Origin of the sequence: Streptomyces sp. NPDC127038, from assembly GCF_042725875.1 — a bacterium.
Taxonomy (GTDB): Bacteria; Actinomycetota; Actinomycetes; order Streptomycetales; family Streptomycetaceae; genus Streptomyces.
In genome coordinates this window covers 237,275-288,562 of record NZ_JBHXDQ010000002.1, presented here as the reverse complement: position 1 = coordinate 288,562, position 51,288 = coordinate 237,275, and the positions used below count along the sequence as shown (strand labels likewise).

Below are 51,288 nucleotides of genomic sequence, written 5' to 3'. Positions count from 1 at the left end.
GCGCGATGCCGGGCCCACCCCTCCGTCGTCGGACGTCCGATCAGAGCGACGTCATGACGTGCTTGATCCGCGTGTAGTCCTCGAAGCCGTACGCGGACAGGTCCTTGCCGTAGCCGGACTGCTTGAACCCGCCGTGCGGCATCTCGGCGACCAGTGCCATGTGGGTGTTGATCCACACACAGCCGAAGTCGAGCCGCTTCGACATCCGCATCGCCCGCGCGTGGTCCTTGGTCCACACCGAGGAGGCCAGCGCGTAGTCGACGCCGTTGGCGTACGCGACGGCCTGGTCCTCGTCCGTGAAGGACTGGACGGTCATGACCGGGCCGAAGACCTCGTTCTGGACGATCTCGTCGTCCTGCCTCAGGCCCGAGACGACGGTCGGGGCGTAGAAGTAGCCCTTGTCGCCGACCCGGTGGCCGCCGGCCTCGATCCGCGCGTGCTCGGGCAGACGCTCGACGAATCCGCTGACCTGGGCGAGCTGGTTGGCGTTGTTGAGCGGGCCGAACAGCACGTCCTCGTCGTCCGGCAGACCGGTCCTGGTCTCGGCGGCGGCCTTGGCGAGGGCGGCGACGAACTCGTCGTGCACCGACGCGTGGACCAGGACGCGGGTGGCGGCCGTGCAGTCCTGGCCGGCGTTGAAGAAGCCGCCGACGACCAGGTCCTCGACCGCCTTCGTCAGGTCGGCGTCCTCGAAGACCACGGCCGGGGCCTTGCCGCCGAGCTCCAGGTGGACGCGCTTGACGTCCTTGGCCGCGCTCTGGGCGACCTGGATGCCGGCGCGGACCGAGCCGGTGATGGAGGCCATCGCCGGGGTCGGGTGCTCCACCATCAGACGGCCGGTCTCGCGGTCGCCGCAGACCACGTTGAAGATCCCCTTGGGCAGGCCGAGCTCCTCGAGGACCCCGCCGATGATCTCCGCGATCAGCACGGTGGAGGCCGGCGTGGTGTCCGAGGGCTTGAGCACGACCGCGTTGCCCGCGGCGAGCGCCGGGGCGAACTTCCAGACCGCCATCAGCAGGGGGTAGTTCCACGGCGCGACCTGGGCGCAGACACCGACCGGCTCGCGGCGGATGATCGAGGTCATGCCCTCCATGTACTCGCCGGCCGAGCGGCCCTCCAGCATCCGGGCCGCGCCCGCGAAGAAGCGGACCTGGTCGATCGCCGGACCGAGCTCCTCGCCGAGGGTGAGGTGCAGCGGCTTGCCGGTGTCGCGGCTCTCGGCGGCGACCAGTTCCTCGGCGCGCGCCTCCATCGCGTCGGCGATCTTCAGCAGAGCGCGCTGGCGCACGGACGGGGTCGCGTCGCGCCACACGGGGAACGCCGCGGCGGCGGCCGCCATCGCCGCGTCCACGTCGGCCGCGCCCGAGAGCGGGGAGGTCGCGTAGACGTCACCTGTGGTGGGGTCCACCACGTCGAGCGTCCGGCCGTCGACGGCATCCGCGAACGCGCCGTCGATGTAGTTGCGGAACGTGCTGCTCATGGAACGTCTCTCCTGGTCAGGCGGCGGTACGGGGGGACAGGTGCTCGTGCACGGCGAGCCAGGCGCCGTCCTCGGAACGGGCGAAGACGATGGTCTCCCGCTCGTGCACCGTCTCCTCGCCGGCGTTGGTGGCGATCCGGGTCTCCACGTCGTGGCTGAAGACGGCCGTGTCGCCGAAGGGCTGGACCAGCTGCGCCGACGAGGTGCAGCCGAGGATGCGGAAGCCGTCCTGCTCGACCCACTCCTGCCACAGGGCGCGGTACTCGGCGGTGGAGCCGAGACGCCGGCGCGTGGTGTGGAAGACGAACGTCGCCTCGGGTGCGAAGGCGCCGAAGTAGTCGTCGAGGCGGCCCTCGGCGAAGGCGGCGACGAGCGCGTCCGCGGCCGTCTCGATCTCCTGGACGGTGGTGGTGCTCATGCACGGCTCCTGATAGGGGCGCCCGGCGTCAGGGCCGGGCGCCCGGTCGGTGGGGGTGGCGGGGGAGGGTCAGACGGCCGCGGCGGGCTCGGCGGTCTTCTCCTCGGCGCCACCGGTGATCGGCGTGATCTCGGCGTCGGTCGACGGGACGAAGCGGGGTCCTTCGGGACCGAACACGGCGCGCGGCTCGGGGAAGAAGGTGAGCGCGGCGAAGTAGAGGACGACCGCGAGGGCGAGGCCGACCGGCAGGGAGATGTCCGCGCCGTTCGCCAGGTTGCCCAGCGGGCCGACGAACTGGCCCGGCAGGTTGGTGAACAGCAGGGCGACGACGGCGCTGACGAGCCAGGTGCCCATGCCGCGCCAGTTCCAGCCGTGCGCGAACCAGTAGCGGCCGCCGCGCTGGCGCCGGTTGAAGACCTGGAGGTCCTCCGCGTCGTACCAGCCGCGGCGGGTGACGAAGCCGAGGGCCATGACGACCATCCACGGCGCCGTGCAGGTGATGATCAGCGTGGCGAAGGTGGAGATGGACTGCGTGAGGTTCAGCGCGAACCGGCCGATGAAGATGAACGCGATGGACAGGACGCCGATGAAGAAGGTGGCCTGGACCCGGTTGAAGCGCGGGAAGACGCTGGAGAAGTCGAGCCCCGTGCCGTACAGCGACGTCGTACCGGTGGACAGGCCGCCGATCAGGGCGATCAGGCACAGCGGCAGGAAGTACCAGCCGGGGGAGATCGCCAGGAGCCCGCCGACGTAGTTCGGGGCGGCCGGGTCGACGTACTTCGCGGCCTTCGTGGCGATGATCGACGCGGTGGTGAGGCCGAAGAGGAACGGCAGCAGCGTCGCGATCTGGGCCAGGAACGCGGCGCCCATCACCCGGCGGCGCGGGGTGTTCGCGGGGATGTAGCGCGACCAGTCACCGAGGAACGCGCCGAAGGAGACCGGGTTGGAGAGCACGATCAGCGCCGCGCCGATGAACGACGGCCAGAACATGGCGTCGTGGGTCGAGGCGAAGGCGCCCGCGTAACCCGGGTCGAAGTCGCCGGCGAAGGCGAAGGCACCGAGCACGAAGAGGGCGGAGGCCGCCATCACCGCGATCTTGTTGACCAGCAGCATGAAGCGGAAGCCGTAGACGCAGACGACCAGCACGAGCCCGGCGAAGATCGCGTAGGCGATGCCGTAGGTGACGTCCGACTCGGGGACGTGCACCAGCCGGTGCGCGCCGCCGACGAGCGCGTCGCCCGAGGACCACACCGAGATCGAGAAGAACGCGATCGCGGTGAGCAGGGACAGGAAGGAACCGACGACCCGGCCGTGCACACCCAGGTGAGCGGACGACGAGACGGCGTTGTTCGTGCCGTTCGCGGGGCCGAACAGCGCCATCGGGGCCAGCAGCAGCGCACCCGCGACCAGGCCGAGGACGGTCGCCGCGAGCCCCTGCCAGAAGGAGAGGCCGAAGAGGATCGGGAACGCGCCCAGCACACAGGTCGCGAAGGTGTTGGCGCCGCCGAACGCGAGCCGGAACAGGTCGATCGGCCGGGCCGTGCGGTCCTCGTCCGGGATCCGCTCGACGCCGTAGGTCTCGATTTCTGTGACCGAGGTACTGACCGAGGTCGTCACGGGCCCTCCCATCTATTTTTGTACACCACTCAAATATCGGCACCCATAGTGTGAGGCCCCCGGTGACCTGCGACAATGGTGGGCATCACAGATGCGTACGATGTCTTTTGTGGCCGGCAACAAACTGACGATCCAGGACCTGCTCTCCTCGCCCGCCCTCCAGCTGACGCTGAAGGCCGGCGGCGGCCTGGACCGGGCGGTCTCCTGGGCCCACGCCAGCGAGCTCGTCGACCCGACGCCCTGGCTCATGGGAGCCGAGCTGATCATGACCGCGGGCCTGGCCATCCCCAGGAGCGCCGCGGAACAGCGCGCCTATCTGGAGCGGCTGGACGACGCCGGGGCGTCCGGACTCGCGCTCTCGGCTCAGCTCCACATGCCACCGCTGCACGACGCGTTCTTCGACGCCGCGCGGGAGCGGGGCTTCCCGGTCCTGGAGGTCCCGCTCGCCGTCCCCTTCATCGCCGTCGCCCAGGAGGTCGCCGCCTCGGCCCAGGAGGAGGCCAGGCACCGGCTGGGCGCGCAGCTCCAGGTCTTCGGAGCGCTGCGCTGGCTGGTCACGGAGGACCTGGACACGCCGACACTGCTGCGCCGGCTCGAAGGCCTGTCGGGCTACGACGTCTTCCTCTGCACACCCCAGGGGCGCCCGCTGCTGCCCGGAGTCCCCGTGCCGGACCCGGCCGTTCTGCCCGCGTCCGTCGACGCCCCGCCGACCATCCCGGGCGGGTTCGTCCTCCCGGTGCCCGCGCCCGGCGGACCAGCCGGTTTCCTCGTCGCGTACGAGCGCGCGGGCGCCCGGCCCGCCGGGCTCGCCGTCGTCCAGCACATCGCCACCGTCGCGGCGCTGCGGCTGGCGATGGTCCGCAACGAACGCGAGACGCTGCGCCGCGAGGGAGCGGAGACGTTCGCCGAGCTGCTGCAGGAGGTGCTCGACCCGGAGGCGGCGCGGCGACGGCTCGCCCGGCACGCGATCGAGGGCGACACCGTGCTGCTCATCGTGCGCCGCACCACCGACGAGGCACTGCTCCGCTGTCTGGAGGACCGGCCGCATCTGCTGCTCACCCGGGGCGAGGACCGCTATGTCCTCGGGGCGCCGGAACTGGCGGCGGCCGTCGGCGAGCTGCCCGCCGTTGCGGCGGGGGCCAGCCGTCCCTTCGCGCCGGGGGCCGCGTTGAAGGTCGCCCAGCGCGAGGCGCTGTGGGCGGTGTCCAAGGCCGTCGAGTCGGGCCGTGCCGTCGTCCACTACGGCGACGACGGGGCCGGCCGCTGGCTGCCCGACGATCCCGCCGTCCTGACGGCGCTGGTGGAGCACGTGCTCGGCGGGGTACTGCGCTACGACGAGGGCCACGACTCCCAGCTGCTGGTCTCCGCCCGTACCTGGATGGAACGCGACCGCCGCACCGAGACGGCGGCCGCCGCGCTGCACATCCACCCCAACACCCTCGCCTACCGGCTGCGCCGCTTCGGGGCGCTCACCGACCGTGATCTGACGTCGACGGCGGCGCTGGCCGAGGTCTGGCTGGCGATCCAGGCGGCCGGGGCGCTGGGCCTCACCGACTGAGCGGGCGGGCCGGTCCGCCCGGGATCACCCCGGTCCACCCGCCCTGGGCGTCCGGGGCGCCCGGGATCACCCTTCGCCGCGCCGCGCGACCGCCTCGACCAGGCGTGCGATGTCGGCGAGATCGGCCTCGAACTCGGCGGTGAGGTCGAGCGGCAGGTCCAGCCACGGCCCGAGCGCGCTGTGGCCGGGGAGTTCGCTGTCGTCGAGATGGCCCCGCCGGCCGCGCGGGTCGCCGGGGCCGGGCGCGAAGCGGCCCGAGGCCTCGGAGGCGGCGAAGCCGATGACGAAGGTGCTGATCAGGCGTTCCAGCCGGGGCACCTGGGGCTCGGGGACCCCGGCCTCGATGAGCGCGGTGTAGATGATGTCCACCGCCCTCAGCCCGTCCGGGGTGACGGCGGGCCGGGAGAAGAGCAGCTGTGCGGCCCACGGGTGCCGCTGGGTCACCGCGCGGGCGGCGTGCGCGAGGGCGCGGAGCCGTTCGTCCCAGGTGTGCCGATCGGCCGGGTCCGCGGGCAGCAGCGCGGTGAGCAGCCGTCCGACCATGCCGTCGAGCAGTGCCGACTTGTCCTTGACGTGCCGGTACAGCGCCATCGGCGTCACCCCGACGCGATCGGCCAGGGCGCGCATCGAGACGGCGTCGACTCCCTGCTCGTCGGCGATGGCCACGGCCGCGTCCAGGATCTCGTCCCGTCTCCCACTCATGGGTCTACAGAGTAGACGTGTACGGCGTATACGTATACGGTGTAGACGTGTACAGCGTAGACGTCCACGCCGTGGACCTGATGAAGGACGGACGATGCTGCTCGTAGAGGGACTGGTGAAGCGCTACGGCCCGCGCCGCGCGCTCGACGGATTCGACCTGACGGTTCCGGCCGGGGAGATCGTGGGTCTGATCGGCCACAACGGCGCGGGCAAGACCACGTTCGTCGAGATCGTCGCGGGTCTCGTACGCCCCGACGCGGGCCGCGTCGCCATCGCGGGCCTCGACGCGCTCCGGGACGGCCGCAGGGCCCGCCGCCGGCTCGGCGTCGCCCCGCAGGAACTCGCCCTCTACGGAGGCGCCACCGCACGGGAGAACCTGCGGCTGTTCGCCGGACTCGCGGGGTTCCGCGGGCGGCACGGGGACGCCGAGATCACCCGGGTCCTGGACGAACTGCGCCTGACCCCCGTGGCGGACCGGCCCGTGGCCGCGCTGTCCGGAGGGCAGCGCCGCCGGGTCCAGGCGGCCACCGCCATGGTCGGATCACCGCCGCTGCTCCTGCTGGACGAGCCGACCGCCGGGGCCGACCCCGAGACCCGCTCCGCCCTGCTGGAGGCGGTCAGGGCCCGGGCCGCGGCCGGCGCGGCCGTCGTCTACACGACCCACTATCTGCCGGAACTCGTCGATCTCGACGCCACGTTGGCGCTCGCGCGGGCCGGACGGATCATCGCCCGCGGCACGCAGGAAGAACTCACCCGCCATCTGCCCGGCGAACTACGGGTCACCTTCGCCGACCCCGGCGAACCCGAACTGCGCAGGCCGACCAAGGACCCCGGCGCCGATCTGGCCGCCCTGCTCGCGACCGGCCGCACCCCCGTGTCCGTCGACGTGCGCCGCCCCGGACTGGACGACCTCTACCGCTCCATGGAGGGCGACGGCAGGTCCACGGAGAGCCCGGCCGCGTCCGTGGAGAGCGAGGGCACGGTCATGGAGGGCCTGGGCGGGGGCGACCGTGGTGCCGCCACGCGCCCCGGGGGCCTTGAAGCCGTGACGCGGACGGAGGCTCGCGATGTCGCGTGAGTCCGCCGCCCGTCTGTGGGTGCTGATACGCCACAACGTCCTGCTCATGGCACGCGAACCCGGCCCGGTCCTGAGCCGGATGATCCTTCCGCTCGCCTTCGTCACACTGCTGCGCCCGCTCTACACGGCCGGGCAGGGCGAGCGCGCCGGCACGCAGCAGGCGGTCGTCGGCACGCTGGTCACCTTCTCGCTGCTCGCCCTCGGCATCTGCGGCAGCGCGATCCTGACCGAACGGCTCGGCCGGACCTGGGACCGGCTGCGCGCGACCGCCCTGCATCCCGCCGAACTGCTCGTCGGCAAGGCCGTTCCGGCCTTCCTGACCCTGCTCGCCCAGCAGTTCCTCATCGTGGGGTTCGCCGTGTGCTTCTTCGGCCTGCGGGTCCCGCACCCGTTCCTGCTGCTGTGCGTGCTGCTCGGCTGGAGCTGCACGCTCCTCGGCCTCGGCGCCCTGCTCGGTGTGCTGGTCGGCAGCCTGGGCGCGCTCTCGGCCGCGTACGACATCGGCGCCATGCTGCTGAGCAGTGTCGGGGGCGCCCTGGTCCCGCTCGTGTCCCTGCCGGCCTGGGTGGCGACCGTCGCCCCGGCCTCGCCCGGCTACTGGGCCGCTCTCGGCATGCGGGCCGCGCTGTCCGGCGACACGTCCACGGTGGCCAGGTCCTGCGGCACGCTGCTGGGCGTGGCACTGGTCTGCGGCACCGTCGCCTCGGTCCGGCTGCGGGGGCGCGGGGGCCGGTTGGTGGCGCTCTAGGCGACGGACCGCCCGAACCTGCCTGCGGGACGCATGAGTTGGGTGACCGCGGGCCGGCGGGAGGTCACGCCCGCCCGGGGTCGCGCAGGCCCGCGACGAGGGTCCCGACGAGTCGCCGCGCGTCGTAGCGGGGGTCGTTGTGGGCGCCGATGCAGAGGTTGCCGATGCCGCGCATCAGTTGATAGGCCGTCAGCTCCGGGCGGATCTCGCCGGACTCGGCGGCGGCGACGAGGAGTTGGGCGCACACGGGGAGCAGCCGGTCGATGAAGTACCGGTGCAGGGTGTCGAACGCCGTGTTGTCGGGCTGCAGGACGGCGGCGAGCCCGTGCTTGGTGACGAGGAAGTCGACGAACAGGTCGATCCACCGTGACAGCGCGACGTAGGGGGACGGGCACTCGTCCAGCAGGGCCGGTCCCGCCTCGGCGCAGCCCTCGACCTGGTGCCGGTAGACGGCGACGATGAGATCGGCCCTGGTGGGGAAGTGGCGGTAGATGGTGGCCGTGCCCACGCCGGCCCTGGCCGCGATGTCGCGCACGGGCGCCTCCACGCCGGACGTGGCGAAGACCGCGGCGGCGGCGTCCAGCAGCGTCTCCTGGTTGCGCCGGGCGTCGGCCCGCCTGGGCCGGGCCGCCCCCTGTTCCGCGGTGTCGTCGCTGCCGTTCATCGTGCCCTTCCCTCCGTGGCCGGACAGCGAAACGGAACGATGTCCCGTATCGCCTTGCTAAGCGGGACAGTGTTCCGTATCGTCAAACGGGACGGTGTTCCGTTTGCTCATGATGGCAGACCGGGAACCCGGCGGCCAATCCGCTCCGTCATCACGCTTCACCCCTATCGCCTCACCCGTATCGAAGGAGACAGGACATGCGGTACCGCACTTTGGGACGCACCGGTGTGCAGGTCGGCTCGCTCGCGCTCGGCGCGATGAACTTCGGAAGGATCGGGCGCACCACCCAGGACGAGGCCACCGCCATCGTCGACGCCGCTCTTGAAGGCGGGATCAACCTCATCGACACCGCCGACATGTACGGCGACGGCGAGTCGGAGGAGATGGTCGGCAAGGCCATCGCCGGCCGCCGTGACGACATCGTGCTGGCCACGAAGGCGGGCATGCCGATGGGGGAGGAGCGCAACCACCGCGGCTCCTCGCGCCGTTGGCTGGTCACCGAGCTGGACAACAGCCTGCGCAGGCTCGGGGTCGACCACGTCGATCTCTATCAGATCCACCGGTGGGACCCGGCCACCGGCGACGAGGAGACCCTGGCGGCCCTGACCGACCTGCAACGCGCGGGAAAGATCCGCTACTTCGGTTCGTCGACCTTCCCCGCCCACCGCATCGTGCAGGCCCGCTGGGCCGCCAAGGAACATCACCTGCGGCCCTACGCCACCGAACAGCCCAGCTACTCCGTCCTGCAACGGGGGATCGAGGCCCATGTCCTGCCCGTGGCCGAGGAGTACGGGCTCGGTGTCCTGGCCTGGAGCCCGCTGGCCTCGGGCTGGCTGTCGGGCGCGGTCAGGAAGGGCCGGGAGATCACCACCAGCCGCTCGGTGTTCCTGCCGCAGCGCTTCGACCTCGCCGTTCCCTCCAACCAGGCCCGGCTCGACGCGGTGGAGCGACTGGCGGTCATCGCGGAGGAGGCCGGGCTGACGCTGATCCAGCTCGCGCTCGGCTTCGTCACCGCGCATCCCGCCGTGACGAGCGCGCTGATCGGCCCCCGGACCCTGGACCATCTCCACTCCCAGCTCGCCGCCGCCGACACCGTGCTCCCGCCGGACGTGCTCGACGCGATCGACGCCGTCGTGGCCCCGGGGACGGATCTCGCCCCCGAGGAGAAGTTCGACACCCCGCCCGCCCTGCTCGATCCCGCACTGCGCCGCCGCTGACGGCCGCACTGCGCCGCCGCTGACGGCCGCACTGCGCCGCCGCTGACGGTCCGACCGCACGGGCCCGACGGCCCCGCCCGAGCCGGCGCCCCGGAGCGCGGCCACCGCCGTCGCGGGGGCACGTCCGTCGCGAGGGCACGTCCGTATCGCCGGCATATCGAAAACCCGATACACCGGCGCAACCGGCCGTCGACTTGACTGGGACCATGACCCACCACGCGCCCGTGCCGGCGCCGTCCCGCCGGACCCTCAGGATCGTGCCGCTGAGCCTGGCGGTCCTCGGCCTGGCGAGCGTCCTGTTCGTCATCCGGCGGCCGCTCATGATGTCCGCCCCCCGGTGCATGGCCGGGCGCTGGCACGGCTGCTACGACACGTTCAACGGCGTGGTGCTCATGGCGCTCGTCACGATTCCGTTGTCCGTGCTCATCACCTGGGCCCTCGCCTCCTGGCGTCATGCCGCCGGGGCCGGCTCGACGTGGGCGTGGCGCAGGTCGCTGGCCGAGGTGGGCATGGTCCACGGGACGGTGCCGTTCGTGTGGCTGACGATGATGCCCGGCCTCGCGCCCGGCGTCGCCCCCCGCCGCGTCAGCCTCGTACCGCTGCGGGACCTGGTCACGATGGGGGCGGGCGGGATCATCGGCAACCTGCTGGTCTTCGCGGCGCTCGGGTTCTTCGCCCCGATGCGGTTCGCTTCCCTGGCGACCGTCCCCCGGGTCCTGGCGCTCGGGGCGGGCTGCTCGGTCCTGGTCGAGGTCGCGCAGTACGTGCTGTGGCTGGACCGGGTGTCCTCCGTGGACGACGTACTGGTCAACGCGACCGGCGCCCTGCTGGCCGGGCTGGCGTCGCGCCGCTGGTGGCGCACCCGCGAGGCGGCGCCCTCCGACCGCACTCGTCCCGAGCCGGTCCCGGCGGGCCGAGCGGGGTGTCCCGGCCGACCAGGGGTGTGACGGCGGTGCGGCGTGCTGCTTAGGCTTCTGACATGCGTGTACTGATCGTGGAGGACGAGCCCTATCTGGCGCAGGCCGTCCGTGACGGGCTGCGGCTGGAGGCGATCGCCGCCGACATCGCGGGCGACGGCGACTCCGCGCTGGAACTGCTCGCCGTCAACTCCTACGACCTCGCGGTCCTCGACCGTGACATCCCCGGCCCGTCCGGCGACGAGGTCGCCCGGCGCATCGTCGCCTCCGGCAGCGGCATCCCGATCCTCATGCTCACCGCGGCCGACCGGATCGACGACAAGGCCTCCGGCTTCGAGCTCGGCGCTGACGACTACCTCACCAAGCCGTTCGAGCTGCGGGAGCTCGTGATGCGGCTGCGGGCGCTGGACCGCAGGCGCGCGTACGCCCGGCCTCCGGTCCGCGAGATCGCGGGCCTGCGCCTGGACCCGTTCCGCCGGGAGGTCTTCCGCGAGGGACGTCATGTCGCCCTCACCCGGAAGCAGTTCGCCGTGCTCGAAGTCCTGGTCGCCGCCGAGGGCGGTGTCATCAGCGCCGAAGAACTCCTCGGGCGGGCCTGGGACGAGAACGCCAACCCTTTCACCAACGCCGTCCGCATCACGGTCTCCGCACTGCGCAAACGGCTCGGAGAGCCCTGGATCATCGCCACCGTGCCCGGCGTCGGCTACCGGATCGACGCGGACACAGCGACAGCCACCGGCACGGACACCGGCGCACAGACCGGCACCGGCACCGGCGCCGCCCCCGGCACCCGCACGGGCTCCGGCACCCGCTCCGGCAGCGAAGCCGGCGGCCTCGTGGATCCCCGCGGTCCTCATGCGTAGGAACCCGGGGCACAGCGCCAGACTGAAGCTCACCCTCAGCTACGCCGGATTCCTCTTCGTCGCCGGGACCCTCCTGCTGGCCGTGATGTGGGTGTTCGTGCTCCGCTGGCTGCCGACCTACAAGCCCCGGCTGTTCCAGCGGACGTACGGAGCCGTGATCATCGTCGGGCCCAGCCGCTCCGACCTCCTGCGCGGGTTCGCCCCCGCCGCGGCCGTCGCGCTCGCCTTCCTCCTGGCGTTCGGCCTGCTCGGGGGATGGATCCTCGCGGGGCGGATGCTGTCGCCGCTCACCCGGATCACCGACGCCGTACGGACGGCCGGGACCGGGTCGCTGTCCCACCGGATCCGGATGACGGGCCGCCGGGACGAGTTCCGTGAACTCTCCGACGCGTTCGACTCGATGCTCGAACAACTCGAGTCGCACGTCGACGAGCACCAGCGGTTCGCCGCGAACGCCTCCCACGAACTGCGCACGCCGCTCGCGATCTCGCGGACACTCCTCGACGTAGCCCGCAAGGACCCCACGCGGGACCGGGACGAGCTCATCGAGCGGCTGCACGCCGTCAACACACGGGCGATCGACCTCACCGAGGCCCTGCTCCTGCTCAGCCGCAGCGAGCGCGGGGACTTCCCCCGGGAGAGCGTCGACCTGTCCCTGATCGCCGAGGAGGCGGCCGAGACCCTGCTCCCGCTCGCCGAACAGCGCCGGATCACGCTCGACGTCACCGGAGAGCCCGCCCGGACCGGCGGCTCGGCGGAGCTCCTGCTGCGGATGGTGACCAACCTCGTCCAGAACGCCGTCGTCCACAACATCCCCGACGGCGGGACCGTGACGGTCCACACCGCGGAGCACGGGGACACCAGCGTGCTGCGGGTCGAGAACACGGGCCCGCGCCTGCCGGCGGAGCTGGTTCAGGCCCTGACCGAGCCGTTCCGGCGGGGAACGGAACGCGTACGCACCGATGAGCACGCCGGTGCCGGTCTCGGGCTTGCCATCGTGGCCGGCGTCGTCCGCGCCCACGACGGGACCCTCGAACTCGCCGCCCGCCCCGACGGCGGTCTCCTCGTCACGGTCAGGCTGCCCCGTAGCCCCGTAGCCCCGTAGCCCCGTAGCCCCGTAGCCCCGTAGCCCCGTAGCCCCGTAGCCCCGTAGCCCCGTGGTTCCGGTCCCGCGGGCTCAGCGTCCCTTGCGCACCCGGGCCGCCGCGCGGGCCTCCGCCGCCTTGCGGGCGTCCGCGGTCTTGCGCGACTCCTTGGCCGGGCGTCCCGGACGGGTGCCCATGCCCCGGAAGGGCGCGTTGCCCGTGGCCTGCTTCGGCCCGGTCGGCGGGCGCCTGGCCCCCGTGATGGCGGACAGCGTGGCCTCGCCCGAGCGCACCTGGGTGACGGTGGGCCGGATCCCGGCCTCGGACATCAGCCGGTTCACATCACGCCGCTGGTCGGGGGTGACCAGGGTGACCACCTTCCCCGCCTCCCCGGCGCGCGCGGTGCGGCCGCCGCGGTGCAGATAGTCCTTGGCGTCGGCGGGCGGATCGACGTTGACGACGAGGTCGAGGGCCTCGATGTGAATGCCCCGCGCGGCGACGTTGGTGGCCACCAGCACGTTGATCTCGCCGTTCTTGAACTGGGCGAGCGTGTGCGTACGCTGCGGCTGCGACTTGCCGCTGTGCAGGCCGGAGGCGCGGAGGCCGCTCGCCCGCAGATGACGGGTGAACTGGTCCACGCCCGCCTTGGTGTCCAGGAACATCAGCACCCGGCCGTCACGGGCGGCGATCTCGGTCGCCGTCGCGTACTTGTCGGCGCCGTGGATGTTCAGCACATGGTGTTCCATCGTGGCGACCGAGCCCGCCACCCGGTCGACCGAGGCGAGCACCGGGTCGTGGAGGTGGTCCTTGACGAGCTGGTCGACGTTGCGGTCGAGCGTCGCGGAGAACAGCAGCCGCTGCCCGTCGGCGCGCACCTGCGCCATGAGGTCCGAGACCTGCGGCAGGAACCCCAGGTCGCACATCTGGTCCGCCTCGTCCAGCACCGTGATCCGCACCTGGTTCAGGAAGCAGTCCCGGCGCGACACCAGGTCGGTCAGCCGCCCCGGCGTCGCGATGAGCACCTCGACACCGGCCCGCAGCGCCGCCTGCTGCCGGTTGATCGACAGACCGCCCACCACCGTCGCCAGTCGTACGTTCAAGGTCCGCGCGTACGGTTCCAGCGCGTCGCAGACCTGCTGGGCGAGCTCCCGGGTCGGCACCAGGACCAGCGCGAGGGGCCGCTTGGCCTCCGCCCGCAGACCGGCGGTCCGGGCGAGCAGGGCCAGTCCGAAGGCCAGCGTCTTGCCGGAGCCGGTCCGGGCCCGGCCGAGGACGTCGTGTCCGGCCAGCGCGTTGGGCAGGGTCGCGGCCTGGATCGGGAAGGGTTCCGTCACCCCGAGCGCGGTCATCCGGGCCACCAGCTCCGCCGGCAGGCCGAGCGCGTCGAAGGAGGCGACGGGAGGCAGGCCGGTGGCGGGGGCGGACGACACCGGGGTGTCGTCCTGCCGTGCCGGGTGATGCCCGCCGGCGTCGGAGCGTCCGGGGGCCGGCGGCTTCGCGTTCATGGGGAACCTTCCTCAGTCTGACGCCCGGGAACGCCCCGGGGCCCGTGCCGCTCGGCACGGGCCCCGGTGACTTCGAAGCGTGCTCCCCATTTTACCAGCGGACCCGCGGGCACCGGCCCGAAGTCCGCCGGTGTGACCTTCTTCCTTGCGGCCGGCGCCCGGGTGTGGCACACATCTCCGCAACGAGTCTGCGAAGAACTGTTATTCGAGGTTCGGCCGGCGGTCTCCCAGGCAACGGCAGCATCGTTCGGAGTCGAGGACAGGGAAGTTCTATGAGGAGACAGCACCCGGTGGATCCGGCGGCACTGGTCACTGCCGCCCGGTCGGGCGACCCGGCGGCCCAGGACGCCCTGGTGAGCGCCTATCTCCCCTTGGTCTACAACATCGTCGGACGCGCGCTGAACGGATCCGTCGACGTCGACGACGTCGTCCAGAACACCATGCTCCGCGCCCTGGACGGTCTGGACACCCTGCGGACGCCGGAGAGCTTCCGCTCCTGGCTCGTGGCGATCGCGATGAACCAGGTCAGGGCGCACTGGCGGGACCGTCAACTCGCCCCGGAGGGCGTGGAGGAGGCGGAGGAACTCGCGGACCCGGGCGCCGACTTCGTGGACCTGACGATGGTGCGGCTCCAGCTGTCCGGGCAGCGCAGGGAGACCGCGCTCGCGACCCGCTGGCTCGAACCCGAGGACCGGGGCGTGCTCTCCCTGTGGTGGCTGGAGTGCGCCGGTGAGGTGACCCGGGCCGAGGTGGCCGAGGCGCTGGAGCTGTCGCCGCAGCACGCGGCGGTCCAGGTGCAGCGGATGAAGGCCCAGCTGGAGACGGCCCGGGTGGTCGTACGGGCCCTCGCCGCCAACCCGCCCTGCCAGGAGCTGCGGGGCGTCCTCTCCTCGTGGGACGGCCGGCCCTCGGCGCTGTGGCGCAAGCGGATCGCCCGGCACGCCCGCGACTGCGTCCGCTGCTCCGGTCTGTGGAGCGGACTGATGCCCGCGGAGGGACTGCTGGCCGGCCTGGCGCTCGTCGCCGTGTCGCCGGGAGTGGCCGCCGCGCTGCGCAGCGCGTCCGGGGGGATGGCGGCCACGGGTTCGACGTCCCGGCCCCCGGGCTCCGCGGGACACGGGCAGACGGGCTCGGCGGGGGCCGGCCACCGGGCACCCCGCGGAAGGGCGGCCTCGCGCGGGGAGGCGCGCAGGCGCAGGCGCGCACGGCGCCGGGCCCTGGGCGGTGCCCTCGTGGCGGTCTGTGTGGCGGGCGGCGGCCTCTGGTACTTCGACCTCGGGCCCGGGTCGCGAACGGACGACGCGGGTCCCTCGCGGGCCGCGGGCGATTCCGTCGCCGACCTGGTGCCGGACGCCTCGGGTTCCTCGTCCGCGTCGGCGACCGCCTCGGCATCGCTTTCGCCCTCCCCGTCGCGTACGCCCGAGGCGAAGGCCTCCAGGACGGCCCGTCCCGCGAAGCCGACCAGGTCGGCCGCCGCGACCTCGGCCGCGCCGACCCGGCGGGCCACCGCCCTGGCCCAGACCCAGTCGGCCCCGACGACGACGGTCGGGCAGGTGGTCGCGCTGGTGAACAAGGAACGGGCGGCGGCCGGCTGCGGTCCCGTCACGGAGGACCCGCAGCTGGAGGACGCGGCTCAGGCCCACTCCGACGACATGGCCGCACGGAACTTCTTCGAGCACACCAACCCCGACGGCGCCGACCCCGGGCAGCGCATCACCGCCGCCGGATACCACTGGTCCACGTACGGCGAGAACATCGCCATGGGGCAGCAGACCCCGCAGGCCGTGATGGACTCCTGGATGAACAGCCCGGGGCACCGCGCGAACATCCTCAACTGCTCGTTCAAGAACATCGGAGTGGGTGTGCACCGGGGGACGGGCGGCCCGTGGTGGACACAGGACTTCGGGGCGAAGCTGTGAGGCGCCCGGCGCTCCCCTTCCCGTCGGAGCGCCGCCGGCCGTGAACGCGTCGGGCGCGCCTCGGGGCCGGACGCGTCTCAGGTGACGTGCCAGCCGGGTTCGAGGCGGTCCAGGAGCGCGTGGAAGGCGGCGTCGGCCCGCTCCCGGCCGCCCTCCGCCAGGGAGGCGACGACCAGGCCGAAGGTCGCGTCGACCAGGAGGCGCGCCTCGGTTTGGGCTCGGCCCTCCGTCATGCCGAGGCCGCGGAAGACCGACGCGAGCAGGTCCGTCCACTCGGTCAGCACGTCCCCGAGGACGGGCCCGTACCGGTCGGGGTCGATCAGGCTGGCGGCCATGATCTCCAGGTACAGCGGGAGCGCGCGCCGCAGGTCGGGGGCGCCGAACTGCCGCCAGATCTCCTCCATGAAGCGCCGGATTCCCGCGGGGTCCCGGGGGGTCGCGGTGGCGTCGAGCGTGTCACGGGCCCGCAGCAGCGGTCGCCGCTCGTCCAGGGCGAGGGCCTCGGCGACCATGGCGTCCTTGCTCCCGAAGTAGTACAGGAGCATGCGGTCGCTGGTCCCCAGGGCCTGGGCGAGCGGGCGCAGGGACAGTCCGGCCAGCCCGTTGCGCACCAGGTAGGCGCGGACCCGGTCGGTCAGATCACGTCGTTTCGTCTGGTCGGACGGTCGAGTCATCAGGACTCCCGGGGCGGCCGCGGCGGGGACACGGCGCCCCGCAGGCGCGGTCGCGGGCGTGATCCGGGTGGGGGCGATGTGACCCCTCACACATTCCATATGTCCGATGAGTACCCTTGGAAAGGATTCTTACCGTAGCAAGTGCTACATGTATATTTGTTATCGTGACGGGCGTTACAGGAACGCGTGACCTGACACTTGTCCGGACCGGTCGTCGACGGGTCCGTGCCGCCCAGGCGGCGTGGTCGCGGGCAGTGCAGAGCAGAAGGGACTGATTCCCATGGCCCCGGGGGCCATAGACCTCCTGGCGACTCCTCGCCGGGGGCGCTTCGCTCGGCTCTACCGTCGGCCCGAGGGGCCGGGACGCGCGGAGGCCACGAGACGCGATCAGGGGAACGAGGCATTCGTGGAGGCTGCACCCACCTCGTGGCTCGCCAGGAACATGGCTCTCTGGTCGCGTGTACTGCAACCGATCCGCCCGTTCGACGCGCCCCGCGCGCGTGTCACCCCCTGGGAGGCCTCCTGGCCCCTGTCCCGGGAGCTGACCTCGGCACGCCGGGCGCGCCGCCTGGTGACGGCCCAGCTGGACGAGTGGGACCTGGAGGAGCTGGCCGAGACCGCGGAGCTCCTGGTCAGCGAACTCGTCACCAACGCCCTGTGCCACACGCGCGGCCCGCTGCGGCTCAACCTGTGTCTGCGCGGCGACCGCCTGGTGTGCGAGGTCGAGGACACGGAGCCGGTCTGTCCCGTGCGCCGGGAGGCGGACGCCGACGCGGAGGGCGGCCGCGGCACCGAACTCCTCGATCTGCTCGCCGAGAGCTGGGGCAGCACCTGTACGCCCACCGGAAAGACCATGTGGTTCGAAGTGCCGACGGAGACCCCGTCGTAGCGGCATGATCCCCGCGGCGACCCCGCCCGTCGCTCTGCCCCGCCCGTCGTCCCGCCCGGCGCGGCGTTCAGTCCCGGGGGGTCACCCGGGTCGCCAGGAAGTCCAGGAGCGCGGAGTTGAACCGCTCGGGCTGCTCGGCGCCCGGCAGATGGCCCGCGCCGTCGACGACGGTCAGGACCGCGTGCGGGACGAGCGCGTGGATGGCCTCGGCGTCGGCGACCGGCGTGAAGACGTCGTCGGCCCCGACGACGATCAGCACGGGGCATCCCACGGCGGCGAGGGTGTCACGGTAGTCGGGGCGTTCGGCGCGCCCGCGCAGGGCCGCCGCGGCGCCGCGGGGATCGGTGGCGCGCATCATCCGCAGAACGTGCTCGGCGACGTCCGGCATCGCGGTGACGTTGTAGGCGGCGAGCATCTTGCCGATGACCTCCTCCGCGTAGCCGTCCATCCCCTCCGCGAGGAGGCGGTCGGCCATCCGGTTGCGTACGGCCCTGCCCTCGTCCGTCTCGGCCGGCGCGGAGGTGTCCGACAGGACGAGCGCGCGGACGCGGTCGGCGTGGCCGCGCTGGACCTCCATGGCGATCTGCCCGCCCATCGAGACCCCGCCCACCACGGCCCGCCCGATCTCCAGGTGGTCCAGGAGCGCCACCAGATCATCGGCGAAGGCGGACAGAAGGACGGTGCCCTCCTCCACCCCGCTGGCGCCGTAGCCGCGCAGGTCCGGGGTGACGACCCGGTGTCCGGCCGCGGCGAGCGCCCGGACCTGAGGGGCCCACAGGGTCCGGTCGAAGGGATGCCCGTGGATGAGCAGGACGGGCAGTCCGGCAGCGGAGCCGGTGTCGTCGTAGTGGAGCGTCGTACCGCGCACAGCCATCGAAGTCATGCACGGCACCCTAGCTACAAGATCACGCCCCCCGGACGGGGCGCCGGCCCAAGTCGCCTTCCATGAACGGGAAACGGCGACGGCCCGGCACGAGCGCGAGGTGGTCGCGTCGGCCGGGCCGCCGGAAGAGGGGGAGGGGTCACTCCCCGTCGTACCGGGCTCCGTAGGGGGCGCCGGCGCCGGTGTCGCTGTACTGGGGGGCGCGCTCGTCGGCGGGCCACTGGGGCGCCGCCTGCTGCCGGTTGTCGGCCTGCGGCACGTCGTGCGCCAGCGGCGCCGGGGCGTCGTGGATTCCGGACACCCGGACCGGCATGGCGTTTCCGCGTGCGACGACCTTGGACCGGCTCTTGGCCGGCTTGTCCCAGCTGCCGTCGCCGAGGATCAGGACCGGGTCGAACATCACGATGGCCGCGGCGAGGATCAGGAAGATGATCGGGCCCAGCAGCATCGGCAGGAGGAGCGAGGTGCCCTCCTGGCCGGCGACGGCCGACCCGATGGTGTTGTGGAGGTGGACGCTCACGGCGGCCATGCCCGTGTAGTGCATGCCGGTGACGGCCAGGCCCATGACGAGGCTGGCGCCGAGGGTGCGGGCGAAGCCCTGCACGGAGACGGCGGCCCACAGCGCGGCGGTCGCCGCGACGAGGGCGATGATCACGGAGAGGGTCACGGTGAACGCGTTGTAGCGGAGGTCGCCGTTGAGCTGCATCGCGAACATGCCGAGGTAGTGCATCGTCGCGACGCCGAGGCCGGTGATGGAGCCGCCGACGGTGAGGGCGGACCGCGTGGCGCCGCGGTGCCCGACGATGAAGACGCCGGCGGAGACCACCACGATCGCCACGGCGAGACTGAGCACGGTCAGCGGGACGTCGTAGGTGATGGGCGTCTCCGCGACGGAGAAGCCCGTCATGGCGATGAAGTGCATCGTCCAGATGCCGCAGCCCAGGGCGCTGGCCCCGAGGGCGAGCCAGCCCAGCCTCCATCCGGGCTCGTGGTGCACCGTGCGCACCACGCAGCGCAGCCCCAGCGCCGAGCCCACACAGGCCATGACGAAGGCCGCCACCGGTGTGACCAGCCCGTAACTGAAGCCGTTGATCGTGCCGTTCATCCGCTCCCTAACGCTTTACTGCCGACTTAAGAAGGACATTGAGCACGTTTCCTGGTAGCGATAGCAAATTCTCAAGCCCCTGTTGATCGAAACATGCGCGATCGTTATCGATCTCGCGTCGGAGCCCCCGTTTCGCGGTTCTGAGGCGCCCGGGTCCTCGTGCCCTTCCGGATCCCTTCCGGACGACCGGCGGGGAATTTCGAGGGGCCCTTCCGGCCTTGTGCATTGCGGTGCCACGTTCGTGTGAGGACGGGGCGGACGGACCGCGGGCGGAGCGTGGGAACGCGGCCGCAGGCGTCCGACGAGGACTAGGAAGATGGGGTGCGCGTGATGAGCGGGAACGAGGAGAGGGCGCTGCTGGCCGGCGGCTGCTTCTGGGGCATGCAGGATCTGATCAGGACGTTCCCGGGTGTTCTGGACACGCGGGTCGGATACAGCGGCGGCGACGTGCCCAACGCGACGTACCGCAACCACGGCACGCACGCCGAGGCGATCGAGATCAGGTTCGATCCCACCAAGACCGACTACCGGACGATCCTGGAGTACTTCTTCCAGATCCACGACCCGTCGACGAAGAACCGGCAGGGCAACGACATCGGTCTCAGCTACCGGTCCGCCATCTTCTACGTCGACGACGAGCAGAAGCGGATCGCCGAGGACACCATCGCCGACGTGGACGCCTCCGGGCTGTGGCCGGGGAAGGTCGTGACCGAGGTCGCCCCGGCGGGGGACTTCTGGGAGGCGGAGCCGGAGCACCAGGACTACCTCCAGCGCTACCCCGACGGGTACACCTGCCACTTCGTCCGTCCGAACTGGCGTCTGCCGAGGCGCGCGGAGGCGTGATCGGGCACCGGTGACGCCCGGAGGCCGGTCGGGGCGCCGGCCGGTGGACCGGTGGCCGCCGGGCGTCAGCGCGTGTCGCGGCGGGCGGTCATGACCCTGGCCGCCACCGCCGTGGCGGCCAGGGCGACCGCGGCGGCCCCCAGCGCCCGCTGGGCCGCCGTGCCCGCGTCACCGGCGGCACCCAGATAGATGCCCCCGACGACCGCGACACCGAGTGTGCCGCCGAGCTGCTGCACGGCGTTGAGGAGACCGGCGGCCGAACCGGTCTCCTGCGGTCCCACACCGCTGAGCGCCGTGCTGAAGAACGGCGGGGTGAACAGACCGGTGCCCAGTCCGGCGACGCCGAGCGCGGCGGGCAGCGGCTCCGGGTACGTTCCCGGGGCCGCACCCCGGTAGGCGAGGACGGCGGCGGCCAGGCCGACCGCGAGCACGCCGATGCCGGTGTGCAGGACCCGGGTCCCGTACCGCGTGACCAGATGCGAGCCGGCCGCCCAGGACCCGGCCGCGAGGCCCGTGGACCACGGCAGCAGGGTGAGGCCCGCGGTGAGCGGCCCGTCGTGGAGGCCGAGTTCGACGTGCAGCACGACGGTGATCATGACGCCGTTCATGACGGCGAAGAACAGCGTCGAGGTGGCCAGGGCGGCGGGGAACGCCCGCCCGCGCAACAGGGCGGGCTCGATCAGCGGGGCCCGGCCGCCGCGCCCGGCGCGGCGCTGCTGGACGACGAACGCGGCCAGAACCACCCCGCCCGAGGCGGCGACGGCCCATCGGCCGGGGCCCGGACTCCCGGCGGCGGCCAGCGGACACACCACCAGCGCGGTGCCGAGCATGGCGAGAACGGTTCCGACGGGGTCGAGGCGGGGCCGTCGTGGCGCACGGTCCTCGGTCAGGAACACCGAGGCGGCCAGGACCGCGGCGGCCGGCGGAAGGTTCACGAGGAAGACCGCTCGCCACGAGGACCCGAACACGTCGGCATGGGTCAGCACCCCGCCGAGAACGGGACCGAGAACCGCGGACAGGCCCATGACCGGGCCGATCATGCCGAGAGCCCGGGTGAGTTCACCGCCCGTGTACAGGGCGCGGATCAGCCCGAACGTCTGCGGGATGATCGCGGCCGCCGCCGCACCCTGCACGGCACGCAGCGCGATCAGCGTCGCGGCGCCGGGCGCCAGCGCGCAGGCGAGCGAGGCGGCGGCGAACACGAGCACGCCGACGCGGAAGACCCGCCTGCGGCCCGCGAGGTCGCCGAGCCGGGCGCCGGTCGGCAGACCGAGCGCGAAGGCGAGGGTGTAGGCGGCGCTGAACCACGGGATCGTCGCCCGCGCACCCCCGAGATCGGTGTGGATGACGGGGCCGGCGACCTGGACGATCGTGGCGTCGAGGAGGTTCATCGCCTCGGCGGTCAGTACGGCGGCGAGGGCGAGCCCGCGGCGGCGGGAGCCGGGCGGCCCGACGGTGACGGGCCGGGCGCGGTCGGTGGTGGGCTCGGTGCTGCGGGACATGGGTCTCCCCCCGGGGACGACACGGATCTGCCGTGGGCCACCGTGCCGCCGCGGTCACGACCGCTTCCATCCCTTGCGCCGACTTCCGTGATATCTGCCATGCAGGTCGGCTAATTTGACGAATATGCTCGTACTGGATGAGCTCGACCGGGGTCTGATCCATGCCCTGCACGTGGACGCGCGGGCGCCGTTCACGCTCGTCGCCGATGTCCTCGGGTGCTCGACCCAGACCGTGGTCCGCCGCTACCGCCGGCTGTACGCGGGGGCGGGGCTGCGCGTCGTCGCCCTCCCCACGCCGGAGAGTTCCGGCACGCACCAGTGGTTCGTACGACTGACCGCGGCGACCCGCAGCGCGCACGACATCGCGACGGCGCTGGCCCGGCGTCCGGACACCTCCTGGGTGCGGCTGACCTCCGGCGGAACGGAGATCGTCGCGATCATCCACACCCCGCCCGCCGGTCCCGACGCGCACGCGCTGCTGCTGCGGGACATCCCCCGCACCGCTGGGATCACCGCGGTGTCGGCGCACTACATGCTGCACATGTATCTGGGCGGCCCGACGGCGTGGCGCGGCCGGATCGTCGCCCTGGACGCGGACCAGGTGGCACGCCTGCGTGCCGAGTCGCCCGCCGCGGACGGGACGGAAACCGGGAACTCCGGCGATTCCGCCGGGAACGCCGGCGATTCCACCGCCACTGTCGGCGACTCCACCGCCTCCGCCTCCGCCACCGCCTCCGCCTCCACCGGCGCCTCCGCGCGCCCCCTCACGGACGCGGACCTACGGCTGCTGGCCGCGCTGCGCGAGGACGCGCGCCTCAGCTACGCGGAACTGGCCGCCGCCACCGGCACCACCGCGTCCACCGTGGCCCGCAGACTGGCCGAACTACGGGCGCGGGGAGCGGTGTTCTTCGACATCGACATCGATCCGGCGCTGCTGGGCGTGACCGTGTCCGCGCTGCTGTGGATGCAGGTGGCCCCGGCGCATCTGGACAAGGTGGCGACGGCGCTGGCCGGCCACGACGAACTCGCCGTCGTCGCCGCCACGACCGGCCCGACGAACCTGGTCGCGCACGCCCTGTGCGGTGACGCGGCGGCCCTGCACCACTATCTGACGCGCCGGGTGGCCTGGGACGCCGTCACGCGGATCGAGACGGCGCCGGTCCTTCGCACCTACAAGGCCGCCACGACGCTCCGCCTCGGCCCACACGCGACCGGTCAGAGATAGTCGTTCCGCTTGAGCTCGATGACCCAGGCGCGGCGCTCGCAGATCTTCCCGTCGCGCATGCGGAACACCTCGGCCATCGACATGCGCATCGTCTCGCCCGTGTCCCGCGTCACCGCCCCGGTGAGTTCGGCCATGACCACGTCGTCCTCCTCGACCATGCGTACGACGTCCAGGCTGGGCGGCGGGACGAAGCCGGGGCCCTCGATGGCGGCGTCGTAGGCCTCCTTGCCGGTCAGATGGAAGCCGCCGAAGACCGTCCACTCGATGTCGTCGGTGAGGCAACTCAGGATCTGAGCGTGATCGTTCTTCCGGAAACCGTCCAGGTAGGTCTCGACGGTCTGTTTGTTCCGCGACATGGCTCCTGCTTTCCGGTGAGGGTGAGGGAAGAGGGTGGGAGGGAGGCGGGACGGGGAGGACGGCGCCCGCGCCGTGCCGCGCGGGCGCTGTGTCGGACCCTGAACCGTCGAGGCACCTCCATAGCGCTGCCGCGCGCGGGAGGCAAGCCGCGCTCACTCGAAGGTGTGGTGCCGTACGGCAGATAGAGTTGCGGTCCTCGAAAGGCGTAGTGTCATATGCCTGTTGCCCAGGGCAGGCGGGCAACTCGCAGGCGGGGGCCAGGGGAGAGGACGGCATCACGAGATGACGAGCACCGACTGGAGCGATCGAGGATTGTGCCGTACGGCCGATCCTGACGACCTGTTCGTCGAGGGCGCGGCACAGAACCGGGCCAAGATGCTGTGCATCGGCTGCCCCGTGCTCACCGAATGCCTCGCCTACGCGCTGGACCACCGCATCGAGCACGGCGTCTGGGGAGGCATGACCGAGCGCGAGCGCCGTGCCCTGCTGCGCCGCAGGCCGACGGTCACGTCCTGGCTGCACCTCCTGGAGACGGCCCGGGTGGAACACGAGCGCTCGCAGGACGCCGCTCCGGCCGTCGCGCACCGGGCGAGCTGACTTCCTGGCACGACGTGGGGCGGCGGGCCTTCGGAACGGGTATCCGGTTCCGGGGAGGTGACCGGCGCCCCCTTCGGCATGGGTCCGTGGGTTCGTGGGGGCGTGCAGTCGTCCGCCGTGCGCCGCGGTGTGCCCGCGCGCTTCTCGCTCACCGCGTTGAGGTCGTCCGATGAACACGGAGACCCGGCGGATCCGGACCGGCCCCACCCGCGCGGCATCAGCTCGCCGGCCTCGCCGCCCTGGCTCGGTCCTCACGGTCCTGGCTCGGTCCTCACCGCCCTCGCCCTGCCGTCGACGTCGGCCCGGCGGGCGTGGGCCCTCCTCACGCGCCCTGGCCGTCCAGCGGGGCCGCGATCCGCACCTTTCGCTCGGCCCGCACAAAATGAGTCCGGACTCGCCTCAATGAGACAGGCAGCCGAAAAGCACTAAACATTCCGAGGCTGTCTCACATGCGTTTTTTCCGGCCCCGGGTATCGATTGAATCCAGCCACTTGTGTCATCCGGCATTGTGCGCACAGGCGTGAACTGTCACCGTCGTGCGCGGAATGAACAGCCCGATCACGATCTTCGATGACACCTCAACTCCCTTACTGTACAAGGGTGTTGATCTGCAATTATGCCGACCTGGCCACCATGTCGATTTCGCCGCCATGTGCCGGACGAAGGCCTGATTGAGACGTCCTCCGGGCGGGCGAATCCTTCCACGAACACCCCATTGAGGCAGTGCGCGGTTTCGGCTCGGACGATCTCCGGAAGTCATCCGCGCATTCAGCGAAGGAGACGTTTCGCAGCCATGAGAACGATTTCATTTCGTGGTCACACCGACAAAATGCCCAGCCCGTATCGGGGCCGCGGGAACGGCGGACCCGGCTGGAGAACGAGAACCGGGGTGTTCGCCGCGACGACGGCGCTCCTCTCCGCGGGCATCCTGCTCGGTGCCGGTCCGGCCTCGGCGGCACCCGCGGCGGTCGGACTGACCTCCGCGTCCTGTCCCGGCGTGATCCAGCAGGGCCAGGTCAGCGGCTGTGTCACCGAGTTGCAGAACCTGCTCAACGCCCACGGCGCCGGCCTCGTGGTGGACGGTTCCTTCGGAGCGAAGACCCTCTACGCGGTCCGCGAGTACCAGTCCTCCACCGCGATCGCCGTCGACGGCCTGGTCGGCCCCCAGACCAAGGCCAAGCTGTACGCGACCGGGGGTTCGGCCCCGTCGCCCGTCAACCTCGACTCCTCGTCGTGCCCGGCGAACGTCGTCCAGGGCGACAAGGGCGGCTGCGTCACCGAACTCCAGCGGCTGCTCCGCCACTTCGGCTACTCGATCGACGTGGACGGCGATTTCGGTCCCGCGACGAACGGCGCGGTCCGTGACTTCCAGTCCACGCACGGCCTTTCGGTCGACGGCCAGGTCGGCACCAACACCAAGCGCGAGCTCTACGACACCGACGAGTCGCCTTCCACCGCCCTGGACCTGCGGTCCGCCGCCTGCCCGTCCGACATCGTGGAGGGGGAGAGCGGCGGCTGTGTCGCGACACTTCAGGCCCTGCTCAACGGCAAGGGGCAGCACCTCGACGTGGACGGCCAGTTCGGGCCCCTGACCCTGACGGCCGTGAAGTCGTTCCAGTCCTCGGCGGGCCTGTCCGTGGACGGAGAGGTCGGCCCGAACACCAAGGCCGCCCTGTACTCCAACATCAGCACGGGTGGCGGCAGCGGCGCACCGGCACCGATCGACCTGAACTCCGGCTCGTGCCCGGGCACCATCGTCAAGGGCCAGCGCGGCGGCTGCGTCACCGAGTTGCAGAGCCTGCTCAACCACCACGGAGCCGATCTCGCCGTCGACGGCGACTTCGGACCGCTGACCGACAGCGCGGTGCGCGACTTCCAGGCCGAGAAGGGCCTGTCGGTCGACGGCCAGGTCGGCCCGAACACGAAGGCCGCCCTGTACGGGGCTGTCACCCCGCCGTCCACGCCCGCGCCCGGAGGCGGATACGGCAAGATCCTCACCGTGGCCGAGGCCGAGGTCGGCACGGTCGAGGGCAGCGCCCGGGCCAACAGCTACGGATCGGCCGTGGGCCTGTCGCTGTCCACCAGCAACTACGCCTGGTGCGCCACGTTCGTGAGCTGGGTGGCCAAGCAGACCGGGGCCAGCTCCTACCGCAACACCTATGTCTCGGGCTGGGTCAAGCAGGCGAGGGCCGGCAACTACCACCTCTCGGTGACGACGAACCCGCAGCCGGGCGACATCGTGGCCTTCGACTGGAACGGGGGCAACGACTACACCGGCGGGCACGAGCACATAGGCATCGTGAGAACGGTGAGCGGCGGCTCCGGCTTCACCACCGTCGAGGGCAACACCGGAAACCCCAACGGCGGTTCCGACGGCGTCTACGTCAAGAGCCGCAGCACGAACAGCGGGTACGACGTGCTGTTCATCCGGGTCCGCTGAACGCCCGCAACGACGGCGACGACCGCAACGCCCGCTGAACAACCGCAACACCCCGCTGAACGACCGCACCGACTACTGAACGACACCGGAGACCGCACCGCCAGCACCACACCGAGCCGTGAACCGCCCTTCCCCCGGGCCGAGTTCACGGCTCGGCGGCCGTCCGCCTGTGCCGGGCGTCACGCCTGACCGGAACCGTCGCCCGGGGTCGGCCTTCCCGCTAGGCTCCGGCGGGCACCGACCCGCACGTTCGCGTACCGACACCCCTCACAGAGGTCCGATGCCCACTCTCAGATTTGGCAAGTACCTGACATTAGCGACAGCGTCCCTCCTTCTGCTGGCCACGGCTCCGGGGGCGGTCGCCGCCACCTCGGACTCCGCGGGCGGCACACGGGCGGCCACCGTCGCCGCCCCGGCGGCCGAGACATGGCAGGCGCCGCTGTCCACCCGCGGACGGTACATCGTGGACGCCAACGGCAACCGGTTCCGGCTGAAGTCGGCCAACTGGGACGGCGCCCAGGGCTCGTGGACGGGCAGTGGCAGCATCGACGACCCGGCCAACCACCACGCGGGACAGGACTCCTACGGCGTCCCCCTCGGTCTGGACCGGGCGTCGCTGCCCCAACTGCTGGACGACTTCCACCGGCTGGGCATCAACAGCATCCGGCTGCCCTTCTCCAACGCGATGATCCACTCGACGACGCCGGTGCCGGACGCCGCCGTCACCGCCAACCCGGGGCTGCGCGGCAAGACGCCCCTCCAGGTCTACGACGCCGTGGTCTCCGCCCTCACCGGGAGCGGGTTCGCCGTCATCCTCAACAACCACACCAACACCTCACGCTGGTGCTGCGGCGTCGACGGCAACGAGCGCTGGAACAGCAGTCAGTCCACCCAGCAGTGGGCGGACGACTGGGTCTTCATGGCCCGCCGTTACGCCGGTGACCCACGGGTGGTGGGCGCCGACCTCTACAACGAGGTACGCCGTGACGTACTGGACGACCCCAACTGGGGCCTGGGCGACGCCCACGACTGGTACGCGGCCGCCCAGCTGGCCGGGGACCGCATCCTCTCCGAGGCCAATCCCAACCTCCTCATCGTCATCGAGGGGATCAACTGGACCGGGCTGCCCGTGGACGGCCTGCCGCACGGCCGCCCCATGCTCACCCCCGTCCGCAACCTGTCCCACACCCTCGTCGCCTCCCACAAGCTGGTGTACTCCGCCCACTTCTACGGATACACCGGTCCCAACCACAGCGGAGCGACCGGAATCGGCGAGACCCACGACGCCCGATACCAGGACCTCACCCGCGACCAGCTCTACCAGGCGCTCAACGACGAAGCCTTCTACGTCTCCTCGGAGGCGAACCAGCACTTCACCGCTCCCGTGTGGATCAGCGAGTTCGGCATCGGCTCCGGCGAGACCGGCGCGGCGGCCCGGACCTGGTTCGGCAACATCACCGACTACTTCGCCGACCACGACGTCGACTTCGCCTACTGGCCCCTCGTCGGCTGGGAGGGCCACGACGACTGGGCCCTGCTGCGGTACGACACCGCGGGCAACCGGTCCGGGATCCTCGACCAGTCCGACTGGCGGGGCACCGCGTGGAACCGGCTCATGACGGCCCCGACCCTCACCGGATCCGTAGCCGCCGTCCCCGGCTGGAACATGCTCGCCACCGATCACGGCGACTACGTGCAGTCCCTGCGCGTACGTGCGGGTGGCGACTGGGACTCGGGCGCGTCCAAGGCCACGTGTCCCGACGGCGAACGGCTGATCGGACTCGGCCACAGCGGTGTCCGAGCGCTGTGCACCGACGTCTCGACCGGTGACCTCCGCTCCGCGGCCGCCACCCAGACGGTCGTCACCGACGAGCGCTACGTTCCCTCCGGCGGCGACTGGGCCTCCGGCTACACCAAGTTGCAGTGCCCGGCGGGGAACTTCCTCATCGGGTACAGCCGTCGTGGCGGCCGGACGTCGGCCGCCCTGTGCGTTCCGGCGGCCCGCTCGCTCGCGGGAGCCGGCCGGACCGTCTGGTTCGACCGCTCCGACAACCGGCCCGCCGGCGCGGCGGGAGGCGACTTCGCCAACGGCGACTACAAGGGCCAGTGCGCCGACGACGAGTACGCCGCCGGCATCGCGTTCACGACCCGCTTCGGTTCCGCCCAGGGCCCGGCAGCGCTGTTGTGCCGCAAGCTGAACTGAGCACCGTACGGCCGCCGTCCGCCCCGGTTTATGCGGGGCGGCGGCGGCCTTTCGCATCCCGCACCCCGCGAGTCCCCGCGTCCCGCCCCCGGGTGCGGTTCCGTCCTGGGGGAGCCGTGGTCCCGGCGGGCGACTCGGAACCGCCGGGACGACTCGGAACCGCGGGGCGACTCAGAACCGCCGGGCCGATTCCTCCGCGTGGGCCATCCGCCGCAGGCTCAGCAGCACCGGCTCGTACAGCACCGTGAGCGCGACGGCCGCCTCGATCTGTTCGGTCGGGGTCGGCTGCGCCTCGACCAGGTCCAGGTCGGTGACGGCCAGTTGGGCCGCAAGCCGCCCGTACGGCAGCAACTGCTCGGTGTCGCAGGGGTAGCCGAGCCGTACCAGCGCGGCGACCGAGTCGATGAGCCGCCGGTGGGCGGGACTGAGCAGATGCTCGCCGGGGTCGCAGGACCAGCCGAGCCGCTCCAGCAGCCCCTCCACCGAACGGCAGGCGGTCGCCACCGCCGGATCGTCCTCGGCGGGCCGCTCCGCGCACGGCAGCGCCCGGGTCGCCGCGCCCAGCCGCAGATGGTGGTCGAGCGACTCGTCCTCCGCGGCGGCGATCACCTCGCGGGCGTCCGCCACCGAGATCCCGCCGATCTGGATGAGCGCCCGCACCAGGCGCAGCCGCCGCAGATGGTCCTCGCCGTACTCGGCCTGCGTGGCGGAGATCCGGCGTCCGGGCTGGAGCAGCCCCTCGCGCAGGTAGTACTTGATCGTCGCGGTGGACGCACCGCTGCGCTCGCTCAGTTCCGCCAGCCGCATGCTCTTGCACCCTCCATCGGACAGTGGCACTATCCAAGCATGGATCGTGTCACTATCCAATGCGGGAACGGGGAATCTCATGGGTAATGCACCGATATCCGGGCAGCGGGTCACCGCTGCCGCGAAGGGCGACGTCGTCGTCTTCCTCATCGGCATGCGGATCAACCGCTGGCGGGCCGTCCGTCACTGGCTGCCCGCCCTGAAGGCGATGCCCCGCATGATCAAGGAGCTGTCGCGGAACGGCGACAGCGGATTCCTGGGGCACCGGGGGCTGAGCGGCGGTCCTCGGGTGTTCACCATCGCGCAGTACTGGGAGTCGCGCGAGAAGCTGCTCGCCTACGCCTCCGACCAGGCAGGGGAGCACCGTCCCGCCTGGGCGGAGTTCAACCGCCGCCTGCGCAGCAGCAACGGCAGCGTCGGGATCTGGCACGAGACGTACATCGTCCCGGCCGGTTCGTACGAATCGATCTACGTCGACATGCCGCCCACGGGTCTCGGCGCGGCCTGGGGAGTCGAGCCGGTGGAGCGACGCGGGGACCGGGCGGCGCAGCGGCTGGCGGGCGGGGCCGCGTAGAAGCAGGGCGGTCCGGTCAGCCCTGTGCCTGGCGGATCCAGACCCGCAGCGGGCCGATCGGTTCGAAGCCGTGGCGCAGGGCGGCGGCCAGGTCGTCGCCGTGCTCGTAGCCGACCACGGGCACTGCGGGGAACAGCGAGCGGACCGCGGAGAGCACGCCGGGCCAGGCCGTGTCCGGGCCGCCGTCGACGGCGAAGACGTTGGAGACACCGACCACGTCCCCGCCCGGGCTCGCCACCGCCCCGGCGGCCACCCCGCCGTCGGCGGACCGTCCGGCGAGCACGAAGGTGGCCGGGTCGTCGAGCAGTTCGGGGCGGAACAGCCCCGCGTCCCCGTTCCCGTCGTCCCAGGCGAGCGCCCACGCCCGCAGGGTGTCGGGACCGTCCGCCACGGACCAGCCGAGATCCGGGGGTCCCGCGGGTTCCTCCGCCGGGCGGTGGATCCACTGCGCGTCGAACAGGACCCGGAAGCCGGCGTCCGTCAGGTCGAGGTCGGCGAAGCTGTCCTTGACGGTGGCGCCGGGGGTGGTGGTGTCGATCCGGGCCAGCAGCGCGGCCGGATCGGCGCCGGGCACGAGCGTCACGGCGTCCGGGTAGTAGAGCGGGGTGCGGGCCGGCGCGGTCCACGCCTGTTCCCCCGGATCGCCCTCCACGCCGTGTGACCGGCTCATCGCCGCACACCACTCGGCGTTGTTGCGGGCCGCTGCGGCGACCATGGACGGGTTCGGCGTCTTCATGATTCCGGATCATGACATGTCACACCGGCGGACATGTTCGCGTCCCGGAGGCCGGTGGAGGGGCGTGAGGGCCCGAGACCGGGCAGGGATTCGGGCCCTCACGTGTCGCGCATCCGTCGGGGGCGTTTGCGCGCTGACCACTTCAACGAGCTTCGCGCCGGAGGGATACGTTTCGTCGCCGGGCCGGGAAACCGCAGCTCCGCGTGACCGTACGACCGCCGCTGCGGGGCGACCCCGCGCGGCGGTACGACGGTCGCGAACACCCCGCGCGTCCACGTCCCGTCGGCCCGGGGACACGGACGCGGTGGCGGCGGGCGGTGATCGAACCTACCGGCCCCGGGGCAGCCGCTCGACCAGTTTGTCCACGAGCTGGGACGGGTGCGACAGCGCGGTCAGGTGACCGCCGGGAACGGTCTCGGCCTCGATCCCGAGGCGGTCGCGGGCCACCCGGCGCTGGAAGTCCACGGGGAAGAACCGGTCCTCGGCCGCTGCGAGCACCCGTGTGGTGGTGTCGGGCCAACGGTCCACGGCGCAGGGCTGGTTGAAGGCGATGTCGGCCTCCGGCCGCTGATGTCCGGCCCCGGCGGCGGCGATCTCGGGCGGGACGTCGTGCAGGAAGTAGGTGTCCAGGTCGAACTCGGTGCCGTAGCTGCCCGCTTCGGCGGCGGCGACGCGGGCCGGTTCCGATCCGGTGTTGCCCCACCACTGTCCGGGCGTCTCACCCGGGAGCGGCACCATCGCGTTGACCAGCACCAGCAGTCCGACCGGGGCACGGGCGCAGACCATCGGCGCGGTGAAGCCGCCCATCGACTGCGCGACCAGCACCGTATCGGCGCGATCGCCGATCACCTCGACCACCGCCTCGGTGTACTCCGGCAGGCCCGCGGACTCGTCGGCCCCCGGCAGGTCGACCGCGACCGCCTCGTGCCCCCTCGCCCGCAGCTCGGACACCGCACGGTGCCAGTACCAGGCCGAACCCCCGGCCCCGGGAATCAAGACAAACACGCTCGCCCTCGCTTCCTTCCGTCGCACCCTGACGACGCAGACCGTCGGGGGCGTCGAAAGTCATCGGCGCCGGTGACGGCCCGGCGGTCTCCGGTCGATGTTCCCGTCGGGCGGCGGCGTCGCGGCGCGGAACACGCGGACGACGGCGTCGTCGGGCACGACATCGACCTGTTGGCACGACACGCGGCGCGGAGTACCACCCGGCGGGCAGGGTGGGCGGGATCCCGGCCTCGTCCGGCGTCCCGCTCGTCCCCTCGGCGCGTCCCGCTCGTCCCGTCAGCGCGTCGCGATCGTCGCCGGGTCGGGGGTGCGCACCGGCGGCGGGCCGAACAGCGAGCCGAGTACGTCGAGTTGGCGGTCGATCGCCGTCAGGGCGGCGAGGGCGGGGGGCACGGAACGGTCGGGCGGTGCGGCCGGGCCGGGTGTGCGGGCCCGGTCAAGCGCGGCCGGGCCGGCGGGGGCGGGCGGGGCCGGGCGGCGGCCGATGGCCCGGCGTACGGCGAGCGCGTGCGCCGCGAGCTCTTCCCGGCCCCGCGTCACGGCGGGGTCGGCGGTCAGCGCGCCCGGTGCCGCTCCGACGGCCCCGGCGAGGTCGTCGACCGGGTCGGCGCAGCGCCGTAGCGCCGTCACGGACCGGAGAGTGGAGGAGTCCGGGTGCCACCGGGCGGACAGCGCCCGGGGGACCGGCACCGCGGCCAGGATCCGCATCGGAGCCGTCACCGTCGCCAACTGCTCCACACGGTAGGCGAATCGGTCCCGCGCCATGCGGACCGCGGGACCGTCGCGCCAGTCGGTCTCCATCAGCTCGCCGAGACCCGCCAGCGCCGCCGCGGTCCGGGCCCGTACGACCGCCTCGGTCCTGATGGGCAGCACGAGCCAGGAGGCCGCCACGCCGAGCACCGCGCCGACCGCGATCCCGGCCAGCCGGGTGTGCAGCAGGTCCCCGGGGCTCTGCCCGAACCAGTCGTAGAGCAGGGAGAGCACGGCGGTGACGCAGGCCGCCCAGTACGCGTAGCTGAGTTCACGCAGCCAGGTCGCCACGGCCAGGACGGCGAAGATCACGACGACGGCGGTGTCGGACCGTGGCCCGAACTGGCCGGAGACGGCGGTCGCCACCACGGTGCCGGCCGCGGCGCCGAGCGTGCGCCAGGCCCCCTTGACCAGGACGTCACCCCGGCTGCGCGCACCGCTGCACACCAGGAACGCGGTGAGGACCACCCATGCCCAGTGATCCGGCCACTGATGCCGGCCGACCGCGAACGCGGCGGTCAGCGCCGCCGCCATCTGCACGGCCATCCGGGTGCTCGCGGCCGGCCCGCGCCGCGGTGCGCGGGGTGTCGTGGTCACCTTCGCGGAAGGCGGCCGGGGGGCGAGACCGGTGCGCTGGGCCGCCCAGGTCACCGCGGTGCCCCAGGCGACCGCCCCGAGCGCCGTCACCGCGGCCCAGGCGGTGTGCTCGTGCCCGGCGGGCGGCACCGCCCCGGCGGGCACCACCAGGACCGCGATCAGCGGCAGCACGACGAGCGTGCCCGCCCGTGTGGCGCGGGCACCGAACCGGCGGACCCAGATCGCCCCCGCGACTCCCAGGACGAACGCCGTGTCACCCACCAGATGGTGACGGTCGATCAGGGTGCTCAGCTCCGTGCCCGCCGCCGCGGCGCAGGGCAGCACGACGCAGGCCAGCAGCCGGTCGGTCCGGTCGAAGAGGCGCTGGACGCGGCCGAGAGCCGAGGCGATCACCACCGCCTGGACGACGCTGTCCACATGCAGCCCGGCCTCGTGCTCGACGAGCAGCGCCAGGCCGTACACGCCCAGCACCGTCGCCATGCTCACGGCCGTCGCCCGCAGATGGGTCCAGCGCGGATCGAAGTGCAGCGCACGACGTGTCGACCTCAGAAAACTACGCAGCACGTAGAATCACCGCCAAGAGAACCCCTGGAACAAGCCATCTTGAGACTCGCTGCTTCAAGAGGATCGTAAGTGATACCTTAGCAATGTGATGGGAGAGCGGACAGAACACGAGGGCGCGGAGCGAGCGGGGCGATCCGAGGCCGAGCGCCGGGACGGCCGTGCGTCGGCCGAGATCCGGCAGGGCGTGATCCGGCTCGCGCGCCGGCTGAGCGCGGAACGCCCCGCCGACGGCCTCAGCCTCAACAAGAGCAGCGTCCTCGGTCATCTGCGCCGCAACGGCCCGATGTCCGCCGGCGCGCTCGCCGCCGCCGACAACCAGCAGCCGCAGTCCCTGACCCGGGTCTTCGCCGACCTCGAACACGAAGGCCTGATCAGCCGGACCCGCGACACACAGGACGGGCGGCAGCGCGTGGTGCAGCTGACCGAGGAGGGCCGCGCCGCCCTCGCCCGTGACATGGCGCAGCGCGACGCCTGGCTCGATGTCGCCCTCGTCGGCCTCACCGAGACGGAGCGTCAGGTGCTCCTGCTCGCCGCCCGTCTGATGAACCGCCTCGCCGACTCCGAGACCGCCGTGCCCGGCTCCACGACCCGACCCCACTGACGGAGGCTCCCGTGTCCTGGCCCGACCACGCCATCTGGTGGCACGTCCACCCCCTGACCTTCCTCGGCGCGGAGCCGGATGCCCTGCCCGCCGGCGCGCCCGTACGGCACAGGCTGCCGGTCCTCGGGGACTGGCTGGATCATCTGGTCGGGCTCGGCTGCAACGGACTCGCCCTGGGTCCGGTCTTCGCGTCCGAGACCCACGGCTACGACACGACCGACCACTTCCGCGTGGATCCCCGCCTGGGCACCGAGGCCGACCTGGTCGCGCTCGTCGACCGGGCCGCGTCGCGCGGGGTCCGCGTCCTGCTCGACGGCGTCTTCAACCACGTCGGCCGGTCCTTCGCCCCGTTCGCCGACGTGGCACGGCGCGGCTCCGCCTCCCCGTACGCGGACTGGTTCGTGCCCGAGGGCGACGACTTCCGGACCTTCGAGGGACACCGGCACCTCGTCGCCCTGAACCACGCCTCGCCCGACGTCGCCGACCATGTCGTGGACGTCCTCGGCCACTGGCTCGACCGGGGCGTCGCCGGCTGGCGGCTGGACGCGGCCTACGCCGTCCCCCGGCCCTTCTGGCGTGCCGTCACCGGCCGGGTCAGGGCCCGTCACCCCGGCGCGTGGTTCAGCGGCGAGGTGATCCACGGCGACTACGCGGCCTACGTCGTCGAGGGCGGACTCGACACCGTGACGCAGTACGAGCTGTGGAAGGCGATCTGGAGCTCGCTCAACGACCGCAATCCCCATGAACTGGCCTGGGCCCTCAAGCGTCACAACGCCATGATCGACACGTTCGCGCCGCAGACGTTCGTCGGCAATCACGACGTCACACGCGTCGCCAGCCGGCTGGACGAGCCCCGGCACCTGGCGCTCGCGCTCGCCGTACTGTTCACCGTCGGCGGGACACCGTCCGTCTACGCGGGGGACGAGCGGGCCCTCAAGGGCGTCAAGGAGGACCGCGCCGGCGGGGACGACGCCGTCCGTCCCGCGTTTCCCGCCTCCCCATCGGGCCTGGGCGCCGAAGGGCTCGACGTGCAGCGGCTGCACCAGACCCTGGTGGGAGTGCGCCGCCGCCATCCCTGGCTGGTACGGGCCCGGACCCGGGTCCACTCGCTCGGCACCAGCGTGCTCGGCTACAGCCTGGCCGCGCCCGACGGCGGCTCCACCCTCGCGGTGGCCCTCAACTTCGGCGCCTCCCCGGCCACCGCCGGCCTGCCGGCCGCCCAGTGGACCCCTGTCGCGGGCGACGCCTCCTTCGATTCCGCCACGGGCACGGTTTCCCTTCCCGGAACGGGCTGGTTCATTGCCACGACACCGGGAAGCCACAATTGATTACCGGCCGCACCCCGTCAGGGCCTGCTTGAATTTCCGATGTGCCAGAACACTTCTGTCGGAAAACGCTACCGCCGTGTTAACGGACCCGTTGTCCCAGATTGTTGAAATGCTGGCGAAGTCGATTTCCGGGCGCCGTTTCAGGCCGCGTCCGTACTGAATGCACGTGCCCACGCATTGCGCCACAGCGCGATGCGGCTCCCGTGCTGTCCGCATGCCTGTACATAGGCGACGAGAAGTTCCTCCGACGGCATACGGAAACCGGCCAGAATGTCGGCCACCGTGCTGCGCGGCAATGGTCCGGCCCCGAGATCACGGGCCTTCTTCTCCATTTCGCGCAAGGACGGCTGGCCGGCGGCGAGCCGTGCGTGGTGCATGGCTTCGAGAAGATGGGCCGGGTGGTATACGAGTTCCAGCCGGCGTTCGGCGCGCTGGGCGGGCGCGACCTCGCGGCCGTCGGGGGAGTGGCCGGACTGGCGTGCCGCCTGCTCCCAGCGCAGCCGGGCCTCGCGCCGGGTCGCGCCGCAGACCTGCGCATACGCCTCCACGACATGGCGGCGGGGCAGAAAGGTGCCGCGGTCCGCCCGGGACAGGGTGACGGCGGAACAGGCCGGATCCGCGATCCGCAGCCCCTCGGTCAGTTCCGCCATCTGCCGGTAGGTGAGTCCGGACCGCTGGCGCAGCGAGCGCAGCCATTGAGCCAGTTCGTAGCACTGCGCGGATTGCGGGATCGGTGTTCTGCTCCGCCCCACCACTTCCCCCTGGAGGTCGAGACTGACGGATGCGTGACGCGTCCGATGGTATGTCGATCGACGACGTCCACTGATTCGGTCGGTGCCGGGACCCGAGCATTGCGTACCGCTAGGAGGGCCCGTTTTGGTCTTTACTTGGGCTCACTTAGATCGACGCTATGGATGGCTTCGTCGGCGAGTCAAGGAGCCTTTACTCTACTTTACTCTGCATGGGGATCCCTTTTCTTTCGGTGGCTGTTTGGTTCACTTTGTCCGAGAAGTGGAGTGATGAGATCCGTGCCGCCACATGCGCTTTTGCGTGAACGTCACGCAAGCGCCCCAGTGGGTGTCCCGAATCCCGCTGCATAACGGCCTTGCTGGCTCATTCACCGCTCTGCTGACATGGATTTACCGGCCGGAGCTCCGGCCGGTCCCGATCCCGTCAGAACCGCGGAGGAATGCAATGACCACCGTGTCCCACACCGCCCAGATCGAAATCATCGAGCTCCTCAAGGAGGTCAAGCCCGGGATCGCCGACCAGACCGTCGAGCCCGGACACTCCGTGGTCGAGGACCTGGGCCTCGACTCGCTCGACCTGCTCCAGCTCGCCCGTCGCATCAACCGGCACTTCGGCATCGAGTTCGACCTCGACCAGTGGAACGCCGGAGCCGACGAGCACCACCGCAGCATCGCCTCGATCGTGGCCGTCGTGGCCGCCGGCCGTGCCTGAGCCGGCCGCGTCCACCCGCGTCGCTCTCGTCACGGGTGGTTCACGGGGGATCGGCGCCGCCGTCTCGTACCGGCTCGCCGCCGACGGACTCACCGTCCACCTCGTCTGCCGCAGCGCCGTGGACGCCGGACGGGGCGTGGTGAAGGAGATCGAGGCCGCCGGCGGCCGCGCGGTCCTGCACCAGGCGGACATCGGCGACGAGGCCGAGGTCGAGAGCCTCGTCGAGCGGGTGACCGCACGGGAGGGCGCGCTGCACGTCCTGGTCAACAACGCGGCCGTGATCGACGACCAGCTCCTGGCGGTGACCCGCACCGACCGCTGGGAGAACGTCCTGCGGACCAACCTCACCGGGCCCTTCCTGACCAGCAGGGCGGTCCTGCCCACGATGCTCGACCAGGGCTGGGGGCGCATCATCAACATCTCCTCCAACTCGGCGCGCACCCCGGGACCCGGCCAGAGCGCCTACGCGGCCTCCAAGGGCGGCTTGGAAGCGCTCACCCGCGCCCTGGCCGTGGAGGTGGGACGCAAGGGCATCCGGGTCAACTGCGTGGCACCCGGCAAGGTCCGCACCGAGATGACGGCGGCCGTCGCCGACCAGCTCGGCGCGGACAGCGACGGCACCCGCTGGGGACTGCCCGAGGACATCAGCGGACTCATCGCCTTCCTCGCCCGTGACGAGGCGGACTACATCCAGGGCCAGACGTTCACCGTGGACGGCGGCCGCATGGTCATGCGCAGCCCGGGCCGGCGATCCCGGTGAACCAGGGACGAACGGAGGAACGCCCGTGGGGTCGGTGAAGTACTGGGAAGACCTGGCGCACGCACCGGTGCACCGGTTCGGACCCGTCGTGTTCGGCAGCGCGCTGCTCGACCAGCTCCTGGACCTGATGGGGGAGAAGCACCCGGTGCACGACAGCGACGACTTCGCCCGCGGCACCGACCGCCGGCGGCGCATCGTGCCCGGGGGCTTCATCCACTCCATCACCTCTGGCTGGGTCGTCCAGCACGGCTCACCCGCCGCCATCGTCGGACTGCGCCGGCTGAGCTGGGACTTCGTCAGACCGCTGTACCCCGACACCCCGTTCTGGTTCACAACCGCCACCGACCGGGCCGAGGAGATCGACGACCGGATCGGCCTGGTCGAGACCACACGCCGGGTGTTCGACGAGAACGACCGGACGTACGCCATCGGACGCATGAGCGTCGTCGTGCAGCGGCACGCGGCGCAGCGGACCACCACCGCCGTGGAAAGGGTTCAGTGATGGACAGTCAGTATCAGCCGCTCAAGGGGCGGGTGGCTCTCGTGACCGGTGGCTCGCGCGGCATCGGCGCGGGCATCACTCGCAAACTGGCCGCCTGGGGCGCCACCTTGGCCGTCAACTACGTGGACCGGGAGGGCCCGGCGAAGGAACTCGCCGAGGAACTCCGCGAGCAGGGTACGGAAGTGACCCTGCACCGGGCCGACCTGAGCGAGCCCGCGGAGATCGAGAATCTGATCGCCGAGATCGGCGAGATCCACCAGGACCTCCACATCCTGGTCCAGAACGCGGCCGCCACCAAGTTCGCCCGGCTCACCGAAGCCTCCCTCGGGGACTGGCAGTTCGTGCAGGACACCAACTCCCGGGCCACCTGGCTGCTCGCCAAGCACGCGCTCCCGCTGATGCGTGAGCGCGAGGGAGCCCGCTTCATCACCATCACCAACTCCACCACGACCCGCATCATCCCGCGGGCCGGTCTCTTCGCGGCCGCCAAGGCGGGACTCGAGGCGCTGACCGACTACCTCTCGTACGAACTGGCCCCCTACGGCATCGTCGCCAACTGCGTACGTCCCGGACTGGTGCAGACCGGGGTCTTCAAGGTCCGCCCCGACTTCGCGCACGGGGTCACCAAGGAACTGTCCGTCTCCCCCTGGCCCGGCGACCGCATGACGACCCCGGAGAACAGCGCCGACGTGGTCGCCCTGCTCTGCCTGGAGGAGGCCTCCTGGATCGCCGGACAGACCATCACCGTGGACGGCGGATACCGGCTGTGGGGCGGCATCAGCGGCGGTGGCCGGCGTGCCGAGTGAACCCGGACGACGGGACCGTCCCGACATCGTGGTCACCGGCATCGGTGTGATCTCCCCGGCGGGCATCGGCGTGGCCCCGCTGTGGGAGGCCATGGCGGCCGGCAAGACCTTCTTCGGCACCGGCGGTCACGACGGGCCCGCCCCCGCGCTGCCCTGGCCCTCGGCCTGCGTCGACACCACGGAGATCGGCTGGCCCGCCGGCCGCGACTGGGCCAACGCCGGCAAGTACGCCAACCAGTCCGCCCGTTGGGCGGTCGCCGTCGCGCTCCAGGCCCTGGAACAGGCCGGGATCACCGGTGACACGGAGGACGTGCGCGGCGGGACGGTCATGGCCGTGGGCAGCAGCAGCGACGAACTGAGCGACGTCATCCCGCAGCTCGCCTCCCGGCACCGCCGCGACCCCCGGCCCCTCGCCAAGTTCCTCCACGACGAGGTGCCCGACTACTCCTACATCCGCGGCATCCCGTCCCAGCTGGGCCAGTTCGTCTCCATGGCCAGCGGATTCCGCGGCTCCAACGTCGCCGCGTACGGCGAGGCGGCGGCGGGCGGCACGGGCGCGCTCGCCCTGGCCGCACGGCTGCTGGAGAGCGGCGAACTCGACCGGATGCTCGTCGTCGGCGTCGGAGCGCCGCTGACGACCACCGCGATGGCCGCCTTCGACCAGGACGAGCCGCTCGGCACCCGCGCCACGGCCGGGGCCGGACCCTTCGACGCCGAACGGTCCGGGACCCTGCTCGGACAGGGGGCCGCCGCCGTCCTCCTGGAGCGGGCCGACACCGCGCGCGGCACGGCCCGCGCCCGGCTCGCCGGCTGCGAGGTGCTGGTCGCCACCGTCCTCACCGACTCCGCGCGGCTCGTCGTCGACTCCGTGCTCGCCGCGGCGGACACCACCCCCACCGTGTGGTGGGCGCACGGCGCCGGCTCCGCCCGCCTGGACCGGGTGGAGACCGAGGCGGTCGTGCCCCGCGTCGGCGGTCTGCCCGTCACCGGCTCCAAGGGCACCATCGGCAACGCCTTCGAGTGCTCGGCGCTCATCGACACCGCCCTGGCCGTCGAGAGCCTCGGACGCGGAGAGCTGCCCCCCGTGGGTCTGCTGCGCCGCCCCGACCCCGTACTCGGCGGCCTGGATCCCGTCGTCGGGGAGAACCGCCCCCTGGGCCCGGCGCCGACGGCACTGATCACGGCGTTCAACCACGGCCGGCACTCGACGGCGGCGGGAGCCCTCGTCGTCACGGCGACGCACGAGGGCCCGGCCGACGAGGGAGGGGCACGGACATGAGCGACGACATCGTCATCACCGGCATGGGGGTGGTCACTCCCATCGGCGGGGACGTCGAGACGTTCTGGTCGGCCAACCTCGAAGGCCGCTCCGGCATCGTCCGGGAGGAACGGATGGACACCACGGGACTGCCCTGCGGGTGGACGGCCGGACTCATCCCGGAGGACGTCAAGGCCGAGGTCGCGGCAGGTTACGGAGCGCCCGACAGGTCCTGGGGCGACTCCCTGATGCTCGCCACGGTGGACCAGGCGCTCGCCGACGCCCGCCTCGGCGAACTGCCCCCGCGGGAGGGGCCCGCCGCGCTGGTCTACGCCCGCGTGTGGCCCGGCCCGACCGGCTCCTTCCCGCAGGACTACGTCACCCACATGGAAGACCTCGCCGAACGCTACGACCGCATCGGCAACGAACCCGCGGCCGTCCTCGAACACCTGCGGGGCAGGCATCTCCCGCCCGAGACACGGGACTTGTCGGCCTACCCGACCGAGATCGCCGGCCGCCTCGGCACGTCCGTCATCCCCGTACGTCTGGAGGCCACCTGCTCCGGAGGCCTGCGCGCCATCGCCGAGGCCGCCCGGCTGCTGCGCTCGGGCCGCGCCGGGTACGCGGTCGTGTCGGCGGCCGTCTCCCGCAACACGCCGTACGTGCTCTCCCAGTACGGCCAGCTCATGGCGCTCTCGCGCTGGAAGGGCGACCCCGCCCTCGCCTCCATGCCCTTCGACAGGCGCCGCACCGGCATGGTCATCAACGAGTCGGCGGGCGCGCTCGTCCTGGAGACCCAGGAGCACGCGGCCCGGCGCGGGATGACCGAGCCGTACGCCGTGATCGGCGGCTGGGGGCTCGCGGTGGACACCCGCCACATGACCGCCCCCAGTGCGGACATGATCGAACGGGTCATGCGCACCGCCCTGGAACAGGCCGGCGCCGACCCGGACGACGTCGACACCGTCAACGCCCACGGCACCTCCACCCGCCTCAACGACGTCACCGAGGCCCGCGCCCTGCACCGGCTGTTCGGCGAACGGACGGCGGAACTCGACGTCAGTGCCGTGAAGTCGCTGACCGGGCACGGCTCCGCCGCCTCCGGAGTCGTGGAGACGGCCGCGGCGGCCCTCACGATGTGCCGGGGGATCATCCCGCCCGTCACGACCACCACCGAACCCGACCCCGCCTGCGACGTGCGCACCTCCCTCACCCCCGTCCGCCGACCGGTCAGGAGCGTGCTGAAGAACTCCTTCGGGTTCGGCGGCCAGTACGCCTCCATGCTCTTCCGCCGCCCGGCCACACCACGGCCGGTACCCCAGTCGGCATGAGCACGATGGAACGCCTGCACTACGAGACGACCCCTCCGTTACGGCCGCACCGCGCCACCGTCGTATGGCTGCACGGCATCGGCCAGGCGCCGGGCGACCTGATGGCCGTGACCCAGCGGTTCCGGCTCGCCGAGGCGGGAGTGCGCGGGGTGTTCCCGCGGGCCCCCGTCTCGGCCCCCAGCCTGCTGAGCGGTCTGGCGGTGCCGTGCTGGTTCCCGCAGAACCTCCTCGCGATCGACCGGATCGACGTCGAGGGACTGCTGGCGGTGCACCGGCCGCTCGCGGCGCTGCTGGACGCGGAGGCCGACCGGATCGGCCCCGGACGGATCGTGCTCGCGGGCTTCTCCCAGGGAGCCACGGTCGCCCTGACCATGGCCCTCACCTACACCCGGCGGCTGGCGGGCGTGGCACTCTACGCGCCCTTCATGCCTCCCGACCTGTCCGCGCTGCTCCCCACCGGCCGGCCGTCGCCCGCCAACAGCGATCTGCCGGTGTGGATCGGTCACGGGGCACGTGACTGGGTGGTCCCCGAACGCAGTGGCGCGGGCCTGAGGGACCTGCTCACCGGCTGGGGGCATCCGGTGACCTGGCAGCGCTATCCCGGTGGACACGAGCCGTTCGCGGGAGTACGGGCGTCCCTGCCCGCCTTCCTCGGGGGCGTCCTGGACGTCACCGTGCCCCAGGTCCCCGGAACGGGACCGGCGGCACACGCCCGTTGAACCGGGGTGCCGCCAACGCGCCCCGAACCGTCCGGACTTCCGGAGCCGAGCCCCTCTCGGTTCCGGAAGTCCGGCACATCCGCACCGGGAAGGGACCCCCAGACGTGTCCGCACCGACATCGCAGGAGCCGTCCCCGAGGACGGCTCGCCGGCCGCAGGCACCGCCGTTCGGCGTGGGCCTGCTCTTCCCCGGCCAGGGCGCCCAGCGCCCCGGCATGGGCGAGCCCTGGCGCGACACCCCGCACTGGGAGGTCGTCACCCGCCTCTCCGAGATCACCGGACGGGACCTCGGCCGGCTGCTGCTGGACGCCGGAGCCGAGGAGCTGACCCGTACCGACGCCGCCCAACTGGCCACCTTCACGCTGGAGATGGTCCTGCTCGACGCGTTGCGCTCGGCGGCGGGTGACCTGCGGCCCGTGGTGTGTGCCGGGCACAGCCTCGGCGAGTACGCGGCCCTGACCGCGTCCGGAGTGCTCCACGCGGAGGACGCCGTCCGGCTGGTCGCCGAGCGCGGCGCGGCCATGGAAGCCGCCACCCGGCTCACGCCCGGCACCATGGCGGTCCTCATCGGCGCCGACATCGTGTCCCGGGCACGGCGGCTCGCCGCCCGGATGCGGGCCACGCGGCGGGCACGGGTGTGGGTCGCCAACATCAACGGCGCCGAACAGGTCGTGATCTCCGGCACCGTCGAGGACGTCACGGCGCTGGCCGAGGAGGCCGCCCGCGGCGGCGCACGCGTCTTCCGCATCCCGGTCGGCGGCGCGTTCCACACCCCGCTGATGGCTCCGGCCGCCCCGCGTCTGGCCGAGGCCGTCGGCCGTACGCCGTTCCACCCGGCGAACTGCTCGGTGATCGCGAACGTCGACGCCCGCGCGCACCTCCACCACCACGAACGCTGGCGGACCATGATGGTCCGCCAGCTCGTCATGCCCGTGCGCTGGGCCGGCTCCATGAGCACCCTCGCCGCCACGGCCCCCGGCCGCCTCCGTCTCGTCGAGGTCGGCCCCGGCTCCACCCTGGCCAACCTCGCCCGCAGGGCCCTGCCCGAGGAGATCCCGGTCCGCTCGGCCGCCACTCCGGCGGCCGTCGAGGCCCTCGCCGCCGAATGGTGGAACTGAGGGAGCCCCGGGCCCGTTGTCGCGGCATGCGTGAGAACACCGGTCACTGCGGACAACTCCCGTGGGCGCGCGTTGAGTTCGAACCGGCGCGTGGCGGCGCCGAGGGCCGCGAGACCTGTCCGTGAGGGGGACGGTCATGGCAGACTGCTCCGCGTCCAGGGGGTCGATGAGGCGTGACACATGAACGCAGAGCGGTCCGTTCCGTCCGGCCGCCGGCCGGTGGCGACCTCGTGACCGCGTCGGTCGCGGCGGACGGCGGCCCGAACCACCTCCTCCCGCAGACGAGTGGTGCTCCCGTCACGCCGTCGACCCTGAACCCGCCGACCTCCCTCCCCCTTCCGCCGCGGGACCTCCTGGACCCCGTCGGTACGACCGGCCCCGAAGGCGCCCGCACGACGAGGCCCGGCGGCGAAGCCGGGCCGAGTCGCCTTCCGTCACGACGACGTCCGTTCGTGCGCCGGGTCGTCGTCCGGACGACCGCGCGAGCCACGCCCACACGACGTACCCAGGCCATCCCTGGCGGACGTCCGCAAGGAGACAACACGATGAACCACGCCGTGAACGCCGCCGAGGAACTGGGAACCCAGGGGTGGAGCAGACCCTGGAACGCCGGCGGTGACGGCGGTTGCGTCGAGATCAAGCAACTCGGCGGCGGCGTCGTCGCGGTGAGACGGTCGGCGGACCCGGACGGCCCCGCCCTCATCTGCGCCTCGTCGGTCATCGCCGAGTTCGTCGGCGGTGCCAAGGAGGGCCGGGCGGACTTCCTCATCGCCTGACCCCCGCCATCCCGGCGGCAACGACCCACCACGACCGAACCGACCCTACGACCACGCCCGCAGCGGCGGAGGACCGACGTGACAGACGCAGGAACAGGCGCGGACGCGCTCGACACCGGCAAGCCCCAGTCGGCGCGCATGTACGACTACTTCCTGGACGGCAAGGACAACTATCCCGTCGACTGGGAGGCCGCCGAGCAGGTCATCTCCTTCTTCCCCGCGGTCAAGGAAATGGCCCGGACCAACCGGGACTTCATGCACCGCGCCGCCCGCCTGCTGGCACGGCGGGGCATCCGCCAGTTCCTGGACATCGGCACCGGGATCCCGACCGCGCCGAACCTCCACCAGATCGTCCAGGCCGTCACCCCCGCCGCGCACGTGGTGTACGCCGACAACGACCCGATCGTCCTCCGTCACGCCGAGGCGCTGCTGCACAGCGACCCGCAGGGACGTACCGCCTACATCCAGGCGGACGTGCAGGAGCCCGGGAAGATCCTGGCCGCGGCGCGGCAGACCCTCGACTTCGATCAGCCGGTCGCCCTGTCCATGGTGGCCCTCCTGCACCTGGTGGGCGACGAGGACGACCCGTACGCCATCGTGGCCGAACTCGTCGACGCGCTCGCTCCCGGAAGCTACCTGGCGCTCTCGCACGCGACGGGAGACTTCGACCCCGAGGCCTGGGAACGGGTCGTCGAGGTCTACCGCAAGGGCGGAACGACGGCGCAGGTCCGCTCGCGCGGTGAATTCACCAGGTTCTTCGCGGGACTTGACCTCCTCGACCCCGGGATCGAGCTGGCCGCGCGGTGGGACCCCGAGGGAGAGCGCCCGCAGACCGAGGGTGAAACGATCCCCTTGTACGTGGGCGTCGCCCGGAAGCCGTAGGCGTCGTACGGGGCTGACGGGCCGGCCCGGTGCTCCGGTGCACGGCGGACCCGGAGGCCCCGGACCCGCCCCTCGGCGATCCGTTCCGCCGACGCCCGACGGCCTCTCCCGAAAGGCTCCGGAATCGGGCATGATGGGCCATCCGTACCGGTCAAGCGACCCTACGCCGTTGTCGGACTGAACCGTTCACCGTTCCCGTACGTCGAGCGAATGTCGCCCCGCCCCATCCGTCGCGCGCCGCCCGGTCATGTCCGGCCGGAGGTGCGCGCCGACGGCGCGGCGACAGCAGGAATGTCGTCAAACTGGGGGAGGAAGTCCCGTGGCGCCGGTGCTTGTCGGACGTGATGGACTACTGGCCGGAGAACGGATACCGGTGATCGGGACCCGGGTCACGTTCGGACGCAATCCCGAGAACACCGTCGTGCTCTCCAGTCCGAGCGTCTCGCGGTTCCACGCGGAGATCGTCCTGGACGACACCCAGGGGTATGTGCTGCGCGACTGCGGCAGCAGCAACGGCACCCTGGTGAACGGCGAGGAGATCGAGTCGCAGCTCCTCAAGGCCGGCGACGACATCACCATCGGCGACCAGGAGTTCCGCTTCGAGGTCGCGGACGCCATGGAGACCATCATGGCGCTCTCCCTGCCGAGGTCGCTGACCGCCGGCGAGGAGGAGACCGACCGCGGGCCGGTGCTGCGCGTCACCATCGCGGGCGGAGGCCCCGTCGGACTGGCGCTCGCCCTGCTGCTCGAGCACTTCCTCGGCGCCCAGGTCGGCATCACCGTCTACGACGGCCGGTGGCGGAAACAGGGCCGGAAGATCGTCTGGAAGGACGCGAGCCAGGGCAACGTGCGGCGCCAGCAGGTCGTGACGATCCAGAGCCGCCAGTACCTCAGCCTGCCCGAGGAGGTGCAGGCCCGGCTCTTCGACCCGGAGAGCTACACCGAGATGTGGCCCTCGGGCCCCGACTCCATCGGCGACCACCACCCGCGCAACATGAGGATCGCCTACATCGAGGACCGGCTCCTGGAGGTGGCGAACGAGAAACGGAGCCGTATCCAGCTCGTGCCGGCCCGGTTCGACGTGGAGAAGCAGCAGGAGGCCCTGGCCACCCAGCACGTCCTGGCGATCTGCGACGGCGGACGGTCGCACACCCGCGAGCACTTCGCCGCCAAGTTCGGCAAGGCGGACGAGTCGATCTACTCGCTCAACGGCCGCCATCTCCAGGACGTGGTCCTCGGGCTGCGGGTGAAGTCGGGGCTGGCCGACCCCATGGCCGTCCTGCTGACCGTCGGACAGAACCGCTTCCTGCTCAACTCCCTGCGCGGCGAGGGCTTCCTCAACATGCGTCTGACGGACGCGGAGACCGCGGAGGTCGTCGGCATCGATCCGGTCCGCCGGGTGTTCGAGGAGTGCATCGCCTCCCGCCCTTGTCTGATGGGGCGCGACGAGCACGGCGATTTCCGGTGCACCACGCACAGCACCCTGTTCCTCCCGGCCCTCATCAGGGGGTCCGCGCTGTGGAAGCGGGTGGGCGAGGGGCTGCGTCTGTTCGGCGTCGGGCCCGGGGAACTGAGCGCGGTCACCTCGTTCCGCCTCGACATGGTGCAACGCCCGCGCTTCACCGCCGAGTTGCTGCCGCCGACGGCCAGCACTCCGGGCACGTACGGATTCCTGCTGGGCGACGCCGCTAACGCCATCCACTTCTGGCCGGGCCGGGGACTCAACAGCGGTCTGGCGTCGGCCATCTCGCTCGCACGCTCCCTCAACGGAGCGTGGAACGGCAAGCCGTTCCGGGACGCGGACTTCCTGCGCCACGAGGCCGCGATGTCGATGCTCCAGTACCGCCACAAGAGCCGTGCGTGGAAGGCGATGGTGACCACCGACGACAAGGGTGACACCTGGGCCATCAAGGACATCATCGCCCACGGCATCGACGGGATCCCCGAGGAGCCGGACCGCGACGCCGACACCGCGACGCTGCTGGAACGGCTGCGCGGCATCCGTTCCCGGCTCGCGAAGCGCATGGACGGTCTTCCGCACGACGACGCGATCCTCGAACGGCTGGGGACCCTGGAGAGCAGCACGCTGCGCATGCTGGTGCTCAGCGGCGCCTGGGACACCCTGACCATGGGCGGCGAGGAGGTCGACATCGACATCTTCTACGGCCGGGACTCCGCCGCCGCGGCGGCGGCCGTCGAGGCACTCGAACCGGCGGCCCAGCTCTGAGGAGTACGCCCGGCCGCCCCGCCCGGGCGGGGGAGATGCCCGCGGCGGCCGGGCCCGTACGGGCGGTCCGCCAGCCGTACGCGGGCCGGCCGACCGCGCGGGTAAAGTGGGCCTTCGTTCTGTTGTCACCCCTGGCCGATGAAGGCAAGACCCATGCGGGAGCGAGCGAGCGTGCCCAGCGAGCGAGAGCCGGGCGTCCCGGTCGTCGGCCGATCCGCCCAGGCCGCGGCGACGAGACAGCAGATCGTCGAGACGGCCCAGCGGCTCTTCGCAGCCCGCGGCTACCAGGCCACCTCGTTGCAGGCCATCTCCGACGAGATGGGCCTCACCAAGGCGGCGGTCTACTACCACTTCCGGACCAAGGCCCAGATCCTCCAGGCATCCCTCGACCCGGCCGTCGAGCAGATGACGGTGCTCCTGGACGAGCTGGCGGCCATGCCGTCACGCCAGGAGAGGCTGGACGCGTACGCGGTCGGCTGGGTCGACTTCCTGGTGCGCAACCGCGAGCTCGGGACCATGCTCCTGCACGATCCCGAGATCCGGGCCGCCAGCGTGTACGCCGAGAACGACCGGCGCCGGCGCCGCATCCTGCGGGTGCTGTTCGGCGGCTCGCCCACTCCGGCGGAACGCATGGCCTACGTGATGTGCGTGTGGATGCTGGAGGGCCTCGGCGAACTGTCCGACCTCTGCGACGACGACCTGAGGGCCACGCTGCTCCTGACCGTCCGCGGTCTGCTCGCGGTGCCCGGGACCACGGAGTCCGGCGAGGCGTGAGCCCGCGGGGGTGGGCGGGTGTGCCCGAGGGCGTGGGGCGACCGGACGTCCGCCGTTCACTAGCCATCGGCTAGTGAGTGGCTGTTCACTGGTAAAGTAAGTCCGTCCCCGAGCTCTGCGTGCAGAAATCACCCCCGAGCTGTCCCCTGGAGCCCTGACCACGATGACGACGACCGCCACGAATCCCGCCGGGACGCCCGAGTCCGCGGAGCCGCACCCGGTCTGGAGCGTGCTCACCGAGCGTGCGCGCACCGGCAGCCGCCCCGGCGCCCGCGCCGACGGGCACCGCGTCGCCCTGGCCATCGAGGGCGGCGGAATGCGTGGCATCATCGCTGGCGGAATGGCGCTCGCCCTCCACGAACTCGGACTGACCGACAGCTTCGACGCCGTCTACGGGGCCTCGGCCGGTGCCGCCTCCGCCGCGTGGCTGCTGAGCACCAGCCCGCAGTCGCTGCGCTTCTGGGCGGTTCCCAAGTACGCCAAGACGCTGATCCGGCGCTCCAACCCCCTGCGCGGCAAGCCGCTCGTGGACCTGCACGCCTTCTACGAGGTCCTCTACCGCTACGGCGACCAGGACTGCGCGCCGATGGACTTCGCCTCGATCCTCGCCAATGACATCGAGTACCACCCGCTGGCCACCGATGCCGAGACCGGGGAATCGACCGACCTGCGGCCCTTCATCACCGACGCGGCGGAGCTGCGGGCCGCGCTGCGGGCCAGCGCCTCCCTGCCGCTCCTGGCGGGCGAGCCCGTGACGCTGGGCGGACGCCGCTTCTACGACGCGGGCGTCTCCGAATCCGTGCCCTACCGGACCGCGCTGGCTCAGGGGGCGACCCATGTCATGGTGCTGCGGTCGCGCAGGGCGATCGACGTCGCCCGGCCGTCCCGCTCCGCGACGCTCATCGCGAGGACGGTGCTGAGGAAGGAACCCGAGGCGCTGCGCCAGGTGTTCCTGGGCCGTGAGACACGCCTGGCCGAGGACGACGCCCGCCTGGCCGACCACGCGTCCGTCGTCTCGATCCGCCCCGCGCAGGACTCACCCGCCGTCGGCCGCCTCGCCCGTGAGGGGGACCTCCTGGAGTCCGCGCTGGAAGCCGGGCGCACCGCGGTGCACGACACCCACACTCGCCTGTTCGGCGTCGAGGGGCGCCCGGAGGCCACCGGCTGAGACGCCGGTCAGTCGTCGACCGCATGGGTGAAGGGGCGTGCCCACGCCCTGAACCGGTCGTCGAGGTCCGCGCGGGCGTGCCGGAGCGCCTCCGGGTCCTTCGCCGGTCCGAGCCCGAACGTCGTCTCCAGCCAGGCGACGAACTCGGCGTGGCCCGCGCTGTGTTCCTCGACCTCGCCGGGTTCGGGGAACCCCTCCGAGACGGGCTCACGGTCGAGGGCCAGAAGCTGGAACAGCTCCCCGAGGTCGCGCGCGATCACGTACAGGTCGCCCTCGTCGCCCACGAACACGACCGGCAGGGTGGCGAGTTCGGCGCGGTCGTCGCACCGCCAGAAGGCGTAGTCGGAGCCGCTGCCGTTGGCCTTCGCGAAGGGGATGAACCGGCCGACGAAGGCGGGGTCCTCCGACCAGGTGTGGAGGCCCGCGTCCCCGTCGTACGCGGACAGCTCGAACCCCTCCGAGTAGAAGACGGGACCCAGCCGGTCCTCGAACTCCCGGAGCAGGTTCAGCTCGGGGACGGGCGAGTACGCCTCGCTCATGTGACCTCCTGCAAGAAACGGCCCGGCATGGCCGAGTGTGATCGTCTGATATTATTGATCTTGAGCTGGTCGGGGGAGATTCCCCGGTCCGCGATGCGTCGGTGGTCCAAGGAAAGACGCCCCGCTTCCTGCGGGGAAATGCAGGTGCAAGGCCTGCCCGGCGCTCCACGAAGACCCTGCCCCGTGCTGTACGGGGCAGGGTTTTTTCTTGCCGATCCGATGCGGTGCGCGCTCCGGTGAACGTTCCGGCCCCCTCCGGCCGTAGTGCGGCGTGCGGAGCGGGCCCCTGGAGGGTGACTCCTTCGTAATACTGGGAAACATGGCCATCTATGACACGCTCGGCGCCACGTACGGCCGGACCCGGCAGCCGGATCCGCGGATAGCCGCGCAGGTGCACGCCGCCCTCGGGGACGCCGCGACCGTGATCAACGTAGGGGCGGGCACCGGTTCCTACGAGCCGCGGCAGACGGTACTCGCCGTCGAGCCCAGCCAGATCATGATCGACCAGCGCCCGCCGGGATCCGCGCCCGCCGTGTGCGCGGTCGCCGAACGCCTTCCGCTGCGCGACAACGCCGCCGACGCCGTCATGGCACTGCTGACCGTCCACCACTGGACCGACCTCGTGGCCGGCATCGCCGAACTCCGCCGGGTCGCGCGCCGCCGCATCGTCGTCCTCACCTGGGACCAGGAGATCTTCCGCGAGAGGTTCTGGCTCGTACGCGAATACCTGCCGCAGGCCGCGGCGTTCGACGACAGCCGGGCCGTTCCGATGGACCGGCTCACCACGTTGCTCGGCGGGGCGCACCAGGAGCCCGTCCACGTCCCGCACGACTGCACGGACGGCTTCGGCGCGGCGTACTGGCGCAGACCCCACGCCTACCTCGACCCCCAAGTGCGCGCCGGAATCTCCATGTTCGCCCAGACGGGAGAGGACACCCTCGCTCCTGGTCTGGCGGCGCTGACCGACGACCTCGCGACGGGCCACTGGCACCGCCGTCAGTCCGATCTGCTCGCACTCGACACCATCGACGTCGGCTACCGGCTCCTGGTGGCCGACGTCTGACCTCCGCGCGCTCCCTGTCGATCAACACCCCTTATTCTTCAGCGGGTTGAAGCATGCGGGACGCAGGAAGCAGACGGGGGAACGCACATGACATATCGGCGCGCGGTGATACCGGCACTGGTCGGGAGTCTGATCGTCACGCTGTTGCTGTGGTGGGCCGGGAAGAGCAGCTCCGCACTCGAACTGCGCGGCGCCACCCATGTGTTCGACGCCCAGTCGGTGAGCGAGCTGCGGGTGTGGCTGCGGCCGTGGGCGTACGACGTTCCGGCGGCCCTGGCGACGGGCGGCTCCACGGACGCCGTCACGGACGGCGGCTCGGGCCTCGGCGGAGGCTCGCGGTACGCCGACCTCTACACCACCGCTATGCAGATCAGATTCGTGGCGGTCTTCGCGTTCTTCCTGGCCGGCGCGCTGCTCCTGCTCCGCAGGCTCCCCCCGACCGAGGGCCGTACC

General features: G+C 72.0%; 49 protein-coding genes (1 of these 49 running past the window's edge). 32 read left to right on the top strand and 17 right to left on the bottom strand.

The window, feature by feature from the left end; translation table 11 throughout:
• Nucleotides 1–40 precede the first annotated feature (40 nt).
• The 3 genes from ACFWI4_RS02815 to ACFWI4_RS02805 all read right to left on the bottom strand — a co-directional run bounded on the left by ACFWI4_RS02815 (nucleotide 41) and on the right by ACFWI4_RS02805 (nucleotide 3,527).
• Nucleotides 41–1,480, bottom strand: coding sequence for a gamma-aminobutyraldehyde dehydrogenase (locus tag ACFWI4_RS02815; RefSeq protein WP_387190154.1), 1,440 nt, complete (start codon nucleotides 1,478–1,480; stop codon nucleotides 41–43).
• A gap of 16 nt (nucleotides 1,481–1,496) precedes the next feature.
• Nucleotides 1,497–1,898, bottom strand: a complete 402-nt coding sequence (locus tag ACFWI4_RS02810; protein WP_387190152.1) for a YybH family protein — start codon at nucleotides 1,896–1,898, stop codon at nucleotides 1,497–1,499.
• 69 nt (nucleotides 1,899–1,967) lie between these two features.
• Nucleotides 1,968–3,527: a purine-cytosine permease family protein gene (locus tag ACFWI4_RS02805; RefSeq protein WP_387190150.1), complete on the bottom strand. Its 1,560-nt coding sequence runs from the start codon at nucleotides 3,525–3,527 to the stop codon at nucleotides 1,968–1,970.
• Between the two features lie 97 nt (nucleotides 3,528–3,624).
• On the opposite strand from ACFWI4_RS02805, the gene ACFWI4_RS02800 reads away from it, so the two are divergent.
• On the top strand, nucleotides 3,625–5,073 hold the full coding sequence (locus ACFWI4_RS02800; protein WP_387190149.1) for a PucR family transcriptional regulator: 1,449 nt from the start codon (nucleotides 3,625–3,627) through the stop codon (nucleotides 5,071–5,073).
• A gap of 66 nt (nucleotides 5,074–5,139) precedes the next feature.
• Here the strand turns inward: ACFWI4_RS02800 and ACFWI4_RS02795 are convergent, their stop codons facing one another.
• On the bottom strand, nucleotides 5,140–5,775 hold the full coding sequence (locus ACFWI4_RS02795; protein ID WP_387190147.1) for a TetR/AcrR family transcriptional regulator: 636 nt from the start codon (nucleotides 5,773–5,775) through the stop codon (nucleotides 5,140–5,142).
• Between the two features lie 94 nt (nucleotides 5,776–5,869).
• Here ACFWI4_RS02795 and ACFWI4_RS02790 point away from each other — a divergent pair, with 94 nt between their 5' ends.
• Nucleotides 5,870–6,853, top strand: coding sequence for an ABC transporter ATP-binding protein (locus tag ACFWI4_RS02790; RefSeq protein WP_387190145.1), 984 nt, complete (start codon nucleotides 5,870–5,872; stop codon nucleotides 6,851–6,853).
• Entirely contained in the window at nucleotides 6,843–7,601 is a 759-nt protein-coding gene (locus ACFWI4_RS02785) for an ABC transporter permease (protein WP_387190143.1), read from the top strand. Before ACFWI4_RS02790 ends, ACFWI4_RS02785 begins: the two co-directional genes overlap by 11 nt.
• A gap of 64 nt (nucleotides 7,602–7,665) precedes the next feature.
• Here the strand turns inward: ACFWI4_RS02785 and ACFWI4_RS02780 are convergent, their stop codons facing one another.
• Nucleotides 7,666–8,265, bottom strand: coding sequence for a TetR/AcrR family transcriptional regulator (locus ACFWI4_RS02780; protein WP_387190140.1), 600 nt, complete (start codon nucleotides 8,263–8,265; stop codon nucleotides 7,666–7,668).
• 197 nt (nucleotides 8,266–8,462) lie between these two features.
• On the opposite strand from ACFWI4_RS02780, the gene ACFWI4_RS02775 reads away from it, so the two are divergent.
• From ACFWI4_RS02775 to ACFWI4_RS02760, 4 genes are all read left to right on the top strand, one after another.
• Nucleotides 8,463–9,482 carry an aldo/keto reductase gene (locus ACFWI4_RS02775; protein ID WP_387190137.1) on the top strand — a complete coding sequence of 340 codons (1,020 nt, stop codon included), beginning with the start codon at nucleotides 8,463–8,465 and terminating at the stop codon, nucleotides 9,480–9,482.
• 206 nt (nucleotides 9,483–9,688) lie between these two features.
• On the top strand, nucleotides 9,689–10,429 hold the full coding sequence (locus ACFWI4_RS02770; RefSeq protein ID WP_387190135.1) for a VanZ family protein: 741 nt from the start codon (nucleotides 9,689–9,691) through the stop codon (nucleotides 10,427–10,429).
• Nucleotides 10,430–10,461: 32 nt separating this feature from the next.
• Nucleotides 10,462–11,262: a response regulator transcription factor gene (locus tag ACFWI4_RS02765; RefSeq protein ID WP_387190133.1), complete on the top strand. Its 801-nt coding sequence runs from the start codon at nucleotides 10,462–10,464 to the stop codon at nucleotides 11,260–11,262.
• Nucleotides 11,255–12,367: a sensor histidine kinase gene (locus ACFWI4_RS02760; RefSeq protein WP_387190131.1), complete on the top strand. Its 1,113-nt coding sequence runs from the start codon at nucleotides 11,255–11,257 to the stop codon at nucleotides 12,365–12,367. Before ACFWI4_RS02765 ends, ACFWI4_RS02760 begins: the two co-directional genes overlap by 8 nt.
• A 72-nt stretch (nucleotides 12,368–12,439) precedes the next feature.
• Here the strand turns inward: ACFWI4_RS02760 and ACFWI4_RS02755 are convergent, their stop codons facing one another.
• Nucleotides 12,440–13,852, bottom strand: a complete 1,413-nt coding sequence (locus ACFWI4_RS02755; protein ID WP_387190129.1) for a DEAD/DEAH box helicase — start codon at nucleotides 13,850–13,852, stop codon at nucleotides 12,440–12,442.
• 272 nt (nucleotides 13,853–14,124) lie between these two features.
• Here ACFWI4_RS02755 and ACFWI4_RS02750 point away from each other — a divergent pair, with 272 nt between their 5' ends.
• The gene (locus tag ACFWI4_RS02750; RefSeq protein ID WP_387190127.1) at nucleotides 14,125–15,771 is read left to right on the top strand and encodes a sigma-70 family RNA polymerase sigma factor; all 1,647 of its coding nucleotides are present in this window, start codon (nucleotides 14,125–14,127) and stop codon (nucleotides 15,769–15,771) included.
• Nucleotides 15,772–15,848: 77 nt separating this feature from the next.
• On the opposite strand, the gene ACFWI4_RS02745 is transcribed toward ACFWI4_RS02750, so the two are convergent.
• The gene (locus ACFWI4_RS02745) at nucleotides 15,849–16,445 is read right to left on the bottom strand and encodes a TetR/AcrR family transcriptional regulator (RefSeq protein WP_387190125.1); all 597 of its coding nucleotides are present in this window, start codon (nucleotides 16,443–16,445) and stop codon (nucleotides 15,849–15,851) included.
• 280 nt (nucleotides 16,446–16,725) lie between these two features.
• Here ACFWI4_RS02745 and ACFWI4_RS02740 point away from each other — a divergent pair, with 280 nt between their 5' ends.
• On the top strand, nucleotides 16,726–17,334 hold the full coding sequence (locus tag ACFWI4_RS02740; protein ID WP_387190122.1) for an ATP-binding protein: 609 nt from the start codon (nucleotides 16,726–16,728) through the stop codon (nucleotides 17,332–17,334).
• Between the two features lie 67 nt (nucleotides 17,335–17,401).
• Here ACFWI4_RS02740 and ACFWI4_RS02735 read toward each other — a convergent pair whose 3' ends face one another.
• Both ACFWI4_RS02735 and ACFWI4_RS02730 read right to left on the bottom strand, forming a co-directional pair.
• Nucleotides 17,402–18,217: an alpha/beta fold hydrolase gene (locus ACFWI4_RS02735; RefSeq protein WP_387190120.1), complete on the bottom strand. Its 816-nt coding sequence runs from the start codon at nucleotides 18,215–18,217 to the stop codon at nucleotides 17,402–17,404.
• 139 nt (nucleotides 18,218–18,356) lie between these two features.
• Nucleotides 18,357–19,322, bottom strand: coding sequence for an MHYT domain-containing protein (locus ACFWI4_RS02730; RefSeq protein WP_387190118.1), 966 nt, complete (start codon nucleotides 19,320–19,322; stop codon nucleotides 18,357–18,359).
• Nucleotides 19,323–19,652: 330 nt separating this feature from the next.
• Between ACFWI4_RS02730 and msrA the strand changes: the two genes are divergently transcribed.
• Complete coding sequence (msrA, locus tag ACFWI4_RS02725) at nucleotides 19,653–20,165, top strand: peptide-methionine (S)-S-oxide reductase MsrA (protein WP_387190116.1); 513 nt, start codon at nucleotides 19,653–19,655, stop codon at nucleotides 20,163–20,165.
• Between the two features lie 65 nt (nucleotides 20,166–20,230).
• On the opposite strand, the gene ACFWI4_RS02720 is transcribed toward msrA, so the two are convergent.
• Nucleotides 20,231–21,667, bottom strand: a complete 1,437-nt coding sequence (locus ACFWI4_RS02720) for an MFS transporter (protein ID WP_387190114.1) — start codon at nucleotides 21,665–21,667, stop codon at nucleotides 20,231–20,233.
• Between the two features lie 124 nt (nucleotides 21,668–21,791).
• Between ACFWI4_RS02720 and ACFWI4_RS02715 the strand changes: the two genes are divergently transcribed.
• Complete coding sequence (locus ACFWI4_RS02715) at nucleotides 21,792–22,892, top strand: Lrp/AsnC family transcriptional regulator (protein WP_387190112.1); 1,101 nt, start codon at nucleotides 21,792–21,794, stop codon at nucleotides 22,890–22,892.
• Here the strand turns inward: ACFWI4_RS02715 and ACFWI4_RS02710 are convergent.
• Nucleotides 22,883–23,248, bottom strand: coding sequence for a nuclear transport factor 2 family protein (locus ACFWI4_RS02710; RefSeq protein ID WP_385394045.1), 366 nt, complete (start codon nucleotides 23,246–23,248; stop codon nucleotides 22,883–22,885). The two genes, ACFWI4_RS02715 and ACFWI4_RS02710, sit on opposite strands and share 10 nt — an antisense overlap.
• A 283-nt stretch (nucleotides 23,249–23,531) precedes the next feature.
• Between ACFWI4_RS02710 and ACFWI4_RS02705 the strand changes: the two genes are divergently transcribed.
• From ACFWI4_RS02705 to ACFWI4_RS02695, 3 genes are all read left to right on the top strand, one after another.
• Nucleotides 23,532–23,846 carry a WhiB family transcriptional regulator gene (locus ACFWI4_RS02705; RefSeq protein ID WP_385394042.1) on the top strand — a complete coding sequence of 105 codons (315 nt, stop codon included), beginning with the start codon at nucleotides 23,532–23,534 and terminating at the stop codon, nucleotides 23,844–23,846.
• 889 nt (nucleotides 23,847–24,735) lie between these two features.
• Nucleotides 24,736–26,286: a peptidoglycan-binding protein gene (locus ACFWI4_RS02700; RefSeq protein WP_387190109.1), complete on the top strand. Its 1,551-nt coding sequence runs from the start codon at nucleotides 24,736–24,738 to the stop codon at nucleotides 26,284–26,286.
• A 280-nt stretch (nucleotides 26,287–26,566) separates the two neighbouring features.
• The gene (locus ACFWI4_RS02695) at nucleotides 26,567–28,489 is read left to right on the top strand and encodes a glycoside hydrolase family 5 protein (protein WP_387190107.1); all 1,923 of its coding nucleotides are present in this window, start codon (nucleotides 26,567–26,569) and stop codon (nucleotides 28,487–28,489) included.
• 171 nt (nucleotides 28,490–28,660) lie between these two features.
• On the opposite strand, the gene ACFWI4_RS02690 is transcribed toward ACFWI4_RS02695, so the two are convergent.
• On the bottom strand, nucleotides 28,661–29,296 hold the full coding sequence (locus tag ACFWI4_RS02690) for a MerR family transcriptional regulator (RefSeq protein WP_387190105.1): 636 nt from the start codon (nucleotides 29,294–29,296) through the stop codon (nucleotides 28,661–28,663).
• 79 nt (nucleotides 29,297–29,375) lie between these two features.
• Here ACFWI4_RS02690 and ACFWI4_RS02685 point away from each other — a divergent pair, with 79 nt between their 5' ends.
• Nucleotides 29,376–29,870 carry a DUF4188 domain-containing protein gene (locus ACFWI4_RS02685; protein WP_387190101.1) on the top strand — a complete coding sequence of 165 codons (495 nt, stop codon included), beginning with the start codon at nucleotides 29,376–29,378 and terminating at the stop codon, nucleotides 29,868–29,870.
• A gap of 16 nt (nucleotides 29,871–29,886) precedes the next feature.
• On the opposite strand, the gene ACFWI4_RS02680 is transcribed toward ACFWI4_RS02685, so the two are convergent.
• The 3 genes from ACFWI4_RS02680 to ACFWI4_RS02670 all read right to left on the bottom strand — a co-directional run bounded on the left by ACFWI4_RS02680 (nucleotide 29,887) and on the right by ACFWI4_RS02670 (nucleotide 33,522).
• Nucleotides 29,887–30,606, bottom strand: a complete 720-nt coding sequence (locus ACFWI4_RS02680) for a hypothetical protein (RefSeq protein WP_387190099.1) — start codon at nucleotides 30,604–30,606, stop codon at nucleotides 29,887–29,889.
• Nucleotides 30,607–30,933: 327 nt separating this feature from the next.
• Nucleotides 30,934–31,611, bottom strand: a complete 678-nt coding sequence (locus ACFWI4_RS02675) for an alpha/beta fold hydrolase (protein ID WP_387190096.1) — start codon at nucleotides 31,609–31,611, stop codon at nucleotides 30,934–30,936.
• A gap of 276 nt (nucleotides 31,612–31,887) precedes the next feature.
• Nucleotides 31,888–33,522, bottom strand: a complete 1,635-nt coding sequence (locus ACFWI4_RS02670) for an FUSC family protein (RefSeq protein WP_387190094.1) — start codon at nucleotides 33,520–33,522, stop codon at nucleotides 31,888–31,890.
• 88 nt (nucleotides 33,523–33,610) lie between these two features.
• On the opposite strand from ACFWI4_RS02670, the gene ACFWI4_RS02665 reads away from it, so the two are divergent.
• Both ACFWI4_RS02665 and ACFWI4_RS02660 read left to right on the top strand, forming a co-directional pair.
• Nucleotides 33,611–34,123, top strand: a complete 513-nt coding sequence (locus tag ACFWI4_RS02665; RefSeq protein ID WP_387190092.1) for a MarR family winged helix-turn-helix transcriptional regulator — start codon at nucleotides 33,611–33,613, stop codon at nucleotides 34,121–34,123.
• A gap of 11 nt (nucleotides 34,124–34,134) precedes the next feature.
• The gene (locus ACFWI4_RS02660) at nucleotides 34,135–35,451 is read left to right on the top strand and encodes an alpha-amylase family protein (RefSeq protein ID WP_387190089.1); all 1,317 of its coding nucleotides are present in this window, start codon (nucleotides 34,135–34,137) and stop codon (nucleotides 35,449–35,451) included.
• A gap of 140 nt (nucleotides 35,452–35,591) precedes the next feature.
• Here the strand turns inward: ACFWI4_RS02660 and ACFWI4_RS02655 are convergent, their stop codons facing one another.
• Nucleotides 35,592–36,203: a helix-turn-helix domain-containing protein gene (locus tag ACFWI4_RS02655; RefSeq protein WP_385394018.1), complete on the bottom strand. Its 612-nt coding sequence runs from the start codon at nucleotides 36,201–36,203 to the stop codon at nucleotides 35,592–35,594.
• A 442-nt stretch (nucleotides 36,204–36,645) separates the two neighbouring features.
• Between ACFWI4_RS02655 and ACFWI4_RS02650 the strand changes: the two genes are divergently transcribed.
• The 13 genes from ACFWI4_RS02650 (at nucleotide 36,646) to ACFWI4_RS02590 (ending at nucleotide 49,233) form a co-directional block, all read left to right on the top strand.
• Nucleotides 36,646–36,912 carry a phosphopantetheine-binding protein gene (locus tag ACFWI4_RS02650; protein ID WP_385394015.1) on the top strand — a complete coding sequence of 89 codons (267 nt, stop codon included), beginning with the start codon at nucleotides 36,646–36,648 and terminating at the stop codon, nucleotides 36,910–36,912.
• Nucleotides 36,905–37,672, top strand: a complete 768-nt coding sequence (locus ACFWI4_RS02645; protein WP_387190086.1) for an SDR family NAD(P)-dependent oxidoreductase — start codon at nucleotides 36,905–36,907, stop codon at nucleotides 37,670–37,672. Before ACFWI4_RS02650 ends, ACFWI4_RS02645 begins: the two co-directional genes overlap by 8 nt.
• A 25-nt stretch (nucleotides 37,673–37,697) precedes the next feature.
• The gene (locus ACFWI4_RS02640; protein ID WP_387190084.1) at nucleotides 37,698–38,174 is read left to right on the top strand and encodes a MaoC family dehydratase; all 477 of its coding nucleotides are present in this window, start codon (nucleotides 37,698–37,700) and stop codon (nucleotides 38,172–38,174) included.
• Nucleotides 38,174–38,980, top strand: a complete 807-nt coding sequence (locus ACFWI4_RS02635; RefSeq protein ID WP_385394007.1) for an SDR family NAD(P)-dependent oxidoreductase — start codon at nucleotides 38,174–38,176, stop codon at nucleotides 38,978–38,980. The genes ACFWI4_RS02640 and ACFWI4_RS02635 overlap by 1 nt, the downstream gene beginning before the upstream one ends.
• The gene (locus ACFWI4_RS02630; protein WP_387190080.1) at nucleotides 38,970–40,259 is read left to right on the top strand and encodes a beta-ketoacyl synthase N-terminal-like domain-containing protein; all 1,290 of its coding nucleotides are present in this window, start codon (nucleotides 38,970–38,972) and stop codon (nucleotides 40,257–40,259) included. The genes ACFWI4_RS02635 and ACFWI4_RS02630 overlap by 11 nt, the downstream gene beginning before the upstream one ends.
• Entirely contained in the window at nucleotides 40,256–41,569 is a 1,314-nt protein-coding gene (locus ACFWI4_RS02625) for a beta-ketoacyl-[acyl-carrier-protein] synthase family protein (protein WP_387190077.1), read from the top strand. The genes ACFWI4_RS02630 and ACFWI4_RS02625 overlap by 4 nt, the downstream gene beginning before the upstream one ends.
• Nucleotides 41,566–42,288, top strand: coding sequence for an alpha/beta hydrolase (locus ACFWI4_RS02620; RefSeq protein ID WP_387190074.1), 723 nt, complete (start codon nucleotides 41,566–41,568; stop codon nucleotides 42,286–42,288). The genes ACFWI4_RS02625 and ACFWI4_RS02620 overlap by 4 nt, the downstream gene beginning before the upstream one ends.
• A gap of 104 nt (nucleotides 42,289–42,392) precedes the next feature.
• Nucleotides 42,393–43,406 (top strand): ACP S-malonyltransferase, encoded by a 1,014-nt coding sequence (locus ACFWI4_RS02615; protein ID WP_387190071.1) that lies wholly within the window; start codon nucleotides 42,393–42,395, stop codon nucleotides 43,404–43,406.
• 545 nt (nucleotides 43,407–43,951) lie between these two features.
• A complete protein-coding gene (locus ACFWI4_RS02610) occupies nucleotides 43,952–44,182 on the top strand; it encodes a DUF397 domain-containing protein (RefSeq protein WP_385393997.1) in 231 nt (76 codons plus the stop codon).
• 78 nt (nucleotides 44,183–44,260) lie between these two features.
• On the top strand, nucleotides 44,261–45,064 hold the full coding sequence (locus ACFWI4_RS02605; protein ID WP_387190068.1) for an SAM-dependent methyltransferase: 804 nt from the start codon (nucleotides 44,261–44,263) through the stop codon (nucleotides 45,062–45,064).
• A 319-nt stretch (nucleotides 45,065–45,383) separates the two neighbouring features.
• Nucleotides 45,384–47,291, top strand: a complete 1,908-nt coding sequence (locus ACFWI4_RS02600) for an FHA domain-containing protein (protein ID WP_387190064.1) — start codon at nucleotides 45,384–45,386, stop codon at nucleotides 47,289–47,291.
• A gap of 171 nt (nucleotides 47,292–47,462) precedes the next feature.
• Nucleotides 47,463–48,065, top strand: a complete 603-nt coding sequence (locus ACFWI4_RS02595) for a TetR/AcrR family transcriptional regulator (RefSeq protein WP_387190061.1) — start codon at nucleotides 47,463–47,465, stop codon at nucleotides 48,063–48,065.
• Nucleotides 48,066–48,228: 163 nt separating this feature from the next.
• Nucleotides 48,229–49,233, top strand: coding sequence for a patatin-like phospholipase family protein (locus ACFWI4_RS02590; protein WP_387190058.1), 1,005 nt, complete (start codon nucleotides 48,229–48,231; stop codon nucleotides 49,231–49,233).
• An 8-nt stretch (nucleotides 49,234–49,241) separates the two neighbouring features.
• Here ACFWI4_RS02590 and ACFWI4_RS02585 read toward each other — a convergent pair whose 3' ends face one another.
• The gene (locus ACFWI4_RS02585; RefSeq protein WP_387190056.1) at nucleotides 49,242–49,772 is read right to left on the bottom strand and encodes a hypothetical protein; all 531 of its coding nucleotides are present in this window, start codon (nucleotides 49,770–49,772) and stop codon (nucleotides 49,242–49,244) included.
• 319 nt (nucleotides 49,773–50,091) lie between these two features.
• On the opposite strand from ACFWI4_RS02585, the gene ACFWI4_RS02580 reads away from it, so the two are divergent.
• Together ACFWI4_RS02580 and ACFWI4_RS02575 are read left to right on the top strand one after the other, a co-directional pair.
• Nucleotides 50,092–50,835, top strand: a complete 744-nt coding sequence (locus tag ACFWI4_RS02580) for a class I SAM-dependent methyltransferase (RefSeq protein WP_387190053.1) — start codon at nucleotides 50,092–50,094, stop codon at nucleotides 50,833–50,835.
• Between the two features lie 87 nt (nucleotides 50,836–50,922).
• Nucleotides 50,923–51,288, top strand: the 5' end (the start) of a protein-coding gene (locus ACFWI4_RS02575; RefSeq protein WP_387190050.1) for a hypothetical protein. The gene runs 810 nt beyond the window's last position; the window shows 366 of its 1,176 coding nt (coding positions 1–366); its start codon is at nucleotides 50,923–50,925; the stop codon falls past the right edge of the window.

Excerpts from the sequence above, each read along its gene's own strand:
- ACFWI4_RS02810 (WP_387190152.1), bottom strand. The coding sequence starts at position 1,898 with ATGAGCACCACCACCGTCCAGGAGATCGAGACGGCCGCGGACGCGCTC.
- ACFWI4_RS02695 (WP_387190107.1), top strand. The coding sequence starts at position 26,567 with ATGCCCACTCTCAGATTTGGCAAGTACCTGACATTAGCGACAGCGTCC.
- ACFWI4_RS02780 (WP_387190140.1), bottom strand. The coding sequence starts at position 8,265 with ATGAACGGCAGCGACGACACCGCGGAACAGGGGGCGGCCCGGCCCAGG.
- ACFWI4_RS02680 (WP_387190099.1), bottom strand. The coding sequence starts at position 30,606 with ATGAAGACGCCGAACCCGTCCATGGTCGCCGCAGCGGCCCGCAACAAC.
- ACFWI4_RS02775 (WP_387190137.1), top strand. The coding sequence starts at position 8,463 with ATGCGGTACCGCACTTTGGGACGCACCGGTGTGCAGGTCGGCTCGCTC.
- ACFWI4_RS02735 (WP_387190120.1), bottom strand. The coding sequence starts at position 18,217 with ATGACTTCGATGGCTGTGCGCGGTACGACGCTCCACTACGACGACACC.
- ACFWI4_RS02755 (WP_387190129.1), bottom strand. The coding sequence starts at position 13,852 with ATGAACGCGAAGCCGCCGGCCCCCGGACGCTCCGACGCCGGCGGGCAT.
- ACFWI4_RS02710 (WP_385394045.1), bottom strand. The coding sequence starts at position 23,248 with ATGTCGCGGAACAAACAGACCGTCGAGACCTACCTGGACGGTTTCCGG.
- ACFWI4_RS02620 (WP_387190074.1), top strand. The coding sequence starts at position 41,566 with ATGAGCACGATGGAACGCCTGCACTACGAGACGACCCCTCCGTTACGG.
- ACFWI4_RS02740 (WP_387190122.1), top strand. The coding sequence starts at position 16,726 with ATGGCCCCGGGGGCCATAGACCTCCTGGCGACTCCTCGCCGGGGGCGC.
- ACFWI4_RS02590 (WP_387190058.1), top strand. The coding sequence starts at position 48,229 with ATGACGACGACCGCCACGAATCCCGCCGGGACGCCCGAGTCCGCGGAG.
- ACFWI4_RS02610 (WP_385393997.1), top strand. The coding sequence starts at position 43,952 with ATGAACCACGCCGTGAACGCCGCCGAGGAACTGGGAACCCAGGGGTGG.
- ACFWI4_RS02720 (WP_387190114.1), bottom strand. The coding sequence starts at position 21,667 with ATGTCCCGCAGCACCGAGCCCACCACCGACCGCGCCCGGCCCGTCACC.
- ACFWI4_RS02785 (WP_387190143.1), top strand. The coding sequence starts at position 6,843 with ATGTCGCGTGAGTCCGCCGCCCGTCTGTGGGTGCTGATACGCCACAAC.
- ACFWI4_RS02795 (WP_387190147.1), bottom strand. The coding sequence starts at position 5,775 with ATGAGTGGGAGACGGGACGAGATCCTGGACGCGGCCGTGGCCATCGCC.
- ACFWI4_RS02705 (WP_385394042.1), top strand. The coding sequence starts at position 23,532 with ATGACGAGCACCGACTGGAGCGATCGAGGATTGTGCCGTACGGCCGAT.
- ACFWI4_RS02665 (WP_387190092.1), top strand. The coding sequence starts at position 33,611 with ATGGGAGAGCGGACAGAACACGAGGGCGCGGAGCGAGCGGGGCGATCC.
- ACFWI4_RS02715 (WP_387190112.1), top strand. The coding sequence starts at position 21,792 with ATGCTCGTACTGGATGAGCTCGACCGGGGTCTGATCCATGCCCTGCAC.
- ACFWI4_RS02760 (WP_387190131.1), top strand. The coding sequence starts at position 11,255 with ATGCGTAGGAACCCGGGGCACAGCGCCAGACTGAAGCTCACCCTCAGC.
- ACFWI4_RS02635 (WP_385394007.1), top strand. The coding sequence starts at position 38,174 with ATGGACAGTCAGTATCAGCCGCTCAAGGGGCGGGTGGCTCTCGTGACC.
- ACFWI4_RS02730 (WP_387190118.1), bottom strand. The coding sequence starts at position 19,322 with ATGAACGGCACGATCAACGGCTTCAGTTACGGGCTGGTCACACCGGTG.
- ACFWI4_RS02685 (WP_387190101.1), top strand. The coding sequence starts at position 29,376 with ATGGGTAATGCACCGATATCCGGGCAGCGGGTCACCGCTGCCGCGAAG.
- ACFWI4_RS02815 (WP_387190154.1), bottom strand. The coding sequence starts at position 1,480 with ATGAGCAGCACGTTCCGCAACTACATCGACGGCGCGTTCGCGGATGCC.
- ACFWI4_RS02650 (WP_385394015.1), top strand. The coding sequence starts at position 36,646 with ATGACCACCGTGTCCCACACCGCCCAGATCGAAATCATCGAGCTCCTC.
- ACFWI4_RS02790 (WP_387190145.1), top strand. The coding sequence starts at position 5,870 with ATGCTGCTCGTAGAGGGACTGGTGAAGCGCTACGGCCCGCGCCGCGCG.
- ACFWI4_RS02765 (WP_387190133.1), top strand. The coding sequence starts at position 10,462 with ATGCGTGTACTGATCGTGGAGGACGAGCCCTATCTGGCGCAGGCCGTC.
- ACFWI4_RS02805 (WP_387190150.1), bottom strand. The coding sequence starts at position 3,527 with ATGGGAGGGCCCGTGACGACCTCGGTCAGTACCTCGGTCACAGAAATC.
- ACFWI4_RS02770 (WP_387190135.1), top strand. The coding sequence starts at position 9,689 with ATGACCCACCACGCGCCCGTGCCGGCGCCGTCCCGCCGGACCCTCAGG.
- ACFWI4_RS02580 (WP_387190053.1), top strand. The coding sequence starts at position 50,092 with ATGGCCATCTATGACACGCTCGGCGCCACGTACGGCCGGACCCGGCAG.
- ACFWI4_RS02690 (WP_387190105.1), bottom strand. The coding sequence starts at position 29,296 with ATGCGGCTGGCGGAACTGAGCGAGCGCAGCGGTGCGTCCACCGCGACG.
- ACFWI4_RS02585 (WP_387190056.1), bottom strand. The coding sequence starts at position 49,772 with ATGAGCGAGGCGTACTCGCCCGTCCCCGAGCTGAACCTGCTCCGGGAG.
- ACFWI4_RS02750 (WP_387190127.1), top strand. The coding sequence starts at position 14,125 with ATGAGGAGACAGCACCCGGTGGATCCGGCGGCACTGGTCACTGCCGCC.
- msrA (WP_387190116.1), top strand. The coding sequence starts at position 19,653 with ATGAGCGGGAACGAGGAGAGGGCGCTGCTGGCCGGCGGCTGCTTCTGG.
- ACFWI4_RS02745 (WP_387190125.1), bottom strand. The coding sequence starts at position 16,445 with ATGACTCGACCGTCCGACCAGACGAAACGACGTGATCTGACCGACCGG.
- ACFWI4_RS02625 (WP_387190077.1), top strand. The coding sequence starts at position 40,256 with ATGAGCGACGACATCGTCATCACCGGCATGGGGGTGGTCACTCCCATC.